Origin of the sequence: Desulfonatronum lacustre DSM 10312 (genome assembly GCF_000519265.1) — a bacterium.
In the GTDB taxonomy this organism is placed as follows: domain Bacteria; phylum Desulfobacterota; class Desulfovibrionia; order Desulfovibrionales; family Desulfonatronaceae; genus Desulfonatronum; species Desulfonatronum lacustre.
Genome location: NZ_KI912608.1, coordinates 2,079,313 through 2,133,711 on the forward strand (window position 1 = coordinate 2,079,313; position 54,399 = coordinate 2,133,711).

Consider the following 54,399-nt stretch of genomic DNA (forward strand, 5'->3'; position numbering starts at 1 on the left):
ACGGCTTGCCGGTGCGGTTGGCGGGTAGACTGAAAGCCTTGCCTTGCACCAACCTCTGCCCTACGATCCGCACCCATGAGCGAGATCAACAAGAAGCACGACACGTTCTTCCGAGAAACCATGAGCCACCAGGAAGTCGCCGCCGACTTCCTGGCCAACACAAATAGCAATTAGGCGCGTCATTCAATGGATTTCACTTGGGATGAGTCAAAAGCCCACTCAAATTTGAAAAAACACGGCGTTTCCTTCAAAGAAGCAACAGAAGTCTTTGGAGATGAATTTTCGTCCTGTGTGCCAGACCCAGACCACTCAGTGGGTGAAGACCGTTACCTGCTTTTCGGCACCTCTTCCAAAGGAAGGCATCTCGTGGTATCTTTTACAGAACGCATAGAGGTAATCCGAATCATTTCAGTAAGACACATGACCCGCAAGGAGCGTGGAGCATATGAATCATAGCGACACCTTACGACCTGAATACCCTTTTGAACTCATTAAATCTGGGGAACGCGGGAAGTTTGCCAAGAGATATCGAGAAGAAGGAACGAATTTGGTATACATTGATCCCGACCTATTCAAGTTTTTCCCTGATTCGGAAGCGGTCAATTCCGCTTTGCGGAAATACTTCAACGAACACCACTCATCGGTGCATCCATCGTAAGATATTGTTGTTGCTTTTCGACCAATGATCTTTTGAGTAAGAAGGGAAGCCACAGAGCTTCCCTTTCTTTTTGCCCATAATCTGAGAAAGCCAATAAAAAAGAAATAGTGCCAGGTTTATTTTTCTTGACTAGCCCCGCCCCTCCCGCTAACCATCTCTTCACCCCTCAATCACCCCAACCAAGGAGTCTCTGATGGGCAGAATTCCTCGCTTTGTCCGTCACGATCAGCCCACCGTCTATCACATCATGTCCCGCACCGCCCTGGACGGCTTCCCGCTTCAGGACACCGAGAAAGACCACTTGATGGCCACAGTTGCCAGGCTGTGCAAGGTCTATTTCGTTGATCTGCTTGGCTTTTGCCTGATGGGCAACCATTTTCACCTGGTTGTCCGGATGAATCCTGCTGATGACCTGACTGACGAGGACATCACCGAGCGTTACAAGCTGCTCTACGGCAAGGAATCCAGGATCATCCCCTGCCAAATCGACGACTTCCGCAACCGCCTGACCAGCCTGGGTGACTTCGTGAAAGACATCAAGCAGGGGTTCACCAAAGCCTACAACAAACGCAAGAAACGCTGGGGCACGTTCTGGGGAGAGCGATTCAAGAGCGTGATCGTCGAGGAGGGCGAAACCCTGGTGAACCTGCTGGCCTACGTGGACCTGAACCCGATCCGGGCCGGGATCGTTGACAAACCGGAGAACTACCGCTGGAGCACCCTGGGCTACCTGGTGCAGCGCGGCAACAAGGACGGCCTGATCGATCTGAACCTGGGCATGCACGAATGGAACGAGTTCAATCCCACTGAGATTATTCGCAAATACCGTGAATTCGTCTACGAAACCGGAGCCATGGATGCAGGCAAAGGCAAGCGCCTTGATCCCGAACTGGTCAAGCAGGAACGCAAGAAAGGCTTCCGCCTCAGCCGAACAGACGTATTCCGCCACCGCTGCCGCTACTTCTCTGATTCCGGGATCATCGGGTCCAAAGAGTTCGTGGCCGAGGTGTTCGATGGGGTGAAACACCTGCTGGATTCAAAGGATGAGAGGAGGTTTACGCCGGTTGGCGGGGTGGAGGGGGTGTACTCGATGAAACGGCTTGCCGGTGCGGTTGGCGGGTAGACTGAAAGCCTTGCCTTGCACCAACCTCTGCCCTACGATCCGCACCCATGAGCGAGATCAACAAGAAACACGACACTTTCTTCCGGGAAACCATGAGCCACAAGGAGGTCGCCGCAGACTTCCTGGCCAACTACCTTCCGGCAAAGGTCTTGGAGCATATTCAGCTGGACACGCTGACCATTACCAAAGACTCATTCGTAGACAAGAAGCAGGCCGAGCACTATTCCGATTTGCTCTACCAAGTCATGCTCAGCACCGGCCAGCCCGGATTCATCTATTTCCTGTTCGAGCACAAAAGCTACCCGGATCGGTTCGTGGTACTCCAACTGCTCCGGTATATCATTGAAATATGGGAACTCTACCTCAAACAGAACCCTCAAGCCAAAACCCTGCCCCTGATCATCCCGATCGTGGTCTACCACGGCAAACCCAAGGGCCAGGCCGTCCGACTTTCCGACCTGGTGGACATTCCCGATCCGGAACTGTCCGCATATGTTCCAAACTTCGACCTCGCCTTCTACGACTTCTCCCCGGAAACCGACGAAGCCATCAAAGGCGCGATTCTCAACAAACTGATTCTGCTCTGCCTCCAGGCCAAGAACACCCCGGGGGACGTCAAGAAGGTCTGGGAGATCATCGCCCTGGTGGTCCAAATGGACGAGAATGCAACGTCCATGCACTGGCTGGAGAAGATTTTCCGATACGTGCTCACGGCTATGGACATTGAACCCGAAGAAATGCAAGATATGTTCATGAAAAGCCTTACAGAAAGGAAAGGAGGCATGTTTATGACTGTAGCTGAAAGACTTGAACTGCGTGGTGAGATTGCAGCAAGCACAAGAATTGTCCAGAGGCTCATCACAAAACGCTTCGGCAAAAGCATCACGGACATGGACGTTCAGGAACGCCTACGAAAGGCCACGCCCGAACAACTCGACCTTTGGGCCGAAAGAATCCTGGACGCCAAGAATGTTGACGAGGTGTTCAAGGACAACTGAAGCCGGTTGGCCGATTTGACAGAACTCAGTGAAAGGGGAGCCATCAAGCTTCCCTTTCTTTTTGCCTGTAACCTGAGAAAGCCAATCACCTTCACCTTTCTTTCAAACCCTGCCCTTCTGCCGAACCGGCAATAACCCATCCTCTTCTGCTTCCCTTCTGAGAACGATCCCCTCATTTGCCTTGTGCGGGCCTTTGGTGGCCTTCCTGCCCGCCTGCTCAGCCCTGATCGGCCTTCCGTCTACCACGTCGTTTCCCGTACCACCTTACCCGGACTTCCCCTATCCGACGCCGACAAGGACCACCTGGTTCATCTGCTCCAGAAATTCGCCGGCATGTTCTTCGAGGACGTGCTGGGCTATTGCATGATGGGCAACCACATCCATCTTGCGCTGCGGGTGCATCCGGAATCCGGCGTAGTGGACGATAACGAGGTGCGGGAACGCTTTCATGCCGAGCGTGGCGAGACGGCGCATTTGTCCGAGATTGACCTGGAAGCCTACCGCAAGCGGCTGTGCTCACTTTCGGAATTCATGCGCATGTTCAAGCAGAGCTTTGGCCGGTACTACAACAAGAAGCATCGTAAAAAAGGCTATTTCTGGGGCGACCGCTACAAGAGTACGATCGTGCAGGAAGGTGAGACCCTGGTGAACCTGCTGGCCTACATCGACTTGAATCCGGTACGGGCCGGAATTGTGACAAAGCCCGAAGACTACCGCTGGTCCGGCCTGGGATACCTGGTGCAGACCAGCAATCGGCACAAGCTGCTGGATCTGGACCTGGGTATGAAGGAGTGGAACGAGCTTGATCCCAAGGAGATCATCCGCAAGTACCGCCAATTCGTCTATGAAACTGGAGCGGTGGGAAGAAGTCAGGAGTCAGGAGAAAGGAAAAAGAGGAATCGACATGAAGATCGTCGAGCAGGAACGCAAGAAGGGCTACCGCTTGAACCGGGTGGACGTTTTCCGCCACCGCTGCCGGTACTTCACGGACAGCGGCATTATCGGCTCAAAAGAGTTCGTGGCCGAGGTGCCCTTCCAAGCCCGTATTTTTCGAAAAACACCTCAAAAAAGTGCTATAACAGACCGTTGCCTTTCTCTCAGCCATTAGCTTAACTGAACTTGCCGCTGATACCACTGAGGATTATGTCAGGATCGCCGCTAAACTGGCCAATAACCATAACCTGCTGAATACGTTGCGAACCACTATGCGGGAAAGAATGAAGGCCTCGCCCTTGATGGACCTGCAAGGCTTCACCCGGCAACTGGAACAGACGTTAATTGACCTGTACAGGGAAATTCAGACCAAGCAGTAAAAGCCCGCTATGCCACTCAAAACCGTTCTCCACGTCGGCCCAGGCCATCCCAAATCCGGCGCAAAGTTGCCTTCGGGCTTTCTAGGCCCAGACATGGCAGGAAATCCACCTGGACATCGACCCGGCCAACCAGCCGGACATCATTGGTTCCATGCAGGACATGCACGCCGTGGCCGACGAATCCATGAACGCGGTGTACTCCGCCCACAATATTGAGCACGTTCACGCCTTCGAAGTTCCCCAGGTGCTCAAGGAGTTCCTGCGTGTGCTCAAACGCTCTGGGCATGTTCGCTGTCCAGGCCCGAAAAATTACTGATCTTGACTATTCCCTCTGGAAAACGAGCAACGACCTCAAGCTCCCCTCCCATGGCTTCGATATGACTGCGAAGAGTCGAGAGATACATATCCGTACGCTTTTCCAGCTTGGCGATGGACGGTTGCTGCACATGAAGCAATTCCGCCAACATTTTTTGGGACAACCCCCGAGCCTGCCGCAACTCGTTGAGGGGCATCTGATCCAATAGGGCTTGCGCTTTCGCCTTTGATCGGCTTTGTGCGTCAGAAGACATTTTTGAACGTAATTCTGAGAATTTATTTGCCATCAATCAGCCCCTCCTTTTGAAGCTGCTCCAGGTGTTCATCATAGAGCCTGTCAGCAATCGGCACATACGATTCATACCACCTGTCATCACCGGTCTTATCCCCGCCGATCAGTAAAATCACCACGCGTCTGGGATCAAACGCATACAAAGTGCGTAAGGGTCTGCCCTCGTGCTGAGTGCGGAGTTCTCGCATATGCCCGTGTCTTGACCCCATAACCTTACTTGAATGCGGGAAGCCCAACACTGGACCGCGACTTTCCAGCAAGCGCACGGAAGCATCCGATGAAATTTGTTCATCTTCAGACAGGGTAGCCCACCATTCACCGAACTCATCCGAATATTCAACTTCCCAAGACATGGTTCACAATATAACCTCGAAGAAATACTTGGTCAACAAGGGATGCAAGAATGAAAGTGGCGATGTGTTCGACCGAAAAGATCAAACTCAGTAAAAGGGAAACCAACCAGCTTCCCTCCTGCTGGGTTCCAAGGATGAACGGAAGTTTACGCCGGTTGGTGGGGTGGAGGGGGTTTATTCGATGAAGCGGCTTGCGGCTGGTGTAAGCCGATAGCTGGTTTGCCCTCTCGTAGTTGAAGAGGTACACTGATCTTTTCGTTTTCAAGGAGACCTCATGCCCAACTACGTACCCGTCAGCAAAGAGAATCATGCATCCAAACGCTGGAAGCGTTTCGACTCCTACGCATTCGCACAGAAAGAAACCTTCCTGCCCCTGGTGGCCGCTGAGTTGCCAAAGGCTGTCACCGCCTTTCCCATCGCCTTTATCCAGCAGAACGACGTATTCTTCCCAGTAGCCTTACTCGGCCTTGAACAAGGCAAGAACCTGTTCGTGGCCGCCAATGGCCAGTGGGTTGGTGCATACGTGCCTTCAGCCCTGCGCGGCCACCCGTTCAAGCTGGCCAAGTCTCAAGACAACCAGCTTGTGCTCTGTGTGGATCAGGACTCCGGCCTGATTACCGACGGGCCTGAAGGGGAAGCCTTTTTCGACGAGTCCGGTGAGCCCTCTGAACCAGTCAAGCAGGTGCTGGAGTTTCTGCAAAAGATTGAAGCCAACCAGCAGGCCACAGCCCGGATGTGCGCGGTTCTGGCCAAACATCAGGTGATCAAACCCTGGCCCATCACCCTGAAGACGCCAGAAGGCGAGAAAACCATCAACGGACTGTTCCAGATCGACGAGCAAGCCCTGAACCAGCTTCCAGGCGAGGCTTTCCTGGAACTGCGCCAAGCCGGAGCCCTGCCCATGGCTTATTGCCAAATGCTTTCCATGCAGCACTTGGCAACCCTGGGCAAACTGGCCGAAGCCCATGCACAGGTTGCGTCCAAGATGGCCCAGCAGAATCAGCCTTTTCAGGCTTCTATTGAGTTCGATGACGACATGATCAAGTTTCAGTAGGGGCGATGGCCAAGCCATGTCTTTCGTCACCATCGGCGGCAAATCCTACGAGCGGGAAAGCCTTTCACCAAAAACCTTGGCACAGATTGAATCCATCCAGTTCTGCGACAAGCGCATCACTGAGTTGCAGGCTGAACTTGCGGCGTTCCAGACAGCCAGGAATGCCTACTACAAGGAATTGCGGGAGCTGCTGCCGATTGTCGAGGATGTGCGGCAATAAACCAGCTACTCTAAAGTTGGATCGCCTTTCGAACCATGTCTATCCGCCAGGAAGCCCTGCAATTTGCCTCCAAAGCCGACTTCCCCGGCTTTCTTTCAGTCTGCGACAAGGCCATTACGGAACACGTCAACGATCCTGACCAGCTTCTGGACATCGGAGCCTTGCTGCTGCACTTCGAGTTTCTGACCAAGGCCAGGCAGTGCTTTGAACAGGTACGCGCCATTGCTCCCAACATTCTGCGTCCGGCTGTGAATCTGGCCAATGTAGCCAGAGAAGCCGGGGATCATGCCCAGGCCGGTAGCCTGTACAAGGCCCTGCTCAGCGCTTTGCCGGACAACTCTGTAGTTCGGCGCAATGCGCTGGTCAGCCAGGAATACGATCCGTCTGTTTCCGACAACCAACGGCTGCAATCCGCCAAACAGTGGGGAGAGTGGGCAATTGGGCGTGCCGGTATACTGATAGCTCAAGTCCGTGCTGCGATAAACTCCATAACCTGCTGAACGCATTCATTTAAGGAACAATTGTCAGTTTCCAGAACCAAATCGGGGTTGTTCGGCTCCTCGTAGGGCGCGGATATGCCCGTGTAGTTTTTGATCTTGCCCTGCCGGGCCAGCTTGTACAGTCCTTTGACGTCCCGCTCCTCGCACACTTTCAAGGGACACTGACGTAGACCTCGAAAAACCGTCCGCCGTCGATAAGCTGCTTGCATCGCTCCCGGTCGACGCGCAAGGGAGAAATGAACGCGGTCATGCAAATGATCCCGGCGTCCAAAAAAAGCTTGACCATCTCGGATGGTGCGCCGCAGATTCTCGGCCCGACCCTCGGGCGAGAAGCTCAAATCGCTGCACAAACCCTGACGGACATTATCCCCGTCAAAGACGTAAGTCAGCCTTTCCGCGGCGTGAAGCCGCTCCTCAACGGCGTGGGCAATGGTGGACTTGCCGGAGCCGGACAGGCCCGTGAACCAGAGGACCATGCTTTTCTGCTTCAACAGGCGCTCGCGCCGTTCGCGGGTGATGCCGCCTCGGTAGGGGACGGTGTTCGGACAGGGTGTGTTCATAAAATGGCGCGAGGCGTGATGCGGGTTATGTGGGTGGCCGTGTGACACAGCGGCCGTCTCTTCCACGGACCAGGCCCAGGGAATCCGGCATGAACCTTCATCCGGTGGAACGTGCTCAGGTACTCGGTACGCGGAACGGGTGTCAAGGCGCTCAAATCGGCCTTGATCGTTGATCGGGAGCGTCCGTTCTGATTCAAGCCGTCCCATCCGCCTACAACGGCCAGACCCAAAGCAACATAGGCAGCGTCACGGCGACGACCAGGATGTCCGTGGGCAGGCCCATGCGCCAGTAGTCCCCGAAGTGGAATCCGCCCGGTCCCAGGATCAACGTGTTGTTCTGGTGGCCGATGGGCGTCAGGAAGGCGCAGGACGCGCCGATGGCCACGGCCATCAAAAAGGAGTCCGGATTGACTCCCAGTTGGGACGCGGTGCTCAGGGCGATGGGGCACATCACCGCGGCGGTGGCCGCGTTGTTCATGAAGTCGGTGATGAGCATGGTTGCCACCAGGATCACCGCCAAGCCGAGCACGGCGTGGCCCTGGGCCACCGTGTCCAGAAGAAACCGGGCGATCAGGTCCGCGGCTCCGGTGGACGCCATGGCCCCGGCCACAGGCAGCATGGCCCCCAACAGAACGATCACGGGCCAATCCACGGCCTGATAAACCGAACGCGGCGAGACCACGCGCAGGGCCATCATCGCCAGAACCCCGGCGGCAAAGGCCACCGCCACGGGCACCCCCCCCAGGGCCGTGGCGGACACCGCGCTGATCATGATCAGGGACGCCTTCACGGCCTGGCCTTTCGCCGGAACCCGCACGTCCCGCGGTGCCAGGGGCACGCAGCCGAACTCCGACGCAAAACCGGACAGAACTTCCGGTGCGCCCTGCAGCAACAGTACATCTCCGGCCTGGATCGGCGTTGAACGCAGCCGTTTGATGGACCGGTGCCCTTGCCGGGAAATGGCCAACAGATTGATGCCGAAGCGGGTGCGCAGTTCCAAATCCCTGGCCGAGCGGCCGATCAGGATCGCGCTGGGCATGGCCACCAGTTCCTGGACGATGATCTCGCTGGGCTTGGTTTTCCCTTCTTCTTGTTCGCCTTTTTTTCCGGACGCCCCCTTCTCCCGGTTCGGTTCGTCGGAAGAGTGGTCGTCCTGAGCGCCTTGCGCCGACTCCTGCTTTTGGCTTGGCGGAGGCGGCACGTTTTCTTCCAGCTTCAATCCCAGCCCGGACAGTACGGATGCCAGGGATTTGGGCTCGGCCTGAATCACCAGAATGTCCCCATTGCGCAAGATCCGTCCCGGATACGGCGCGGACAGCCGGAATCCGCTCCGGACCAGCCCCACGATAACGGCATCGGCCTCGTCCAGGGATCGCTCCACGTCCCGCAGCTGTTTCCCGGCGGCCTTGCTGTCCTCGGTGATCCGCACTTCCGTGGTGTAGACCGCGGTATCGAAGTCGTCCGTGTCCGACTGCCTGCGTCCGGGAACCAGCCGCCATCCCACAAGGGAGATGAAGGTCAGGCCCGCGACGGTTACGGCAAGCCCCACCGGGGTGAAGTCGAACATGCCGAAGCCGCCCAACCCGGCCTCGGCCCGGAACCCGGAGACGATCAGGTTCGGCGGGGTGCCGATCAGGGTGATGGTCCCGCCCAGGATTGAGCCGAAGGCCAGAGGCATCAAGACCTTGCCCGGAGTCAGCCCCAGCTTGCCCGACACCTTGACCGCCACCGGCATCAGCAAGGCCATGGCCCCGACATTGTTCATGAACCCGGAAAGCACGGCCCCGAGGCCGGTCAGGGAGGCGATGCTCCTGGTCCGCCCGGCGGAGGACGGCAGAACCCGTCGAGCCAGTTCGTCCACGGCCCCGGAAACCTGCAGGCCGTGACTGAGCACGAGAACGCAGACCACGGTGATCACGGCCGGATGTCCGAATCCGGAGAACGCCTCGGCCCCGGGCACCAGTCCGGTGAAGACGCAGGCCAGCAATGCACCGGCGGCCACCATGTCGTGCCGCCATTTGCCCCAAATGAACATGCCCATGGCGGCCACGAGAACGGCGATGATCGTCAGTTGGTCCAGTGTCATGGCGTCCGGCTCGCTTTGTTGGCGACGAGATGGATGAGGGTCATGAAAAAAGCCCGACCCGCAGCGCGAAACGCGACGCATAAGGGTCGGGCGATATGCCGGTAAAGCAAACCGGTGAAAAGGTCATGGGAAGACTGGAGCGGAGTCACGCTCCGGCAAGCCTGGCCTCCACGGAGCGCACCTTGGAACCAATGGCGTCCTCCCGGCCCCGCCGACAATCCAGGCGCAGATAAACCAGAATCCGGTCGCAGTCCGTCGCAAGATCCGCCTGGCAACGCCCCACCACGTCCATCACCTGATCCCAGCGGCCTTCGATCACCGTGCTCATGGGGCCGAACGTAGAGGCCAATCCGCTTTGCCGGATAATGGCCACGGCCCGGGCCACGTAGGGCGCCAGACTGTCGCCCTTGTCCATGGGGAAAATGGATAATTCGGCCAAAACGTTCATCGCGTCATGTTCGCCCATTCGCTCAGCCTCCCTACCAGTGTGTTAAAAAAGCCGGATTCCGCAGGCTGTTCAAAAACCCCGCTGGCAAGGCGCAAAAAAGTGAAAGGCCGAAGCGCATATATTCATACGTGAGGGTTTGAACTTTTTGCAGCAACGCAGCAAGCGGGGATTTTTCAACAGCTTGTTACCCCGCCTTTCCCGGAACAGCCACGCGCACGGACAGCCTCCCCTGGTTCAGGTCGGCGCTCCAGTCCCATCCCAAGGCGGAGGTCAGCTCTTGCAATTCCGGGACATGCCGGATTTCACCCGCCATGCCGCCGACTTCCTCGGTCTCCGGGGTCGTGGCCATCCGGACCGCCAAGCCTCCGCCGGGCAACGGCCCGAACCCCAAAGCCAACTTCAGGGCCAAGCCCGACGGTCCCCCGGCGTTGTCGTCCCTAAAGGCGGACAGCAAGGCCGTCAAAGGTTCTTCCAGACACCAGGTCAAGGCCAGGGGAACGGCTTGGATATGAGGGGGCGGGGGGTCAGTGGCGAGGGTCGCGGCGACGTTGTGCTTGAACAGCAGATCGCTCTGCCAGAACTGAAGCAGCCAGGAACCGAAATGCGTGGGGTCGATGAGCTGTCGAGTCGGATTGACGTAGGCGTCCCGCCAGGAAAGGACGTCGAGCTGCGATTTCAACTCCTGGGCCACGCGCTCCAGCCGCGTGCACTTCTCCAGCAGGTTCGGACGCAACGCGTCCAGCCCCTCCTTGGCCAGGGAGTTGCGAAGCAGTTCCGTTTGCATGGTCAGGGCGTGCACCGGGTTGTTCAGATTGTGCACGATCCCGTTGAGCATGTCTCCAGCCACGGCCCGGCAGCGCTCAGCGGCCAGTTCCAGCAAGGAGTCGGTCAGTTCCATTGTTTGCTCTCCCGGATACGCTCCCGTTGCTGTTGAAAGACGTACCGGACTATGGCCTCCCGATCCTGTTCGCGGATGGAGGTGAAGTCCACGGCCCAGGCCGAATTGCCGGCCCGGTCGTCCCGGCGATGAATTCGGCCCATGACCCCGACCGTCTGCAACGGGAACTGACTCAGGAAGAGCACCAGTTCCAATCGGTCGTCCAGGGCGAACTCCCGGTCCGCGGTGAAAATCAGCCCCGCGCCGCTGATTTCCACGATGTTCACGGCCACGGGGAACGTGCTTTCCAGGTGCTCCCGATTGGCCAGGCTGAGCAGCATGTCCAGCTTGGAATTGATGGTTTCCAGAAAATCCAGCAGGGCCTCCGGCATGTTCGCGCCCTTGGGCCGTAACGCCGCGCTCTGGGCTGCGTCGCAACCGAAGCATCCCTGGTAGACGGCGTTTTCTTCTCCCGGCGCGAGAAGACGCAGCCGCCCCGGAAAAAAGGCTTCCACCCTGGAATAGGTCCGCTTTTGCTCGCTCATGCTCCCTCCGTGATCGCCTCCCAAATCCCGTTCTCGGTTTCCAGGACCATGGCCTTCACCGGGCACAGGCTGGTGCACAGGCCGCAGGCCGAACATTTCTCCCGCAAAAACAGAACTTCCCGGCTGTTCAGGTCCACACGCAGGGCCTTGGTCGGGCATAATGCCGTGCACAGGCCGCAGTGGACGCAGGAATCCTCAATACGGCGAATCTTCTGGGCCACCGGGGTGATGGCCACCCCGTGCTCCTTGAGATACCGCAGCCCCTCGCGACACTTCTTCCGATCCCCGATGATCTCCAAGGTCATCTGCCCTTCCTGCTTCGGAGAAATGCGGGCCTTAAGGATGTTGAAGGTCAAGTCGTAGACCCGGGCAAGATTGCAGACCACGGGCTGATTGGAGACGTCGGGAGGAAAGGTCAGGTAGATGGTTTCCTTGGTTTCGGACATGTTTTTTTTGTGGTTGAAGGTTCAGGGTTTAAGGGGATTTCCCGGGGACAAATTGTTCTCTTGCGGTAACTACTCAGTACATTTTGTGTCCGCTCTTACTCCGGCAATCGGTATCGGGGTCGGGGTCGGGGTCGAAACAGGAAGAATTAAGAACGCATCCCAGCGTTTTCGATCCCGATCCCGATTCCGATTCCGACCCCGGCTACAGAATTAGCCTCCTGCCTTCAGCCACCTGCCCCCCTACCGCCCCCGCTGTTCATCCAGCATACTCTTGGCCCGGGCGGCCTCGGGCTGATCCGGAAACCGGTTGACCAGATCTTCCAAGACCAGCACTCCGGCCCTGTCCTTGCCCAGACGGAAAAAGGACGCCCCCTGCTTGAGCATGGCGGCCGTGTACTTGTTGCTCTCGGGATGCTTGCTGATCACGTCCTGGTAGGCCAGCACGGCTTGGCCGTAATCTTCCATCTGGAAAAAGCTTTCCCCCTGCCAGAACAAGGCGTTGGACAGCAGAGGGTGCTGGGGAAAAGTCGTGGCGAATTCCTGCCACATCCGCTGGGCCTGGGCGTAGTTGCGGTCGTGAAAAGCCTGTAGGGCCAGATCGTACAAGGCCTGGGCCGGATCGTCCGCGGTGGAGGGGACCATTGGCGGCTGCGGGCGGCCCGGCATCACGGCGTCCGGATCAACCATGATCAACTGATCCGGCCCGTCCGGTAAGCCGGGCAAGTCCGGCTGCGTCGCGGCCGGCCCGTCCGGTCTCGGCCCCAGGTCCAGGGCCAACTGGCTGGCGATCATGGTCACGGAACGATCCAGGTAGGCCACCCGGCGGCCGAGGTCCGCGATATGCCCGCCTTCTCCAGGGCGATCCCCCTGGAGCATGCGTTGCAACTCCTCCATCTGGCCCTGCATGGTGGCGGTCTGGATGCGCAGGCTTTCGATTTCAGCCCACAGATTGGCCTGGGTGGCTCGCATTGGGGTGCTCACGCCTTCCATTTCCGTCAACAGCCTGGTCAGTTCCTGATCCAGGGCGGCCAACTGGCCCTGCAACCGGCGCTGCTGCTGCTCCTGATCCCAGACCCGGGCGGACAGGGTGTCCATCTCGCTCCGGGACGCCATGCAGGACGCCGTGAGCAGGCTGATCAGCACGATAATCAAACGGTATTTCATTGTTCCCTCCGGGCTCGTTTACGGCCCCAGATCAAATAGACCAGCCCGCCCAGAACGGGCAGAAAAACGCTGGCCGCGATCCAGGCCATTTTTTCCTGGGGCGTGGCGAATTCCGAATGAAACGAATGCCAAATGGCCCATAGGTTGGGCAGAATGGGCAGGGTCAGAAGCCCCAGGATCAAGACAAGCTGCGATGTCGGCAGATCAAACATGAGTGGTTCCTCAAATTTTCGGATCAGTCGTCGTCCTTGGAGGCCAAGCCGTAACGGCGGGTGCGGTAAACCGAGACCAGGAGCAGGACCGAGCCGATGCTGATGGCGATATCCGCCACGTTGAACGCCGGCCAATGGTACTGCCCGATGTAGAAGTCCAGAAAGTCGACCACTTCGCCCAGGCGGATTCGGTCGATCAGGTTCCCCATGGCTCCGCCCAGAATCAGGCCCAGGGCCGTGAACAAAACGGTATCCTCCCTGGGCACGGTGCGCAGCAGATGCAGGATCAGGACCACGGCCAGGGCGGTCACGCCCAGAAAGAAATACGGCCGCCACGGGGCGTCCAGATCGCTCAGAAAGCCGAAGGCCGCGCCTTTGTTCAAAACGTGCACCAGATTGAAAAAGCCGGGAATCACGGTCTTGGAGGTCCACAAGGGCAACGACGCGGCCACCCAGAGCTTGGTGATCTGGTCCAGGACCAGCACCACCAGGGACAGGGTCAAAACGAGACGATACCGGGGCGCCATTACCGACCCTCCAGGGCTTCCCGACAGCGGGGGCAAACGCCGTCGTCGCCCTCCGCGGCTTCCGCGTCCAGTTCCTCGCTGTAGACCCAACAGCGGGGGCACTTCGTCCCGGGAGCCGGAGCCACGGCGATGCGCAGTCCGTCGACCTCTTCGCTGACGAAAAGGTTGGGAGCTTTATTGCCCGACGCCTGGCTTTCAGTGGCCTCGCTTTCCGGACGGACCTCCACCTTGGAGACGATGAACACTTCCCTGAGCATCGAGGCCATGGGCCGGAGCACGTCCAGCAGGTCGTCATGGACGTACAGGGTCACCTCCGTATCCAGGGAGTGTCCCACGATCCCGGCCTTGCGCACCGGCTCGATGGCCTTGGTGGTTTCGGCCCGGACCCGGATCACGGTTTCCCAGGCCTGTCGCGCTTCTTCGGCCAGGGGGTCGGCGATCGCACCTGCTGGAGCCGACATATCCGGGCCTTGAAAGCGCAGGCCGAAGACGCTGGGCGACGTCCCGCGGACGTCCTCGGGCAGGTGCTGATACACCTCTTCCGCGGTGAAACTCAGGACCGGGGCCATGTCCGTGAGCAGCATCTCCAGGGCCCGCCAGAGCACGGTCTGGGCCGAGCGCCTGGCCAAGCCGCCCGGGGCCGAGACGTACAGGCGGTCCTTGACGATATCCAGGTAAAAGGCGCTCAGGTCCGTGACGCACATGTTGTGCAGGGTATGGAACACTTTATGGAATTCGTACCGTTCATACGCCTCCGCGATCCTGGCGTGCCGTCGGGAGAACAGATCCAGGGCGAACCGATCCAGGGGTAGGAGCCGGTCCGTGGCCACGGCGTGCTCCGCGGGCCGGAAGTCGGCAAGGTTGCCCAGCAGGAACCGACAGGTGTTCCGGATGCGGCGATAGGCGTCCACCAGGCGGTTCAAGGTTTCCGTGGAAATGCGCACGTCGTCCTGGTAGTCCTCGGAGGCCACCCAGAGCCGCAGAATTTCCGCGCCGTACTGTTTGATGATCTCCTGGGGAGCGATGACGTTGCCCACGGACTTGGACATCTTGCGGCCATTGGCGTCCACCACGTAGCCATGCGTCAAAACCGCCTTGTAGGGAGCCGTGCCCCGGGTGCCCACGGAGGCCAGCAGCGAGCTGTGGAACCAGCCGCGATGCTGGTCCGACCCTTCCAGATACAGGTCCGCCGGGAACGTGCATTCCGGACGTTGTTCCAGAACCGCGGCAAAACTGGTTCCGGAATCGAACCAAACGTCCAGGATGTCGTCCTCCTTTTCCCAGAAGGTCGAAGCGCAGTCCGGGCAGGCCAGACCGGCCGGGACCACCTCGTCCAGAGCAGCCTCGAACCAATAGTCCGCTCCCCGTTCGTGCCCCGCGAACTGATCCACCACGGAAACGACCCAGTCCGGGTCCGTGTAAGTATGGCCGCAGTCCTTGCAGATCAGGGCCACGATGGGTACGCCCCAGTTGCGCTGCCGGGAGATGCACCAGTCCGGGCGGTTGGCGATCATGTTATGGATTCGCTCCCGTCCCCAGGCCGGAATCCAGTTCACCCGCCGGTCGATTTCATTCAGAGCCTTCCCGCGCAGATCATCCGCCTGCATGGAGATGAACCACTGCATGGTGGCCCGAAAAATCACCGGCTTGCGGCAGCGCCAGCAATGCGGGTAAGAGTGGGAGATTTTTTCCTGGGCCAGCAGCCGACCGTTTTGTTCCAGGATTTCAATCACCTTGGGGTTGGCCTTGAAGACGTTCAGTCCGCCCACCAACTCGGTCTGGGGAGAGAAACAGCCTCGGTCGTCCAGGGGGGAGAGAGTCTCCAGGCCGTAGCGCAAGCCGGTTTCATAGTCGTCCCGGCCATGCCCGGGGGCGGTGTGCACGCAGCCGGTGCCGGCCTCCAGGGTCACGTAATCCGCCAAGACCACCGGCGAAGGACGATCGTAAAACGGATGCGCGGCCAGCAGCCCCTCCAGGCGCTGCCCAGGCACGCCGGCCAGCACCTGAACGTCGGCCCAACCGAAGACTTCCTTCAACCTGGGAACCAATTCCTCGGCCAGGATGAACCGCCCGGATTCTCCGGCCTGAACCAGGGCATAGGTAAACTCCGGATGCACGGCCACGGCCATGTTGTCCGGAATGGTCCAGGGGGTGGTGGTCCAGATCACGATGGACGTCGGAGCCTCGCCCAGGTCCGGAAACACTTCGGCCAGCTTGGGGTCGTTCACCGGAAAGGCCACGTAAATCGAGGGAGAACCATGCTCCGCGTACTCCACCTCGGCCTCGGCCAGGGCCGTCTCGCAAGAACAGCACCAGTGCACCGGCTTCTTGTTCCGGACCACCGCGCCCTTGGCCATGAATCGGGCCAATTCCCTGGCCGTGGCCGCCTCGTAAGCCGGCTTCATGGTCAGATACGGCTCGTCCCAGGTGCCCAGCACCCCCAGACGCTTGAATTCCTCGCGCTGGATGTCCAGGTATTTGGTGGCGTACTCCCGGCATCGGGCCCGGATTTCCAGGGTGGAAACGGACTTCTGCTTCAGCTTGAACTCCTGCTCCACCTTGAGTTCGATGGGCAGCCCGTGACAATCCCAGCCGGGCACGTACTCGGCGCGCAGCCCCTGCATGTTCCGGGACTTGACGATGATGTCCTTAAGAACCTTGTTCAGGGCCGTGCCCAGGTGAATATGGCCGTTGGCATACGGCGGGCCGTCATGAAGAACATAAGTCCGCGCCCCGGCATTGGGAGCGATCATGGCCTCGTAGGCGTTGATTTTTTCCCAGAAAGCCAGCATCTTGGGTTCGTTCTGACTCAAATTGGCCCGCATGGGGAAAGACGTTTGCGGCAGGTTCAAGGTTTTCTTGTAGTCGGTCATGGAATGCCTTTATGGACGAAAAACGTGATGAGAAAAATGTGCTCAAAACCAACGAGAATATCTGAAGTATGCCGCCCCGGAAGTCAAGGCGGCCCAAGGAGAACTCCGGGCCAAACCCACCAGGCCGGATATTTTTTTCTTGAAAAATCACAAACAGCTTGACATTCATCCGGGCCGTCAGTAAATGTCATTTACTTTGGCGCGGGGTGGAGCAGTATGGCAGCTCGTCGGGCTCATAACCCGAAGGCCGAGGGTTCAAATCCCTCCCCCGCTACCAGCAAATTCAAGGGCTTAGAGCTAAACAGCTTTAAGCCCTTTTTCTTTTTCCACCCACCTGTCTGACTGCTTGCTTGCAGACTGTTCACAATCTCCAATCTTCAATCTTCAATCTTCAATCCCTTCTTCCCCACCGGCGCGAGGTAGACCGCAAATTCGTCCTCGCCATCCACGCCCAACAGCTGATCCATTTCCGCCTGATCGTAGGCGGCCACGGCGCATGTCCCGGCCCCCACGGCCTCGCAGGCCAGATAAAGGTTCTGGCAGACATGGCCTGCGTCCAGAAGAATGACCCGATGGGCGGTCAGACCATAGCGCCATTCCATGCGTTCAGGAATGCAGGCCCAGACAAAGGTGACCGCGGCGCGGCCCACGAATTTCTGACCATAGGCGGCACGGGCCAGAGCAGACTCCATATCCGGCACGTCCCGGACATGGACCAGCGCGTGGTCCAGAGGCAGGTAGCGGTACAGCCCTGGAGCCACGTCCACAATCTTGTTGATGAACAGATACGTTTCGAAGCTGTGCCGGGCTCCGGCCGAGGGCACTGTGCGCAAGGCCGTGCCCTGGCCGAGCATCTTGCGGATTCCCTGGGTGGCCCAAAGCAGAAAGGACAGCTCGACCAGGGTCAGTTCCTCGCCGGAATACCCGCGTCGACTCTCCCTCTGGGCAATGGCCTGGATCAGAGGCGTACGCCCCATTGCGTCCGGCCATTGGTCCGGAGCGGACAGCGTGACTTTTCGAGCTTCGAGAGGGGCCGGTTTCTGTACCGGAGGCGGGGAGATCCCCAGATTTTGGGCGGTCCTGGAAAAATCCGTCTGCTTGCGCAGATGGTCGGTCAAAAACAGGCGGTGGGCCCGCAAGCGATCATCACTCATCGGCTTGGTCCTCTGTCCTTGGCACATCTTCTCCTGCCGACTCCGCGAGCAGGGCCCACAGGCGCCGTTCCAGTTCCTCCAGGCCCGTTCCCTCCAGAGCGGAGACCAACATCAACCCGGGCCGATCCTGTTCCGCCCGCTCCCGCAACCAGGCTAGGCGATCCTCGGGCCAGAGGTCGATCTTGTTCACCACCAGCAGCTGCCGCTTCCGGCTCAAGGCCGGATCGAAACCGGCCAGTTCCTCGTCCAGCAGGGCGTAACCGGCCCAGGGATCTCCCTCCCGGCCATCTCCGGACGCTTCGGGACCGGCGATCTCCTCCACGCTGAGGACATGCAGCAGAAATCGTGTCCGTTCCACGTGCTTCAGGAATTTGTGTCCCAGCCCGCGCCCTTCATGGGCCCCGCTGACCAGTCCCGGAATATCGGCCAGCACGAGGCGCTCCCCATGCTCGCCCTGCATCACGCCCAGGTTGGGGGACAGGGTGGTGAACGGATACGGGGCGATCTTCGGTCGGGCCGAGGACAGCGCGGAAATCAGCGTGGACTTGCCGGCGTTGGGCAGCCCAATGATCCCGACGTCGGCCAGGATCTTCAACTCCAGCTTGATCCGCTTCTCCTGTCCGTCTTCCCCGGGCTGGGCGAACCGAGGCGTACGCATGGTGGCGGACTTGAAATGGGTGTTGCCCTTGCCGCCCCGACCGCCCTTGGCCAGAACGATGGTCTGGCCCGGAACGGCGAGATCCACGATCAGACGGCGCTCTCCGTCCTCGTCCACCTCGTACAGCTGCGTGCCCAGCGGAACATCCACGATCAGGTCCTCGGCGGCCGCGCCGGTCCGTTCGCGGCCTGAGCCGGGCTGACCATTGCGGGCCTCGTAGACTCGCTTGAGTCGAAAATCATACAAGGACAGCAGCTTGGGCTCGGCCCGAAACACGACATCCGCGCCCCGACCTCCGTCGCCGCCATCCGGACCGCCCCTGGGAATGTATTTTTCCCGCCGAAAGGACACGCAGCCATGTCCACCGTGACCGGAGCGCACGGTTATTTCCGCTTCATCGACAAATCGCATGGTTCACCTTGCTTGATGGTTCGTAGCCGCCTGGACTCTTTTCAGGAGAGGCCGCGACGGGTCATGATTTCTTGAATATCCAACGGTTCGCCGCGATGCGGAGCGCGGACCAGGTTCAGGGCGGCTTGCGGACACCTGGGGACGCAAACCCCGCAGCCCATGCAGGCGGCACTGTCCACTTCCCACTCCCCGCCCCGTCGCTGAATGGCCCGGAACTGGCACTGCTTGGCGCACAATCCGCAATCAACGCAGCGCGCATGATCCATGGCGCAAACGTACCCGGACGAGGCCAGCATGGGCGTCCCGCCCCGGTGGGCCCGCAAGGCCCCGCAACAACAGGAGCAGCAGTTGCAGATGGCGTAGAACCTGCCGAGCATCACGTCCTTGAAAAAGGCATGATGGACGTGGCCCCGGTCGTGTTCCGCCTTGAGAATCTCCTGGGCTTCCTCCTGGGAGATCCAGCGGGTTTTATCCGGATGGTGCGCGGCGATGAATCCGGCAAAGGGCTCTCCCACGATCAGGCAGACGCCCACCGGGAGACAGGGATGGGGGCTGGAGGCCCGACACGGACAGTCCAGGGCCAGGATATGGTCCGGATGCCGCAGCACGATTTCCCGGGCCGCGGCATACGGGACGACCTGTTCCAGGTCGCCGAGATCGATGTCTCGGTTCACCGTCACCAGTTTTCGGGCATGGTCCAGGTGCAGCACCTTGCCGTGATAGGTATCGGCGAAGGTTTTACTTCCCGGGCTGGAGGACCTGGGCGCTTCGCTCGACGCCGCGGCCCTTCGAAACAAGAAAAACAGAGGCTTCAACGCCCGAGCCAACGGATGCCGCCCCGTCCCCAGGGCGATGTACAGTTGGGGCCAGCGACCGTAAACATAGCCATGCAGCCAGTTCCAGGTCGAATAGTCGGGTCTGACGACGAACTGGTCGTAAAAGGCGCGGGTAGCGGGATTGCGTAAAAAAAAGCGTGACAGCATATGGAAAGGCGATTGCCTGAACGTGTCTTTAGGCCGTATCTTTTGTTCCGGTGTGCGTAAACGCGTCCGGATGCATCTTGTAAAAACGGCCCCTGTCCGTCGCGATCTCCCGGCCGCACGGACAGATCAGCTTCTCGCCCCGCTCTTGGACCTCGAACCGGTTGCTGATCCTGGCCTTATGGCAACGCAGCACCTTGCCCGGTCCGATCTTTTTGTACTTCCACAGCTTGGCTTTGCAGCCGGAACATTTGATGGTCAGCACGGCGGTTCGGTTCGGACGTGCCCGGCGATACGTGGCGCGTGAGTCAGGTGGTTTCCGGCTCCGTGGAGTCAAAGGAGACCTCCACCACCAACGAGCCTTCGCTGGTGGCGAAGGGAATGGACAGGATCGGGGATGAGGTGATGTGGCTGATCTTGTGCCCCTTGCCGATGATCACCGTGGGAGTGGAGGCTTTGAGAGTCAGGCCTTCCTTGACCAAATCCTGGCGAGCCTGTCCGGCGATCATGTTCGTCAACTCGCCCACGGCGTCCGCGATTTCATCGTTGATCTCCGTATAGTTCTCGGCGAGCATGTTGTTGACGACCTTCAAAATCACCGCCTCGTCCAGGGTCAACGACATCACCCCGTCGGCGGATCCGGAAATGCCGATGGTCCCGGTGACGTCGCCCACCGCGGACCGCTTGCGATTGATATACGGTTTGCCGGGTTTGACCTCCACCGAGGCCATCATGCCCAGAACACCGACAACCGCGTCCAGGAACGGATTGATGATGCCGACATCGAAGCGAACTGCCATGATCGCGAAAAAGGGAATGGCGGCCGACTACAGCAGCACGGCCGTGATTTCCTCGAAGTGAGCGTCGTGCATATCCATCAGCTTGGACAAAAAGTAAGCGTCCAACTCCAGAAGATCCCAATCTTCCTGAGTCATTCCGGGCAATGCATAGAAACCGCCGGTGGATATTTCCGCAACATTGGCCATGATGTCCGCGAGCTGAATGATGGCGGCCTCTTTCCTGGATGCGGCCTCTTCCGGGGCATGGTGGTGGCTGATGAGGTCCTTCAAGGCTTTTGGAAAACCCCACTCGGCCAGCAATACCCCCCCCACGTCGGCATGGTTATAGTCCAAGACCGTATTTTCGGCCTCCACCAGAGGAACCATGTCGCTCCGGGCCAAGAGCAGCGCTTCAACCGACGCATAGGCCATGTTTTTAAAAATGACCAATCGGCCGACGTCGTGCAGCAACCCGGCGGTGAAATGACGCTCGGAAGGCAGCTTCAACTTGGACGCGATCAGCTTGGCAAACACGGCACAACGCAGGGAGTGGCGCCAAAACGTGCGCATGTCCATCAACTCAGGGGGAATGTTCTTGAAATAGTTGATGGTCGAAATGCCCAAGGCCAGGGTGGAAATTTCCTGAGCCCCGACCAGGGAGACCGCCCGGGAAACGGAATCAACGGTGGCGGTGAATCCAAAAAAAGGACTGTTCACCAGCTTGAGCAGCTTGGCCGAAAAACCCACGTCCGTGTTCACCACATCGGCGATGTCCCGGGCCGAACTCTTGGGATTGTCCAGGACTTCTCGGATTTTAAAGTAAATGTCCGGAAATGAGGCCAGACCAACCTCATGGCGGACGATTTGCGCGGCGCTGCCCACGTCCTTGATGAACTCGTCGGAAAGGTGCTCCACGTTTTTGGCCCGCAGCGCACTCTCGCAGGGCATCTCCCAACCGCTTGTCACGGCAGCGGCCGTACGCTTCACGGCGATGGAAAAAAGACTTTTCAGGGCTTCATGATCCGGATCGACATAGATGAAAAAATTCCGAACATGGCGCTCAGCCTGACGCGCGGCCTCGGATTCCAAGTCCATCTCCACGGGCAAACGCACATATGCGGCGGAGAGACCGATATTCTTGAGCAGGGCGATCTGCTCATCGCCAAGCAATGCGCCGGACTCCAGAAGAATACCTCCGTCCACCCCCGGAATTTTTTTAGCCACTATCATGCCGGGAAGGAGATATTCCGTGCAAACTCTGATCACAGCCAACCTCCGTTGCGGTAAGAAATCCGAGCGAATCGCATCACGTTTCCTTTCTGTACACGATCCCCCCGGGCTTGATCAGGGGCTTGAAGGCGCGAGAATGCTTGTGAATGGTTTCGGAGTGACCAAGCACAAGGTATCCCCCGGGCAGCAAATTGTCGTAAAAACCGGCGATGACTCTCTGTTTCATGTCGTCGTCAAAATAGATGATCACGTTGCGGCAAAAGATTATGTGCGACCGCGGTACGCGCTTCACGGCCAGCTTGTCGTTCAGATTGATCAGCCCTAGAGAGACGAGCTTTTTGACCTTGGGGTGGATTCTGTAGCCGCTGGGCTCCTTGGAGAAATACCGGTCAACGATGTCCTTGGGCGTGGTTCGCAAGGCGTGTTCGCCGTACAAGCCGTCCCTGGCCTTGGCGACCATGTCCGGGGAAAGATCATTGGCCGTGATCCGTATCTTCCACCCGATGATGGACATGCGCAAGGCCTCGTGCAGCATGATGCCCAGGGTATAGGGCTCTTCCCCGGAGGAACAACCGGCGGACCAAATGTGCAAGGCCTTGTCGTCCGTTTTGCCCCGCTCCTCCAGCACTTCCTTGAGCACATGCTTTTCAAAGACGTCCAATTGCTTAAGATCCCGATAAAAGCTGGTCTCATTGGTGGTGATCTTGGAAAAAAAGAATTTCAGCTCCTCGTCCTTGCTCGGACCGCGCCGCAGGAGCATCGTGTATTCGCCGTAACTGCGCAAACCCAGTTCCGAGAGTCGCGGGCCAAGACGATTTTCTAGGAGATATTTGCGCCGCTCCGGGATGTCGATACCGGCAAGATCATAGATATATTGGCGCAGTTCAGCGAACTCCTTGGCGCTGATCGGCGGCGATTGCCGCAGATTCAAGGTGCTTGGTGTGCTCAGAGCCATGGAACTTTCCCGATGATTGAAGATGAGCGAGGGAGAGAAAACAGTCTCACTCAAGGATTTTTAAAACAAATTTAGCAAACTCCGGCACAAAAGAAAAGCGGGGAAAAAAAAAGTGCGGACTTCGGAGTCCGCACTTTAAAAAAACTTGCCGCATCATGCCGGATAAACGCACGATGCCAGAAGGAATCCGCTGGGTCTAACTCGCGGGAACGATATTGACCCTGGTCTTGACCTTACGCTGCCGGGTGTAGCGTTCGAACTGAACCACGCCGTCGGTCAACGCGAACAGGGTGTAATCCCGCCCCATGCCGACATTCTTGCCGGGATGAAATTTGGTCCCCAACTGGCGGACGAGGATATTGCCGGCCAAAACCTGCTGGCCGCCGAAGCGCTTCACACCGCGACGCTGACCAGCGCTGTCGCGACCGTTTCTGGAGCTTCCTCCAGCCTTTTTATGTGCCATGATGCTTCTCCCTGGCTAAGCCTGAATGGATTTGACCATGATTCGGGTGAATTCCTGACGATGCCCCTGCTTTTTCCTGGAATCCTTGCGTCGCCAGAACCGAAACACGATGATCTTCTTGTCCCGTCCGTGCTCCAGGACCTCACAGGCCACCTTGGCCTCCGGCACGTACGGTTGACCGGCGGCGGCTTCATCGCCATCACCGACAAGCAGAACCTTGTCCAGGAAGACTTCCGCGCCGGGTTCGGCGTGAATCCTGTCGACCTTGAGGCTCGCTCCCTCTTCCATGCGGTATTGTTTTCCGCCCGACTCCACGATTGCATATTTCATTATCGGCCTCCCAAATGCAGAAACAGCCCTCATATGCGAAACACTTTCGCATCGTCAAGGGCTTTTTCGATGTTCACAAGATTTTCTTCACCCCGGACGCCATGACAAGCCTCCAGGAACGTCTCCATGAGACCTCGCTCGGGCCTCAGTCGAATCAGGCCCTGGCCAGAACAAGCAGGTCGACGCGTGTCGCTCCACACCGCTTCAATTCTCTGGTCGCGGCTCGGACCGTGGCTCCGGTGGTCAGGATGTCGTCCACCAACAGCACGGACCGGCCGCGAACTCTGGCGGGGTCGGCCAGAAAAGCCCCGGCCAGGTTGCGCCTGCGTACGGCCCTGGGCAGGGTATGCTGGGGCGGCGTATCGCGCAACCGAACCAAGGCATGGGGTTCCAACCGCCCGTACCTGCCTGCGAACTTGCCTCCGAATTTGCCCCCGGACTTCCCCCCGAACTTGTCTTGGGCCAAGCCCCGGGCCAGTTCCAGGCTCTGATTGAATCCGCGCCCTCGCAGACGTCGGGGGTGCAACGGCACGGGGACGATCAGGTCATGGCCGGGGACGTCGCGAAATTCCAGCGAGCGGCGGAGTAGGCCGTGCAGCACCTCGCCAAGCCCGAGCTGAGCCTGGAACTTGAAACGCAATACCAGAGCCTTAAGCCGTCCCTCGTACGGCCCATAAAAAAAAGCGTCCTCCCAGGGCGGCGGAGCGACGCGACAATCCAGGCACAACGTCGCGGGTTCCGAGGAAACACGAAAGATCAGGCCGCAGCGAAGACAAAACCCCTCGGTCCGTTGCGGCAGTTCGGCTCGACAGGCGGCACATACGCCGAAAACCCCACTCGAATCGTCGCCCCATGCTCCGGCCCCTCCTGGAGCATCCACGTCCGCAAGAATTCCGCAAACCGGACACCGTCGCCCCAGCGCTGGAAAGCCGGATCGAAAAAAGTCCGCGACAACGCCACGACACCGGCCCGCGACATGCCGAAGCGAACTCAGGCCGAGTTCTGCTTGACTAAATTCGCCCATGCCTCCCGACCCGCGGCGATCAACTCTTCCCCGGCCTGAGGATGCATGCGCAAATCCTCGGATGCATCGATGCCGCGAAAAGCGTGGTGTTCCTGAATGGTGAAATTGAAGGTGGCCAGAAAGTACTTCAACGTCAGCAGCGTCCCTTCGAACAATCGTTCGCCCTGACGCCGACCGGCCACCAGGTTGACCACCGCCGGACGCGGGGGAAGGTTCTTAAGCAGCGGATCTCCTCGCTCCCAGCGCAGATAATATGACTGGCTGCGGTCGATCCAGGCCTTGAACTGAGACGGCAGGTGATAGAAGTAGATGGGCGCGGCGATGAAGAGCATCGGCGCGGCCAGCAAAGCCTGGAACAAAGGCGAGCTTTGATCCCGAGCGGTCAAAAAGCACTCTCCTCGCGGATCCTGTTCGCAGCGCATGCAGCCCAGACAAGAATGAACGGCGTAATCTCTGAGATAAAACAATTGGCCGCGCCCTCCGGCCAGACGCACCCCCTCCCGAAAAAATTCCGCCGCGTTGTCGCTGTTGCCCCCGCTACGCGGACTACACGAAAAAATCGCCGGAGAGGTAAAGTCGCCAACGGCGTAGGGCGCGATCTCCTCCATAGAGTCGACGGGGGGGGACATCTCCCTTTCTCCAGCAACCATGAAGGCTACTCCTCAAAAAACGGATTGGTTCGCTGTTCTTCCCGGATGGTCGTGGCCGGACCGTGCCCGGGATAAACCACCGTCTCCGGAGGCAGGGTGAACAGCCGGGAGCGGACCGAGCCAAGCAACGTCTCCAGATCACCGCCGAAAAAGTCGGTCCGCCCGATGGATCCGGCGAAAAGCACGTCGCCCACGAACACCGCGCCCAGTTCGGGAAAGTAAAAGGACAGACTCCCTGGACTATGCCCGGGCGTGAACAATGCCCGGCATTTCAGCCCAATCAGGGTCCACTCTCCCTCGCCGACGGACTCGTACGCAAAAGTCTCTACTTTGGGCATCCCCATGTAGTTGCCGCCGCCTATTCCGCTGGCCAGCAACGGGACGTCCTTTTCCGGCACGCGGATGGAGGCCTTGGTGGCCAAGTGCAGTGCCTGGTTGCCGTAAAGATGGTCGAAATGCAGGTGGGTGTTCAGGATCTGCCGGATTTGCAAATTTTTGGACGCCGCGAAATCCAGAACCGCGTCCGGGGCTCCGCCCGGATCGACGACCAGCGCCTCTTCGCCGTTGGCCACGAGGTAGCAGTTGGTTTGCAGGGGGCCCAGGGGAAAGGTATGTACGGATGGCATTTATAAAGCCTCCAAAAGAAGTTCGTCCAAGGGACGCCGCGCGGAACCGCCGGCACCGTCGAGCCGCGAGGACGGCTGGGCCGGATGGCCCAGGGCGATCACGGCCATCAGCCGGTACTCCTCGGTACGCAGTTGGAGCGCCTCCATGACCAGCGCCTCCTGGTTGAGGACCTCGCCCAGCCAGACCCCGCCCAGTCCCAGGCCGTGAACGGCCAGCAGCATGTTCTGAATACAGGCCCCGGCGGCCTGATGATCCTTGCCTTCATGATACATGGCCGGCTTGTGCAGGCACACGACGATCAAGGCCTGGGCCTCGCGGACAATATGGCCGTACTTCGTCAATCCGGCCAGCGCCGCTTGCCGAGGGTCTCCGGCCTGGACGACCAAAAAGCGCCAGGGCTGATTGTTCAATCCGCTGGGCGCCCAGCGTCCGGCCTCCAGAATCCGCCGCAGGTCCTCGAGATCCACGGGCTGATCCGTAAATTTGCGAACGCTGCGCCGCCCCAGCAGGGCCTGAAAAACGCCCATTTCGGCATGTTCAGCGGACATAACGATCCTCCGTGATAAAGCGCCAAGAAGCCGGTTCGTTCACTTCTTGCGCCGTTTTTCCTGAATGCGCTGGGCCGTGTACGCGCCCAAGCCGCCGCAGATAACCCCAAGAAAGAAAGCCCGGCCCATGTCGTATCCGAACCACACCGCCATCAAGCCGATGGAGCCCCCGATAATCGCGCCGCGAATCAAGGGATGCAGGCCATTTTGCGAATCATGTGTCATATTGTACCACCATTTCTTTTTTGAATAGCCATACAATCCATCCCCCGAACTGGCAACCGTATTGATAAAAATCCTTGTCGGGCCGAGCTTGACCAACGACCCGTTCTTGGAGGACTATAGGGTTTTAATTTTTGACGGGCAGCCGATGAAACGTCCCGCCGTACCGACCTTCAACCCATGACGCGCATCACACCAGATTTCGATAGCCTCGCCGCCCAAGATACGGCTTCTTCCGACGTCTGCCTCCCAGACGGCGCTCGAATCCAACGGTTGACCCACTTTCTGTTTGAAGTCGGCATGTTGCGCAAGACGCCGCGCACCGGGTACCAGTTTTTGGGTTCCGGACGGGAAAACGTCGCCGAGCACTCCTTCCGAACCACGGTCATCGCCTATGTCCTGGCCACTCTGACCGGGGCGAGCATGGGGCGGACCATGGGCATGGCCCTGTTTCACGACCTGCACGAAACCCGGATCGGCGATTTCAACTACGTCAATCGGATATACAACAGCCGCAACGCCCTGCTGGCCCTGGAGCACGCCCTCGAAGGGACCGGACTGGACGAAGTGCTCCAATGGTGGCACGAACTTGAAGGCGAACAGACCCTGGAGGCCCGACTGGTGCACGACGCGGATCAGCTTGACCTGATCCTGAACCTGAAGCAGGAACAGGACCTGGGCAACCCCTATGCCGCCAAGTGGATCGACTGCGCCGTGCCGCGGCTGCGCACCGACGTTGCCAAGGACTTGGCGGAGGTCATCCTGCGCACGGACCACACGGACTGGTGGTTCACCGGTCCGGATCCATCCTGGTGGAGAAAATGAAAAAGATGGAATTCCGTATTCAGAATTCAGAATGCTGAAATCAATCGCCCAACTTGGCCTTCCTGACCCCTGAATTCTGACTTCTGACTCCTGAATTCTGACTCCTGACTCCTGAATACTAAATACTAAATACTGACTCCTGAATTCTGCCCCCAGCCCCCATGACCCAACTTGTCGCCTCTCTCGGCACCATCGCCCTGACCATTTCCCGGGAAACCGGCCGGATGATGCTTCTTTTTCTGGAGGCCGTGGGCTGGCTGTTCCGCCCGCCCTGGCGCTGGCGGCTGTTTTTCAAGCAGATGGAGTTCATCGGCGTGAATTCGGTGTTCGTGGTCGCCCTGACTTCGCTGTTCACCGGCATGGTCCTGGCTCTGCAAACCTACTACGCCTTCCGGATGTTTTCCGCCGAAACCCTGGTCGGGGCCACGGTGGCCCTGTCCATGACCCGCGAATTGGGGCCGGTGATCACGGCCTTGATGGTCACGGGGCGGGCCGGCTCGGCCATTGCCGCGGAGATCGGCACGATGCGCGTCACGGAACAGGTGGACGCCCTGTCCGTAATGGCCATCAACCCGGTCCAGTATCTCGTCCTGCCCCGGATCATGGCCGGGGTGATCATGCTTCCCCTACTCACCGCCTTGTCCGACTTCATCGGCGTGGTGGGCGGGTATCTCGTGGGGGTCAAACTGCTGGGCATCCACGGCGGGATATTCATGAACAAGATATATGAGTACGTGGAACTCAGCGACATTTACAACGGGCTGATCAAAGCGGCCTGCTTCGGTTTGATCCTCACCTTGGTGGGATGCTACAAGGGTTTTTACACCAGGGGCGGCGCCGAGGGCGTCGGTCGGGCCACCACCCAATCCGTAGTCCTCTCCTCCGTGTTGATCCTGACCTTCGACTACGTGCTCACCGCCCTCATGATGTAGCATGGCGACGAACCGATATGACACCGGAACCGATCATCGAACTGCGCCAAGTGCATAAAAGCTTCGGCCAGGAGCATGTCCTGCGCGGCCTGGACCTGGCCGTGTCCAAGGATTCGGTCAGCGTGATCATCGGACGGAGCGGCGGCGGCAAGAGCGTTTTGCTCAAGCACATCATCGGCCTGATGCGCCCGGACCAGGGCCAGGTAATCATCGACGGCCAGGACATCGCCCGAATGAGCGAACGGAAGATGGCCCCGATCCGTCGCAAGTTCGGCATGCTCTTCCAGGAATCCGCCTTGTTCGACTCCATGAACGTGGAGGATAACGTGGCGTTTCCGCTTCTGGAGCACACCAGCAAAAGCCGCCGGGAAATCCTGGACATCGTGGCTGACAAGCTGGCCGCCGTGGGCCTGAAGGACAAGGGTCACAAGCTCCCCTCGGAGCTTTCCGGCGGGATGCGCAAGCGGGTCGGACTGGCCCGGGCCCTGGCCCTGGATCCGAAAATCGTCCTTTTCGATGAACCCACGTCCGGCCTGGACCCGGTCATGGCCGCGGCCATCAACGAACTGATCGTACGCACCCAGTCCGAGTTCAGGGCCACCTGCGTGGTCATCAGCCACGATATTTCCGCGGCCATGAGCACCGGACACAAGCTGTTCATGCTCTTCGACGGACGGATCATCGCCCAGGGCACGCCGGACCAGATCCGGGACTGGGACGACGAGGTGGTTCAGCAATTCATCCACGGTCGGGCGCAAGGGCCGATCAAAGTCGTTTAATTATCTTCCATGGAGCAGAGATCGTGAGATCCGGAGCAGAAATCAAGGTAGGCGTCTTCGTCCTGATCGCCCTCGCGGCCTTGGCCTACATGACCATGAAAGTGGGTACCGGCGTATTCGTGCCCAGGGAAAGCTACGAGGTGGACGTCTTTTTCGACAACGTCTCCGGGTTGAAAACCAATTCGCCGGTGGAAATCGCCGGCATTGAGGTCGGCTTGGTCCAGGCCATCAACCTGGATGAGAACCGGGCCCGGGTGACCCTCCAGTTGTTGCCCAACGTCCAAATCCGCTCCGACGCCGTGGCCACCATCCGTACCCGGGGTGTGTTGGGCGACAAATTCATTGAGATTTCTCCCGGCAGTGATCCGTTTCCCCGGGTCGAAGCCGGGGAGCGGATCGCCCGGGGCGACACCCCGGCGGACCTGGACCAGTTGTTCACCAAGGTCGGCGAGATCGCCGACGACATTCGCGTCGTGGCCCGCAGCGCGGCCAACGTCTTCGGCGGGGAACAGGGCGAGCAGGACCTGCGCCTGGCCTTCCAAAGCCTGCGCGACGCCGCCATGGGCCTGAACGAGATGGTCCAGGCCAACGCTGAAAGCGTTGAGTTCATCGTCCGCAATTTCCGTGACTTTTCCACGGACTTGCGGGACATCGCCGGGACGAACAAGGAAGGCATCGACCGGATCGTGGCCAACCTGGAAGTCGCCTCCGGCCAGCTCAAGACCACCCTGGACCAGGCCGGAGGCGTATTGGCCCGCCTGGAGTCCGGCGAAGGCCCGCTGGCCAAGCTGATCAACGACCCGGAGATGGGTCACGATCTGCGGGAGACCATGGCTTCCCTGGAAAGCGTCTCCCGAAAAATCGACGAAGGCCAAGGCACCCTGGGCAAGCTGATCAACGAGGACACCACGGCCCAGGAACTGGACAAGGCCCTGGAAGGTCTGAACAGAATCCTCACCAAGCAGGACCAGTTCCGGACCTCCGTGGATTTCACCAGCGAGTACCTGGCCCGCCACGGCGAGACCAAGTCCGCCTTGACTCTGCGCCTGCAACCGGCGGAGGACAAGTACTATCTGCTCTCCGTGGTGGACAATCCTCGCGGCCGTCGGGAAAAGACCGAGACCTTCACCGAGCGCTGGGTGAACGGGGAACGGACCACGATCCGGGAAATCGAAGACAAGTACCGCCAGAGCAAGATCACGTTCTCCGCTCAGTTGGCCAAGCGCTGGGACAACCTGGTGCTGCGCGGCGGCCTGATCGAGAGCACCGGCGGCATGGGTCTGGAATACTACCTCTGGGACGACCGGGTGCAATTGCTTTTCGAAGCCTTTGACTTTGATCCGGACGACAACCCGCACCTCAAGGCCGGCGCCAAACTTTACTTCCTGCGCAACTTTTACGCCAGCCTGGGCATGGACGACTTTGTCCGCTCAGACCGCCGCTCCTTCTACGCCGGGCTCGGATTCTACTTCACGGACGAGGACCTGAAATACCTGCTCACCAGCGTTCCGGTGCCCGGAAACTGAACCGCCATCACGACGATTCCAGAGCGATTCAGGGCGAGTTTTCGGCTCCCGACAACTCCAGCACCTCACGCACCTTGGCCTCCAACTCCCTCAACTGATACGGCTTGCCAAGAAACCCCTTGGCTCCGGATGTCAGGGCGTCCTTGCCGTGGCCATGCGTCGCGTAGCCGCTGGCGATAATCACCTTGACCCCGGAATCGAGGCGCAGCAGTTCCTGGAGACATCCGTGACCGCCCATGCCGGGCATGTTCAAGTCCAGCAGGACCAAGTCAATGGAACGGCTCTGGTCTTGAAAAATCGCCAAGGCTTCTTCTCCGTTGGCCGCGCTGAGCACGGCATAGCCGTAATCCTCCAAAGCTTCCCGCGTCAGATCCCGAAGTTCCGGCTCGTCGTCCACCACCAGGATGGTTTCGTTGCCGCCTCGGGGTCTGGACTCCAAGGCCGCATCGGCGAGAGGGACCGCGCCGTTTTCCGCGGCCGGCCAGTAGACGTTGAACGTCGTGCCCTGCCCCGGGGCGCTGCGACACTCGATAAACCCACCATGCGCCGTGACGATCCCGTAGACCGAAGCCAAGCCCAGGCCGGTGCCCTTGCCCACATCCTTGGTGGTAAAAAACGGATCGAATGCACGATCCAGGACCTCCTGGTCCATGCCGCACCCCGTGTCCGTCACCGTGAGCAGAACATGGCATCCAGCAGCCGCGCCGGGATGCGCGAGGACGAAATTCTCATCCAGAAACGCGTTGATGGTCCTGAACTCCAGCCGTCCTCCATCGGGCATGGCGTCCACGGCATTGTTGGCCAGATTGAGTAGAACCTGTTCGATCTGCACCGGGTCCGCGGCCAAAGGCCAGATCAGGGGATCGAGCCGCGGTTCCAGAGCGATCATCTTCGGGATGGTTCGTTCCAGCATCCGCAAGACTTCCCGCACCTCTCGATTCAAGTCCACACGGATCTTCCGGAATTCAGCCTTGCGACTGAACAACAAGAGCTGCTCCACGAGTCTGGCGGCCCGCTCCAGGGACTGGGCCACGGTCCGCAACCGGGCCTCCTCGCGATGCGCGAAGGCCCCGGCCTGAAGCAATAGCTCAATGTTGCCGCTCATGGCCTGAAGCAGATTGTTGAAGTCATGGGCCACGCCTCCGGCCAGAATGCCCACGGATTCCACCCTCTGAGCCTGAAAGAGTTGGGCTTGCAGCTTTTCTCGATCCTTCTCAGCCTGCTTCCGGGCCGTGATATCCGTCAAAAAACCGTTATAGACCGGATTACCTTGGGCGTCGTGGCGCACTCTGGTATCCAGCGAGGCCCAAAAAGACTGTCCGTCGCGGCGTTTCAACTCCACCTCGTAGCCGGATGTCCGACCGTATCGACGTAGATGCTCTTTGTAGCGCTCCCGGTCCGCCGGATCGGCATAAAGCTGCGCGGCGATATCCGAAACCTGAGCGACCATCTCATCCGGGTCGACGTACCCGGCCAGCCTTGCGTATTCGGGATTGACAAAAAGGTAGCGGCCTTCCGGAGTGGCCTGAAAAATACCCAGCGGCGCCCCCGAGACGATTTCCTGGTACCGACGGGTGGCGTCTTCGGCTTGGTGGGCGAGTTCGCGCTGTCGGTCTCGCAGCCGTTGGTAGGCCTCCAGCCCCTCCAGGGCCGCGGCTCCAGCCAGAAGGAGAATAGACAGCAAGGCGTGATGGGTGTCTGGAATCGTGCTCGGATCCTGACCCAGGATGCCGACGAACATGCCTCGAATCCTGGTCGGCGTGGCCAACGTGTGCAGGACCAGGCGCATGTCCCGGCTGCTTGCGGACAGAATTTCGGGCCGCCCTCGGCGCAGGATTCTGGAGAAGGAGTAGTCGTCGATGAGCCCGTCGACCTCCCGGTCCAGGAACGCAGCATACTCCGGAGGGTCACAAAACGCTCCGGCAAAGGAATGGTCCGGCTGCACCAGAAAAAAGGAAACCGCCCGCAGGTCGATCAAACCACGGGCCTTTTCGGCGATTTCCTTGAGCACGGCATGCTCATCCGCGACCTGGAGCAAGGGCGTCTCGAAATGTCCCAGACCGGCGGCCATTTCCAACGCCTCCACGGATTGGCGGCGCTGTTCGCGTAAAAAATGAACCTCGGTCTCCAGGATTTGGATACGGTCTTCGTTTGACTGCATGAGGTTCACCTAGCCGCCCAGGAGAAATACGTGAAGAATATCCGCGACCTGGCGATCGGCCTGCCGGACCAGGGGACCGATGTCGCAGGGGGACATGCCGACCAGGTCCCAGGCCGAGTCGGAGAGCGGAGGAAGCACCCCCTGACCGCTGGCGCCGACTCCGACGGCCACGGCCAGGATATTGGCCAGATGCACGATGCCGGCCTCAAGCGGCACGGAGGCCTGCTCCGGAGCATGATGAAAGCGAATCATTTCCGTCAGGCTGTCCGGCAAGCGCCACTTCCGGCAAAGCATCCCTCCGACCTGGGCATGGTCAAAGCCGAGTAATTCTTGCTCCACCTGGTACAGGGGAGCACCTTGGGTCCGGGACAAAAACATGACCTGGGCGCATGCTCCAGGCATTTTGCTGAGCATGACCAGCCAGCCCAGATCGTGCAGGAGTCCACCAGTGAAGCAGCGCTCCCGCGAAGCCCCCCGTGCATGAGCGGCGATCAGGCCGGCATATACCGCTGCGCTGACGCTGTGCTTCCAGAACTGCTTCATGTTCAGCGTCGCCACGGGAATGCCTTCAAAGGCACTGACCACGGAAAGACCCAGGGCCAGAGAAGACAATTCCCTGGTACCCAACAAGGCCACGGCTCGGGAAATGGAATCGATCCGGGACGGAAACGCGTACAGCGGGCTGTTGACCAGCTTGAGCAGTTTCGCGGACAGGCTGCTGTCCTTGCTCACCAACTCGGCGATATGAAAGGCGGAGCTGTAAGGCGACTCCAGAACCTCCATGATTCGCCCGTATACAGCAGGCAAAGTGACCAGTTTCTCCTGGATCTGAACCAACTTTTCGGCCGCCTCTTCGCCATCTTCGGACCGCGTGACACGATGATCCGGCGCGGGGAGCTGACCCTCCATACATCGTTCAGGTTGCTCGCCCGCGGCCAGTTCCAAGGCCGCCCGTTCCACCGTGACGCGGACGATTTCCCGTATCCCGGGATGATCATCCGTCACGCAACGCAGGAACGGCTCCAGCAGCAACCGGCTTTGTTCCAGATACTCCGGACCGATCTCGTTCACCCTGGCCGCGTTCGCCTGGTCCTGGTCCAGACCGAGAATATCCACCCGCCGGACTCCCCATGCCTTACCGGTCTTGATATGACGATCCTGCAACACCATACCCTGGGGCAACAAAAAACGCCCATCCGAGGTCACGAGATCAGCTCCTAAAATCATACCCTCTTCAAGGCATTCAACGCCGACCCATCCCATGCAAAAAACCCCTGCGGTGCTTGATTGTTTGCTTACGGTTACAAAAAGAACCGGCCCCCCGACAATGGCATGGTCCCTGGCCACGATGACCACGATAACCACGCTCGAATGGAAAGAATGTAATTCATATCGATCTCCCTGTCTCCTGGCAAAGAAATCCCGACCATGAAATTCTCGCCATGGAAGCGACGCCGTTTTATCGGCTCATCAAGAACGAAGCGAATCGATGGTCCAAAACTTGCTTCGCTCCGGCAATGGACCTGTTCTCCTTTGATCCCAGGATTTATCTCAGCTTTTTTCTGACGCTGTTCCGAATCAGCCTGATCGTCTTCATGCTGCCGTTTTTCGGCGGGGAAAACATTCCCCTGCCGGCAAAGGCGGCCTTGTGTTTGGTCCTGGCCCTGGGGCTTTGGCCGCACCTGGCGTTTTCAGCGGACTATTTCCCGGCCCACCCCATCATGATCGCCTTGATGATCCTGGGCGAACTGATCTTGGGGCTAGCCCTGGGGCTGATCGTTCGGGTGCTGTTCGCCGCCATCCAGACCGGCGGGCAGTTGATCGGCTTTCAGATGGGCTTTGCCATGGTCAGTGTCGTGGACCCCAGTTCCGGGGTCAGCATGGCCGTGACCGCCCACTTCCTGTACATGACCTCCCTGCTCATTTTTCTAAGCCTCAACGGGCACCTGCATCTGCTCCACGCCCTGACCCACAGCTTCACTCTTGTTCCTCCGGGCGGGCTGTTGCTCACGCCGGCACTATCTGAACAAATGATCCGCTTTTCCAGCCAGATATTCATCCTGGCGGTCAAGATTGCCAGCCCGGTGATGGTGGCCCTGTTTCTGATCGACCTGGCCCTGGGCCTGGTGGCCAAGGCCGCGCCGCAGATGAACGTGATCTTCGTCGGCTTTCCCCTGAAAATCGCCGTGGGATTTCTGTTTCTCGGCACCATGTTCACAATCATGGGGCTCTACGTGCAGGACTTCATTCTGATGCTCGGCTCCATGTTCCAGGGCGTCATGCTCAGCGGACGCTGAGCGTTTCCCGCGTTGCTTCACGCAACATAGACTAAACGAAGAGGAGCTAAAGGCCGGACCATGCCCCAGAGCGATCCGAGTAGAACCGAAGAAGCCACCCCGAAACAGCGCGACAAGGCCAGGGAAAAGGGCAATGTCCCCAAAAGTCAGGAGTTGCCCAAGGTCACGGTGCTGCTGGGAGGCTTTCTCGCCCTGCTGTTCATGATCCAAATCATGGTCAACCAGATGAACGACCTTTTCGTCTGGACGTTCAGCCAAAATCTACTCACTGAATTCACCCCGGAAACCGTCTACTTGCTCTTCCAGACGGTCTCCTGGCGTATCGCGGTGATGGTCCTGCCGGTGATGTTCACCTGTGCGCTGGTGGCGTTCCTGACCGTGCGCCTGCAAGTCGGCCATCTCTGGACCTTGAAGGTCTTCGAACTGTCCAACTTTTGGAAAAAACTCAATATCGTCGCTGGTATAAAGCGACTATTCATCAGCACCCAGACCGTGGTCCGCCTGCTGCGCAGCCTGTTCATGGTCATTGTCGTGGGGTTCGCACCTTACCTTGTACTGAAAATGGAATCCCCGAATTTCATTCCTCTCTTTTATCAGGACGCACTGACCGTAGCCAGCTACATGCTGATCACCGGCGCGAAAATGGTCATCTACGCCCTGATACCCATGCTGATCATCGCCATCGCGGATTTGGCCTACACCCGCTGGGATTACGAGGAAAACCTGAAAATGACCAAAGACGAGGTCAAGGACGAACGGAAGCAGGCCGAAGGCGATCAAGCCATCAAGAACAAGCAGCGTCAAAAAATGATGGCCGTGATGCAAAAGCGGATGATGGAGAGCGTGCCCAAAGCCGACGTGGTCATCACCAACCCGACCCACCTGGCCATAGCCCTACGCTACAACCCGCTGGAGGCCCCGTCGCCCATGGTCCTGGCCAAGGGAGCGGACTTCATGGCCGCGAAAATCCGGGAGATCGCCCAGGAGCACAACATCCCCATCCGGGAGAACAAGCCCCTGGCACAGGCCTTGTATAAAAGCGTTGAGGTCGGCCGGATGATCCCCGAGGAACTGTTCCAGGCCGTGGCCTCCATCCTGGCCCAGTTGCCAAAATTCCGGCGCAGGTAATCGCCGGGCAAAGAGAATCCGACGAGTTCCACTCGCAACATGCTTAAAGATTACCGCAAACAGAGCATCCTGCCCTAAAGGACGAGCGTCAAAACCATGGCTCAAGCCGCGATCAGCCTCAGCAATATCGACTACTCCCGTTTCTCCGGATACGGGAACATCTTCCTGGCCGGCGGCGTGGTGACCATTCTGTTCGTGATGCTTATCCCCATGCCCACGATCATCCTGGACGCCATGCTCACCCTGAGCATCTCCCTGGGATTCGTGGTGCTGCTTTCGGCCATGTACATGCGCTCTCCCCTAGAATTTTCGATCTTTCCCTCCCTGCTCCTGGTGACCACCCTGCTCCGACTGGCCCTGAACGTGGCTTCCACCCGTCTGATCCTGCTCAACGGCGACCAAGGCCCCGGAGCGGCCGGCAAGGTGATCGAGGCCTTCGGCCAGTTCGTGGTCGGCGGAAACTATGTTATCGGCGTGATCATCTTTCTGGTCATCTTCATTCTGAATAAAATGGTCATCACCACCGGCACCACGCGCATCGCCGAAGTCGCGGCCCGGTTCACCCTGGACGCCATGCCCGGCAAACAGATGGCCATTGAGGCGGACTTGAACGCCGGACTGATCGATGAGACCGAGGCGAAGCTTTCCCGAGAAAAAATTCGGAAGGAAGCGGACTTTTACGGAGCCATGGACGGCGCGGCAAAATTCGTCTCCGGGGACGTCAAAGCCGGTATGATCATCACCGCCGTCAATATTGTCGGCGGCCTGTTCATCGGCGTTTTTCAGCACGGCATGGCCTGGGGCGACGCCGGGGCCACCTTCACCATCCTGACCATCGGCGACGGCTTGGTGGCCCAGATTCCCTCGCTGATCATTTCCACCTCCGCCGGCATCATCGTCAGCCGGGCCGCCGCGGAAGCGGACATGGGCCAGGAATTCATCGGCCAGTTGACCCTGCACTCCAAGGCTCTGCGTCTGGTATCCGCGATCCTCCTGGTTCTGGGATTGGTCCCGGGAATGCCGACCTTTATGTTTCTCGTATTCGCCGGCATGCTTTTCGGCATATCCCACATTGCCGGCCGCGGCCATGCCGAGGCCGAGAAGCTCGCCGAGGAGTCGCAAAAACCCAAGACTCCCAGCCTGGATACCCCGGAAGAAGTTCAGGCATTACTGCCCCTGGACGCCCTGGAACTGGAAGTGGGCTACGGCCTGATCCCCCTGGTGGACGAGGACCAAAACGGCAACCTGCTGGCCCGCATCCGCTCCATTCGCCGTCAATTCGCCCTGGATATGGGCGTGATCATTCCCTCGCTGCATCTGCGCGACAACTTGCAGCTCAAGCCCGGCCAGTACGTAATCATGATCAAAGGCAATCAGGTGGCCTCCGCGGAAATTCTCATCGACCACTTCCTGGCCATGGACCCCGGAGACGCCAAACACCGCATCCAGGGCGTGGAAACCCGGGAACCGGCCTTCAACCTGCCGGCCCTGTGGATCCCGGACAAGCAGAAAGACGAGGCCATGCTCGCCGGGTACACCGTGGTGGATCCTTCCACGGTCATCGCCACCCATGTCACCGAGGTCTTCCGCCGCAACCTGCACGAGTTCCTGGGTCGTCAGGAAATCCAGTCCCTCTTGGACAATCTGGCCAAGCGCGCCCCAAAGGCAGTGGAAGAGCTGGTCCCGGGGATCATGCCCCTGGGAACCGTGCAGCGGGTGCTGCAGAACCTGGTCCGCGAACAGGTTTCCATTCGGGACATGCTGACCATCGTGGAAACCCTGGCCGACTTCGGGCCATCCATCAAGGACCCGGACCTGCTCACGGAATACGTCCGCGGACGCATGGCCCGGACCATCGTCAAGCCCTACCTGGCAGGAGGAAGCAACCTGGCCGTGATCATTCTGGACCAGGACTGGGAGCGCCTGCTTCAGGAGAACCTGCGTAAGACCGAACAGGGGACCTACCTGAACATCGACCCCGGCCACGGCCAGAAACTGATCCAGGGGCTCCAGTCGGCCATGGAGCAGGCCATGGTCTCCGAGGGCCAACCCGTGGTGCTGACCACGCCCAGTCTGCGCTCACACCTCGCCCAACTCATCACCCGCTTCATCCCCACACTGCCCATCATTTCCCAGGCCGAAATTCCCGCGGGGATCAACCTCCAGTCCGCAGCAACGGTGAGGATGGCCAATGCAGGTTAAGACCTTTCGCGGGCCGGACACGCGGACCGTGCTCAAGCAGATCCGCGCCGAACTGGGGCCGGACGCGGTCATTCTCAGCACCCAGAACGGAACGGAGAACGGTCGGCCCTGCTGCGAAATCATGGCCGCCCTGGAGCCGCCGACAGCGGGAAACCGGCTCAAGAATCCGGAACAGCCGGATATCACCGCCCCTTCCGGGAGTGGCTATCCTGGCTGGAAGCAGATGCACCAGGAGTGGACGTGCCTCAAGGAGCACCTGTTCAGCGTCCTCAAGCCCCAGGCGGACTACAACCTGCTCTCTCCCCGCCAGCGCCAAGCCCTGGAATACCTGGAGCGGGAGGAAGTCCTGCCCGAGGTGGCCATGCACCTATGGCGGGCCATGAAAAACGCACCGGAAAAGTCCATCCTGGAGGAGCTGCGGTCCATCGTGGCCGTCAAACCCTGGACCGGTCTGCACTGGCCGGAAAAGCTGCACGCCTTCGTCGGCCCGCACGGTTCGGGCAAAACCTCGTCGCTGTTACGCCTGGCCCTGAACCTGCGCCGGGAATTCCCCAACCGCAGGATCGCCCTGGCCAACGCGGACCAGCACCACGGCAAGGGCCGTTTGTTGCTACAGCATTACGCGGAGTTGGGAGAGTTTCCCTTCGTGGATCTGCGCTCCCCCGAGGATTGGCGACGCCTGCTCCGCGAAGCCTACGACATGGTCTTCATCGACCTCCCCGGCCTGCCGGCGGGGGAGCATCTCGACGCCTGGCTGATGGACAAGGAAATCTCCCTGAAGGGCAACTGCGCCGTGCATTTGGTCCTCAGCCCCCATTATTCCAACACGATCCTCCAGCGCTTTATTGAAAAATTTCAGGTCCCGGCCCTGTCCAGCCTGATCTGGACCAAGCTGGATGAGGCGGAAACCTACGGTTCGCTGGTGAACATCGGCTATTCCACCCGACTTCCCGTATCCGCCCTGTCCTACGGCACGTCGCTGAATTCCAGCCTGGCCCCGGCGGATCACCAGAACCTCTGGAAACTGGTCTTCACCCACCGGCTGCCCACCACCATCGGAGGCGGGGCGGAAAGACCTTTGCACTGACGACGAACTTCACGTATTCGCGAGGAAACCATGACGCGCACGAACGAGCACAACCCCCTAGTTCTCTCCGTAACTTCCGGCAAAGGCGGGGTGGGCAAAACCAACCTCTCCGTGAATTTGGCCTACGCCCTCCAGCGGAAGGGCAAGCGCGTCCTGCTGATGGACGCGGACCTGGGGCTGGCCAATGTGGATATTCTGTTGGGCCTGGCCCCGGAATACAACATCTTCCACCTCGTCTACGATGAAAAAAAACTGGAGCAAGTACTGGTTCGGACGGAGTACGGATTTTCCATTCTCCCGGCCTCCTCCGGCGTGCCGGAAATGCTCAAGCTGTCCACCGGCCAAAAGCTGGAGCTGATCGAAGCCCTGGAGCCCTTGGGCCAGGAGACGGACATCCTGATCGTGGACACCGGGGCCGGGATCGGGGATAATGTCATGTACTTCAATCTGGCCGTACAGGAGCGGATTCTGGTTCTGACCCCCGAACCCACTGCCTTGACCGACGCCTACGCGACGATCAAGGTCCTGCACAACAAACACGGCGTACACAGGTTTCGAGTGGTCGTGAACATGGCCGCGGACCCGAAGCAGGCCAAGCAGACCTTCCAGCGACTGACCGCGGCCTGCGACAAATTTCTGGACGGCGTTTCCCTGGACCTGATCGGTTCGCTGCCTCAGGACCCGACGGTCAGACAGTCCGTTACCCGCCAGGTGCCGTTCTGCCATGCCGTTCCGTCCTCGGCGGCGGCCCAGGCCGTGAATAAAATCGCCGAAAACATCCTGGCCTGGCCGCAAACAGCCAAAACCGATGGCAATATCAAATTCTTCTGGAAAAAACTCCTCTTCAACAACTGACCACTGGCAGCGCTATGAAGACGGTCAGTTGGCGTGGAGCACCGCCGGCCCCGAGGTCCGAGGGGCCATTGTCGCGCACTATGCCCCGAAGATAAAAATCATCGCCCTGCGCATGAAGGCCAAGCTCCCCCAGCATATCGAGCTGGGAGAACTGCTCAGCGCCGGCAGCCTCGGCCTGATCGAAGCCCTGGAGAAATTCCAGGTACACATGGGCATCAAGTTCGAGACCTATGCGGAAAACAGAATCAAGGGGGCCATGCTGGACGAGCTCCGGCGCATGGACTGGTTCACCCGCGGGTTGCGCCAACGGGTCCGGCTCTTGGAAGAAAGCGTACGCAAGGTGGAGCAACACTCCGGTCGCGTCCCCACCGCCGAAGAACTCCAAGCCATGACCGGCCTGAGCGCCAAGGAAGTCCAGGAAGGCCTGGAAGCTCTGCAAAATCAAATCTGTATCAGCCTGGACGGTCTGGAGGACCATCTCCTTCGTTCCACGAGCACCACGAAAAACGACCCTTTCTCCCATACTCTGCACCAACAACTGATTGACAAACTTGCGGAACTTATCGATGAATTGACCTCTAGGGAGCAGATGGTCCTTTCCCTGTACTACGCCGACGAGTTGAACATGCGGGAGACGGCCCTGGTGATGAACATTACCGAGGGCCGGGTTTCCCAATTGCACTCCCAGGCCCTGGGCAAACTCCGGGACAAGTTCGCCAAGCTCCAAGCATCCACCCCTCACCAAAAGAAAACAAGGAGACAAGCCTGATGGGTTACGACAAAAACATGCGCGTTCTCGTCGTCGACGACTTCTCGACGATGCGGCGGATCATCAAGAATATTCTACGCCAGTTGGGATTCACGAACATCGTCGAGGCCGACGACGGGACCACGGCCTGGGAAGTCCTGAACAAGGAACGGATCGACTTCGTGATTTCCGACTGGAACATGCCCAAGATGACCGGCATCGAACTGCTGCGCAAAGTCCGGGCCAGTGAGGAATACGCCGACGTCCCCTTTCTGATGGTCACCGCCGAGGGCCTTCAGGAGAACATCATCGAGGCGGTCCAGGCCAAGGTTTCCAACTATATCGTCAAGCCGTTCACCCCGGAGACCCTCGGTCAGAAGATCGACAAGATTTTTGCATAACATCCCGTATTCCATTCCCTTCACGGCCCACCGGGCTTCGTGCTCCTTTTTAGTTGATCGGGCGCGTCCGAAAGAGGGAGGATGGAGCCCGGGCGCCTCCATTCCGGACATGAACATCGAACCTCGGCAACAGCCTTGAAAACCCAACGAGGACCAGCAAAAGGCATCGTCCATGGCCACTCCCCCGGCACCGCCGCCCAATGAAGTCAATCCCTTGGAACGGGATGAGGAGATCCTCGAGCTTGAGCCGAAGTCGACCCAGGCAACTCAGAAGGTCACCCTGGACCTGGACGATGCTCCGTTTCTTGACGACATTGAAGAAGAAGCGCCCCCAGAAGAGGAGGCCAAGCCCGAAGCACCGGATGCTGAAAAGATCGAGGACGAACCTCAATCCGGAAAGTCGTACCGCCTGGCTCTGATCATCGGCGGGGTCGTCGTGGCGCTTTTGCTGGCCGGTCTGGCTTTCTGGCTTACGCGGCCGCCGCCGCCCCCGGAACCGGCACTCCCTGAACCGGAACCGCTCCAGCAACCCCAACCCGCGCCCGAACCCAAACCCGAGGAATACACCGTCGACCTCATGCCGTTCTGGGTCGCCTACACCCAGGGTGAGGATGTCGCGTTTCTCACCTTGCACCTGACCCTGAGCATGGAAGGCTCGACGAGCTACGTGGAAGTCCAGCGCAAGGAGATCATTCTTCGGGATGCGGTTTATTACTTTTTAAACAACCGCCCGATTCCCGAAATCAAGCGCGAGGATGCCGCCGATGCGCTGAAGGCGGACCTGATGTCGGTCATGAACCAGCACCTGAGCAGCCCACTGACCGACATCCTGATCGAGGAGTATCTGGTGCGATAAAATGGTCCAACAGGTTCAGCTTCCCGTGCTCCTTTCCCTGCTGCCCAAGGTCGGCAAGATGATCCAAGCCGAGCAGGATCGGCCGTTCATGCAGCAGGCCTTGGCCGGAAGTCTGATGCAGGAGGCCTTGAAAAAGGAACGGGAGCGAATCCCGGAAGTAAAGAAGACCGAGGAATCCTTTCATGTCCGTCCGGAAGATGAACAGGACCAGGGGCGGGGCGGTCGCCAACCCCGTCGGGATCATCGACGTCAAGGAAAGCCGGAAGAAGAGCCCGCGGCGGGAAAAGACCCCTGGTCCGGGCAGATCGTGAACCTCAAAATTTGAATATGGACGCAGGCGGTTGAAACGTCGTTTTTTTACGGTCAGGGACCATGCACATCTCATACTGGATCATACTCGTCTTGAGCCTGCTGGAAGTGGCCCTTCTGGCCGGGGTGGTCACGTTCTTTTTTCGCCTGCGCCGTTCCGAGCAACTCCTGGCCCAGCTGCAAAAAAGTCAGAACGAGTTCCTGGGCAAGATCGAAAAAAGCGTAGACCTGGAGCAGCAGTTTCTGAACAATTTCGCCGAGCGGCAAACCGAACTGCTGCACCTGGAGACGCAGCTCGCTGAACGGGAAAAACAGCTTCGCAACCTGCTCCAGCAGGCCGAAGGTCTCGCCCAGTCCCCCCAATTTCTGCGCCAAGTCATCCTCTCCGGGCACCGTAAGGGCCGGTCCATTAAATCCCTGGCCCAATCCACGGGCCTGAGCACCGATGAAGTCGAACTGATTCTGGAACAGGGCGGATCAGCATGAGGCGTTGGGGCGCTCCAACCTCCCCGTTCCACGCGACGCCTGAACGGGTGGAACGCTTTCGCGCCGACAATCGGGTCGGCGAACGGATCTCCGGCACGTTTCTGGGTTGGGACGCTCCCGGCATCGGCTGGGTAAATTTTCAAGGGACCAAACTGCTGGCCAGTATGGCCTCGCGGCCCGAAGTCGGCACCCGCCTGCATTTTCTGGTCAAGCAGCTCTTCCCGGACATCATCCTGCAAGAGTTGTCGCCCTCCGGCCTGCCCGGAACCTTTCCCCTGCTGCAACGCCTCTGGACTGAGCAGAACCGTCTGGAAGCCTCGCTGGCCTCACTCTGGTCGTCCGTTACGCCGGGGAATGACCATCGCGAACAAGCCCAGTCTCAGGCCCAAAACGAAACCCCAAACACGGCACAAGACTGGACCCGTTGCCTGGCCGCTCGCCTGGCTGCCTGGCGGAAACTCCTGAACCAACATCCCGAAGCACGCCAGGTCCTCCACCGCCTGAACGCGGCCCTGGAGCCGATCAACACGGAACTGGCCGCCAGGGGGATCGGCCGGTTCTTCGCCCTGCCCTGGCTGTCCGACCGGGTGCGCGGGGCCGGGCTGCTCCTGGGCGGGGCCCCGGTCCATCCCGGACAAAGGGCCTCCGGAACATCCGCCCCGCAAGCCGTGTTCACCTGCACGCATCCGACCCTGGGGCAAATGGAGATCCATTTCGTGCTGCCCAACCCTCACTTAGGTCCTCACCCGGACTCTCAACTTGGCCCTCAGCTGGGCCCTCAACTTGTCTGGGCCCTGCACCTGGACCTGAAAGCACTCCCGTCGCGAACCATCGCCTCGGTCTCGGACTGGCTCCAGCGGGCCTTTTCCCGCCTCGAGTCCGGCGCGCTTTTTTTTCAGGGCGTCAGGCCCCTGCCCCCGGACAACCATTCCGGCCTCCTGCCGCGCTTGCTGCTCGCCTCGACCGCGGGGCGCCCTCGGCTGCACATCAAAGTATGACCCATCCCACTTCACCGCCACATCCACCTTTGCCCATAGCTCCGGAGCAACCCTGGCTGGCCCCGCTGGCCGGCTTCTCGGACCTGTCCTTTCGCCTGCTTTGCCGGGAGCAGGGGTGCGCAGCGGCCTGTACGGAAATGGTCAGCGCCAAGGGCCTGATCTTCAACAACATGGCCACGGAGCGCATCCTGACCACCAATGCCGAGGATCACCCACTGGTTGTCCAGGTCTACGGTCCGGACGCCCAGACCTTGGGCCGAGCCATGGACCTCCTTCTGGAGCGAGGCGCACGCTATTTCGACCTCAACGCCGGCTGTTCCGTGCCCAAGGTGACCAAGACCGGCAGCGGAGCCGCGCTGCTTCGCGAACCGGAGACCCTGACCCGCATCGTCGCGACCATGATCGCCAAGGCCGGGGAAGGCCGGGTGGGCGTGAAACTGCGCCTGGGATGGCGACCAGGAGAGGACGTTCTGCCGGACCTGGCCAAGAGACTGGAAGACCTCGGCGTGGCTTGGCTGACCCTGCATCCACGCTGGGCTGCCCAGGGTTTTTCCGGGCGCGCGGATTGGGATCGGTTGGCCCGGTTGCGAGAGCACGTCACCGTGCCGATCATTGCCAGCGGCGATCTGTTCACGGCCGAGGACGCGTGGCGCTGCCTCAGGCAAACCGGGGTCAACGGCGTGATGTTCGCCCGCGGAGCGTTGTGGGACCCGGCAATTTTCCGCAAGTTTTTGTCACTGGGACCGGACGGGCGGCCCTTTCACGCCACCCCGATCTACAGCCTGGGCATCGTCCGGCGGCACATGGAACTGGCCAGGACACACCAGGACGACCGCCGCGCCCTTTTGGCCATGCGCACCATCGCCCCGCGCTATCTGCGCCAGTTCCCCGGAGCCAAACACCTTCGCACCCAACTGACCCGAATCGAATCCTGGACGCAGCTTGAAGACCTGCTCGACGAACTCACGGTCGTGCTCAACGAAACGACCGACCTCCCCAATGAGGACGCATCATGAACATCATCTTGGCCCAAACCGCCGGCTTTTGCATGGGCGTGGACATGGCCCTGCGCAAACTGGACTCCCTGCTTCACGGCCCGGATCGGAAATCCGAGGTCTGCACCCTCGGCCCGATCATCCACAACCCCCAGGTGCTCCAGGAGTACGCAGCCCGGGGCGTGTCCCAGGTGAACGACCCGGAAGCTCTGACCCCGGGCCAGACCGTGGTCATCCGGGCCCACGGCATTCCCCGCAATATCGAAACCACTCTGCAAAACAGAGGCGTGGACCTGATCGACGCCACCTGCCCCAAAGTCAAGAAGGCCCAGGTGCTCATCGCCAAACAAGCGGCCAAAGGGCGATTGATGATCCTGCTTGGAGAAGCGGACCACCCGGAAGTGCGTGGCCTGCTCAGTTATGCCGACAACGGAGCCTACGTCGTGGACTCGGAGGCAGGACTTGAAGAACTGCTTCAAGACCGGCTCGGCCCCTGCTTTCTCGCGGCCCAAACCACCCAGGACCAGGAACTGTACGCCCGGATGGCCGACCTGCTGCGCCGACGGCTCGACCCGGACATTCCGGTCCTGGACACCATTTGCGCGGCGACCATGAATCGCCAGGAAGAAGCCCGTGTCATCGCCGAACAGGTTCAGGCCATGGTCGTGGTCGGCGGACGCGAGAGCGGCAATACCCGGCGGCTGGTCCAGGTGGCCGAACAGGCCGGCATCCCGTGTTATCACGTGGAAATCGCGGACGAGCTGCCCCTTGACCAGCTTCGGGGCCTGAACGCCATCGGTATCACCGCCGGTGCCTCCACGCCCAAAAACGTCATCCAGGCGGTTGTCCAACGCTTGGAAACCATGTAACGCCCAAATCGTCCACCATTGATCCAACCTCTAGAGGGAGAACACCGTGAGCCAGACCAATATTCTGTTGGAAGCCGGAACCAACGAACTCGAAGTCGTAGAGTTCACCCTGCTGGAGCAGCCCCCCGGCCAGACGGAGGCCTACCATGGACACTACGCGGTAAACGTGGCCAAAGTGCTGGAAATCATCCGCATGCCCAAAGTCACCGAAATGCCGCAGCTGTCCGACCCTTCGGTGCTGGGCGCGTTCAACCTTCGCTCCTCGATTATTCCGCTGGTGGATCTCAGCGTCTGGCTCGGCAAGACCAAGGCCCCCCCAGCGGAGGGCGAAGAGGAAGGCAAGGTTATCGTCACCGAGTTTAACGGCGTAGTCACGGCGTTCCTGGTTTCCGGGGTCAACCGCATCCATCGGATCAACTGGGAAGAAGTCATGTCGCCGGGGGCGTATCTGGCCAGCTTCAGTTCGGACTGCATCACCGGCGTGATCAATCTGGAAGGCCGGATCGTCTTCGTGCTGGACCTGGAAAAAATCGTGGCCGAACTGAATCCCTCCATGGCGTTGCACCTGGATCTGGACTTCGAAGCCCACCGGGGCAAGGCCATGAAAGCTTTGATCGCCGACGACTCGTCATTGATCCGGAACATGCTCCGCGACCTTCTGGAAAAAGCCGGCTTCACCGTAGAAACGGCCTTTCACGGCCAGGAACTCTGGGACCGCCTCCAGAAGCTGAACCACGCCGCCAAGGAACAGGGCCGGCAGCTGACCGATTATGTTCAGATCGTGATCACGGACATCGAAATGCCCACCATGGACGGTCTGACGCTGTGTAGAAAAATCAAGGACGACCCGGACCTGGGTCGATTGCCGGTCATTCTGTTCTCATCGCTGATCACGGACAAATTGCGGCACAAAGGCGAAGCCGTGGGGGCGGACGACCAGATATCCAAGCCCGAAGTCACGCAGCTCGCCCGCCGGGCCCGGGACTTGATCGAATCTCGATTGCAGGAAAGTTCGTAGTCGCTCGAATCAGAATGTTCTGTCCAAGACCAGATGTGAGCAGTACCCGGTGACCGAGGCGAGGTAGAAGGGCAGGACCGAGGCGAAAGAGCGCTCGTAGAAGACCATGGGCAGGATGATGATCGGCAGGGGAACCAGGAGCATGGCCCACCAACTGTGGGTCCAGCCCCGATGGTGCCCCACGGCTGGGAGCAGGGCGCAGAATCCCAGCACCGCGGCCAGCCGGAACCGCCCCTGGATCATCAGCACGAGGTAGACCAACAACAAGGCCCCGTAGAACAGCACGCGGCCCTTGGAGTCCGTATCCACGTCCGGAAACAGGGCGCTGAGCAACGCGATCAGAGCCAAAAACAGCAGGGTTTGCTGATCCGGCTGGTACACGCCCAGCCAGAGCACCGTTGCCAGAACCAAACCAAAAAAAAGCGCACCTCCGAACAGGTGCGCCTTGAAACCGGGCATTTCCTCGCTCCCGTCTAGAACATGTCTTTTTCCGACTCCTGAATCGTCTTGTCGATGGTCCGGCGCAGCTTTTCAGGCAGGCCCATGATCTCCACGTTCAGAAAGCCGCGGACAATGGTGGACGTGGCTTCGTCCTCGTCCAGGCCTCGGGCCATCAGGTATTCGATTTCCTCCTGGGCGATCTTGCCCACCGCCGCTTCGTGGGACAGTTCCACGCCGGAAACCGTGCCTTCCAGTTCCGGAATGGCGTGAATGATCCCGTTGCCCAGGATCAGCCCCTTGCATTCCAGATGCCCCTTGGCCGGGACGTGGCTGCCGATGATGTGTCCCCGGGCGATGATCTTGCCCCCGGTGGTGATGGTCCGGGAAATGATCTCTCCACGGGTGTCCGGGGCGTTCAGGTAGATCCGATTACCCGTGTCCACCAGCGAGCCGGTGGGGGCGACGATCACCGAGTTGAACCGGGCCACGGCCCTGGGACCGTTCAAATAAATGGACGGATAAGACTGCACCGACTCTACGGGCTTGAGCAGGACGTAATTGCTCTGGAACTCGCCGTCCTCCTCCACCACGCCCACGGTGCGCGGCCGGACCATGACTTTCTCGCCCCAGTTGTGAATCATGGTGAAGGTCAGCTTGCCGCCCTTTTTCACGTAGAACTCGGAAATGCCCAGATGCAGCGCTGACTGCCGGTCGTGGGCCGTGGCGCAGCCGGTGATCACGTGCAGCTCCGCGCCCTCTTCCACGACAATGATGTTGTGGACGTTCTGGGCCACGGCCTCGCCCTTGATGAACAGACAGGACTGAACCGGCTCCGCGATCTTCATCCCGGCCTTGGCCCGCATGAAATAACCGCCTTGCAGCTGCTCACGGGCGGCCATCCGCGTGAAGTCGTCCTGATCCGGTTTCACCGCGTTCCAAAAATACTCCGGCAAACCGTCGTAGCGCCGTAGCGCCTCGGTGATGTCCAGGATTTCCACGTTGGGATCGCAAGTGTCGCAGTGGACGCTCTTATCGTCCACCTGGAGATACGAACCGCCTCGGCCAGCCAGATCCAGGTCCACGCCGGACATGAGCAGGCGCTCCCTGTCCTCCGGACTCAGGGACCGGATGTCCGCGATTCCCGAGCCCTTCCCGGAAAACGCGAACCTGGAGACGTCGGCCCCGGGAATGCCTTGAGAGCCCCCTTGGGGCTTGGCTAATTCAGACATCGTACGCACTCCTTGTAGCCGAATTTTCCAATATGTTCCAAAATCACGCGTGGGTTGGCCTGGCAACACAGTACGCCCTTATGGAGCACCTGGCCCCGGTCCGCGTGAACGTAGTCCAGAATGTATCCGGTATGGGTGATGATCAGCCCCGAGGTCTCCCGTTTGGCTCGGAGATCCTTCATGCTCTGGTTCGGCTTGGGCTCCTGGGAGCCGTTGAGCAGTTCCCGCACCGTGTTCCCGATCAGGGCCATGTTTTCCAGATCCACCCCGGATTCCGGCTCGTCGAACAGCAACAGGGAGGGCTTCTGGGCCATCAGTTGCAGCAACTCGGAACGCTTGATCTCTCCGCCGGAAAACCCGGCGTTGATGTCCCGTTCCAAAAACTGATCGAAATTGACCTTGCGGGCCAGGGCTTCCACGTCCACATCCCGTTCGCGATGGTGGGCGCACATGCTCACGAGGTGGCGCGTCTTCAAGCCGTGAATCGTCGGTGGCCGCTGAAAGGACATGCCGATGCCCAGCCTGGCTCGCTCGTAAATCGGGGCATGGGTGATGTCGTGCCCCCGGAAGGTGATTTTCCCGCCCGTGACCGTATAGTTCGCGAAGCCCATCAACGTCATCAGCAAGGACGTCTTGCCCGAACCGTTGGGGCCGAACAGAATGAACGTCTCCCCTTCCTTGATTTCCAGGCTGACGCCCTTGAGCACTTCCTGGCCGTCAATGGAAACCCGAAGATCCTCAATCAACAACATAAGCTTTTCCTCTCCTGCAAGTAGGTGAAAATCGCTTAGCATCGTATGCCCATCCCCCACCCAAGTCCAGTTGCCCCGGAGTCGACGATCCAAGCGAGAGAAACAACATGCAAGCATGGCAAAAAAAATCTTGCCAACGGAGAGGGTTTCACATAAAGAGGAACGCGGGCGGTTAACTCAGTGGTTAGAGTGCCATCTTCACACGGTGGAAGTCCGGGGTTCAAATCCCCGACCGCCCACCACTGAAAAACAAAGCCCTCTGAAGTAACCTTCGGAGGGCTTTTTTCGTATCTTCTGAAAAACTTGTGGCAAGCATGATCTGGATTCCCGCCTTCGCGGGAATGACTTGTTTTTCAGTGCCACCTCCGAGTCAATCATACCCTACGAAGGCGGGCGCGTTACCGCTATCCAGGTCGCTTCTACTCGGATGAGCTCAGTAATTACGCCATCTCACACCTTCTCAAAATACCGGCGAATCATGTCGGCGTGCATTCTTCCGGGGCCTGGGCGCGCATTTCGGCGATGATCGTATTCAATTCCACGGCCATGCCCGCCATCTGGGAAACGCTTTGGGCGGACTGGTTCATCACCTCGCTGGTTTCCGAGGCGATCCGGTTGATCTCGTCCACCCCGCGATTGATTTCCTCGCTGGTGGCGGACTGCTGTTCCGCCGCCGTGGCGATGGAGCGGACCTGGTCCGCGGCCTGCTCCGCCAAGCCGAGGATCTCCTGAAGAGACCGCCCGGAGAGGTTAACCTGGGAGGTGGCGTGCTCGATGGCTCCCACGGCTTGATCCATGCTCGTGATGCTGTCCCGAGTGCCCTGCTGAATGGCTGAAATGGCGTCGCCCACTTCCTTGGTGGCGTTCATGGTCTTCTCGGCCAGCTTGCGGACCTCGTCGGCCACCACGGCGAACCCGCGCCCGGCGTCCCCGGCCCGAGCCGCCTCGATGGCCGCGTTCAAAGCCAGTAAATTGGTCTGATCCGCGATGTCCTCGATCACGTTCATGATCCGTCCGATCTGTTCGGCCTGCTGGCCGAGCTGGCCCAAACTGGACCGCACTTCCGAAGACTGTGACTGAACCTTGGTGATGGCCGCCACGGACTCGCCGACAACCTTGGCCCCCTCCACGGCCTTGCCCCTGGCCTGATCCGACGCCTCGGCGGCACTGGAGGCGTTTCTGGCCACCTCCAAGACCGTGGCGTTCATTTCCTCCATGGCCGTTGCCGTTTCCGCGGTCCGGGAACGCTGCTCCTCCGCGCCGTGCCTGGCCTCATCCACCTGAGCGGCCAGGCCCGCGGCGGCCGCGGCCAACGACTTGGACACCCCGGTGGCCTTGCCGGCCGCGGAGGAAATGATATCGTTCCGTTCGCACAATTTGGCCTCGGAGGCTCGGATGTCGGACAAGTCCGTATAAATGCACAGAGCGCCCATCAGTTGGCCTTCGATATCGAACAACGGCGCGGCGTCGATGTGGATGTTCCGCTTACCGCCCTTGCGCCCGGTGAACTCCACCTCTTTGCTGATGGAACGATTCTCCTTCATGGCAATCCCCAACACCGTCTGCCGCTTTTCACCGTAAAAAAACATGGAGACGTCCTGCCCGTAGTAGTCCTCGGGCTTGCCTTCGTGCTCCAGCATCCTGATCAGTCCTTGATTACCGTAAATGAAGACTTCGTTGGTATCCGTGACCACGAAGGGCGTGACCATGCTGCGCATCACGCCCTTGGACAGGCTGAGTTCATGCTTGAGATGGGTCAGCATGTCTCGCAGGCCTTCCTGGCTTTGCCCAAGCAGCCCGGAATCCGAAACCTGCTCGGGCAGTTGACGATAATTTCCCGCGACGATGGCCAAGGCGCATGTCCGATTGCTTCGCAGCACAGCGGTCAGCCCTGAAAGAAAACCCCACATCAACAGCCCGATCAACACGCATCCGGCGATCACCACGCCCAGGATCGTCCAGGTCGAAACCTGGGCCAGATGCAAGCCCACGGCAATCACTGGAATGGCCAATACCGTCCCAAGCCCGGCCAGACGAAATCCTTCCACGGATCGGACAACATGCCGCATGTTCAGCTCCTTATCTTCCAAGTGAAAAAATACGTCCCGATGTTTCGTCAAGGAACCTTGTCGGCTCCGAACCTTGAATCTCGCCGACGGAGTGTATCAGGTCGTCGAGCCTCTGAAAAACAGTTCCAAAGTAGTCGAACCAAAACCACACGTCTCCATCAAATGCAAGCCCGTGGGCGATTTTGAGCTTTCATTTCGATCTTTCTCGGCATCGTGCGTCTTCCCCCTTGAGTGTTCGCCCACCCACTGGTATTGCCAACGACGACCACGGGGCGCGGCGGCGGCCCGGAGACACTCTTTCCGTCCGGACCGACGGAGCCACCCGAGGAAAAACATGCCACCGAAAAAAAAAGAACCGGGCTTTGACGACAGGCTGACCGAGCTGCAAGGCATCGTGGCGCGCCTGGAAAACGAGGATCTGCCGCTGGAAGCCGGGGTGGCCCTGTTTAAGGAAGGCGTCATACTGGCCAAGACCTGCCGCAAGCAGCTGGAATCGGCCAAAAATGAAGTAATGGTCCTTTCCCAGGGTCTGCTGGAGCCTTTTGACCAGGATTATCCCGCCGCCAGCCCGCAACCCGGTGAATCGGAGCACAACGATGAAGTCATATCTTTCTGAACTGGGAAACGAGGTGGATCGCTATCTGACCGCGTGCCTCAAGCGCCCCGGCGTACCGGAGCCGCTCCTTCAGGCCATGGAATACAGCCTGCTGGCCGGAGGCAAGCGGCTGCGACCGGTCCTGTGTCTGGTCTGGGCGGAAATGGTCGGAGCACGCCGGGACCATGTCCTGCCTGCTGCAGCGGCCCTGGAATGCATCCATACCTATTCCCTGATCCACGACGACCTGCCGGCCATGGACGATGACGATTTGCGCCGGGGCAAGCCTTCCAATCACAAGCGCTTCGGGGAAGCTCTGGCCATCCTGGCCGGAGACGCCTTGCTCACCGAGGCTTTCGGCCTGCTCTTCTCCTGCGCCGTCCCGGCCGAGCGGATGCTCGCCGCCGGACGGGAACTGGCCCGGGCCGCCGGAGCCGCCGGGATGGTCGGAGGGCAGGTTCTGGACATGCAGTGGACCGGCGGCACGGCGACGGTGGAGGAACTGTCGCGCATGCAGGAACTCAAAACCGGAGCCATGATCCGCGCTTCCTGCGTCTGCGGAGCGCTCCTGGGCGGAGCCACTGAGGCGGATTTGGCACGGGCCGCGGACTATGGGACGCACATCGGCCGGGCCTTCCAGATCACGGACGACATTCTGGACGTCATCGGCGATCAAACCGTCTTAGGCAAACCCGTGGGCAGCGACCAGGACCAGGGCAAGGTCACCTACCCCGCCCTGATCGGCCTGGAAGCCAGTCGAGACCTGGCCCGGTCGCATACGGACCAGGCCCTCGCCGCTCTGGCCGTGTCTTCGGACGCGCCGGACATGTCGGACCTCACGCGCCGCCACGCCTGGTTCCTGCGGGAACTGGCCGAGTACATCCTGACCCGGGCGACCTGAACCCGAGCGACCTGGCCAGGTGTCAGGGCAAATTTATTCTCGATCCTCACGCGCTATCAGGATCAATATCGAAATCGAAATCGAAATCGTGATCGAAATCGAACGCCATATCCAAGAAAAGCCGAAATCGGGGTGATGCTCAGTATTTTCCGATTTCAATTTCGATCGCGATTTCGATTTTTTTGATGAGAACAGATGCCCTTGACCAACTATATTGCCATTTGCCGATTCGCTCTTGACCGGGTATCCTTTTCAGCCACCATAGCCCAGCTTCACAAGTGACCCAACCATGCCCAGCCATTCCAACGCCACGTTCATGCCCAGGGAGGCAGTTCCATTGCAACAGCCCGTCGATGAAACCAGCGCCGGCCCGCGCGACGCGACTCCGCAAGCGTCGGCCCATGCCCGCAACCGAATCGAAATTCCTGACGGGCATGCCCTGTTTTCCGCCATCAATCATCCCAAGGACATTAACGAACTGAACATCGCCCAGTTGGAAGCCGTGGCCCGGGAGGTCCGCCGGGCGATCATCTCCACGGTTTCGGCCAACGGCGGGCATCTGGCTCCGTCCCTGGGCGTGACCGACCTGACCCTGGCCCTGCTCAAGGTGTTCAACCCGGAACATGATCGGCTGGTCTGGGATGTGGGCCATCAAGCCTATGCCTACAAAATCTTGACCGGTCGCCGGGAAAATTTCCATACCCTGCGCACCCTGGGCGGGATCAGCGGTTTTCCGCGCATGGCCGAAAGCCCCTTCGACCATTTCGGCGTGGGGCACTCCAGCACCTCCATCTCCGCGGCTCTGGGAATGGCCATCGCCCGCGATCTGGCCGACGAGGACCATACCGTGGCCGCCATCATCGGCGACGGCTCCATGACCGCCGGCTTGGCTTATGAGGGCCTGAACCAGGCCGGAGACCTGGGGGTGAACCTGACCGTGGTGCTCAACGACAACGAGATGTCCATCTCCCGCAACGTCGGAGCCTTGTCCTCCTTCCTCAGCCGCAAGCTCTCCAAGCGCTGGGTGCAGCGCTTCAAGCAGCAGATGGAAACCTGGATGCGCCAGGTTCCACGATTCGGGGACGACCTGGCCAACTACGCCCGGCTCAGTGAATCCTCTTTCAAAGGATTCTTCACCCCGGGAATGATCTTCGAGGCCTTCAAGTTCAACTACATCGGCCCGATCAACGGACACAGCATGCCGGACATGGTGGACATTTTCCAGCAAGTCAAGGACCTGGAAGGCCCGGTCCTGGTCCACGTGTTGACTACCAAGGGCAAGGGCTACGCCCCGGCGGAAAACAACCCCACCTATTTCCACGGCGTGGGCTGCTTTGTTCCGGAA

At 59.7% G+C, this 54,399-nt stretch carries 63 protein-coding genes, 2 tRNA genes and 1 pseudogene (1 of these 66 only partly in view); 33 read left to right on the forward strand and 33 right to left on the reverse strand.

Annotation, left to right across the window (positions count from 1 at the left end; translation table 11 throughout):
- Positions 1–75: 75 nt before the first annotated feature.
- Together DESLA_RS23315 and DESLA_RS22425 are read left to right on the forward strand one after the other, a co-directional pair.
- Complete coding sequence (locus DESLA_RS23315) at positions 76–174, forward strand: Rpn family recombination-promoting nuclease/putative transposase (RefSeq protein WP_156932921.1); 99 nt, start codon at positions 76–78, stop codon at positions 172–174.
- Between the two features lie 12 nt (positions 175–186).
- A complete protein-coding gene (locus DESLA_RS22425; protein WP_084032002.1) occupies positions 187–456 on the forward strand; it encodes a BrnT family toxin in 270 nt (89 codons plus the stop codon).
- A 167-nt stretch (positions 457–623) separates the two neighbouring features.
- Here the strand turns inward: DESLA_RS22425 and DESLA_RS22895 are convergent, their stop codons facing one another.
- Positions 624–821 (reverse strand): hypothetical protein, encoded by a 198-nt coding sequence (locus DESLA_RS22895; RefSeq protein ID WP_156932922.1) that lies wholly within the window; start codon positions 819–821, stop codon positions 624–626.
- A 30-nt stretch (positions 822–851) separates the two neighbouring features.
- Between DESLA_RS22895 and DESLA_RS0109795 the strand changes: the two genes are divergently transcribed.
- From DESLA_RS0109795 to DESLA_RS23685, 5 genes and pseudogenes are all read left to right on the forward strand, one after another.
- A complete protein-coding gene (locus tag DESLA_RS0109795; protein ID WP_028572303.1) occupies positions 852–1,781 on the forward strand; it encodes a transposase in 930 nt (309 codons plus the stop codon).
- Positions 1,782–1,828: 47 nt separating this feature from the next.
- Entirely contained in the window at positions 1,829–2,779 is a 951-nt protein-coding gene (locus DESLA_RS19850) for an Rpn family recombination-promoting nuclease/putative transposase (protein ID WP_051434566.1), read from the forward strand.
- Between the two features lie 183 nt (positions 2,780–2,962).
- Positions 2,963–3,892: a transposase gene (locus DESLA_RS0109805; protein WP_028572304.1), complete on the forward strand. Its 930-nt coding sequence runs from the start codon at positions 2,963–2,965 to the stop codon at positions 3,890–3,892.
- A 38-nt stretch (positions 3,893–3,930) separates the two neighbouring features.
- Positions 3,931–3,984, forward strand: a pseudogene (locus tag DESLA_RS23680) (hypothetical protein); the annotation flags it as partial.
- Positions 3,985–4,276: 292 nt separating this feature from the next.
- Positions 4,277–4,408 carry a class I SAM-dependent methyltransferase gene (locus tag DESLA_RS23685; protein ID WP_353740161.1) on the forward strand — a complete coding sequence of 44 codons (132 nt, stop codon included), beginning with the start codon at positions 4,277–4,279 and terminating at the stop codon, positions 4,406–4,408.
- Here the strand turns inward: DESLA_RS23685 and DESLA_RS0109820 are convergent.
- A complete protein-coding gene (locus tag DESLA_RS0109820) occupies positions 4,362–4,694 on the reverse strand; it encodes an XRE family transcriptional regulator (protein ID WP_028572306.1) in 333 nt (110 codons plus the stop codon). The genes DESLA_RS23685 and DESLA_RS0109820 overlap by 47 nt on opposite strands.
- The gene (locus tag DESLA_RS0109825; protein WP_028572307.1) at positions 4,684–5,052 is read right to left on the reverse strand and encodes a type II toxin-antitoxin system RelE/ParE family toxin; all 369 of its coding nucleotides are present in this window, start codon (positions 5,050–5,052) and stop codon (positions 4,684–4,686) included. Before DESLA_RS0109825 ends, DESLA_RS0109820 begins: the two co-directional genes overlap by 11 nt.
- Positions 5,053–5,326: 274 nt before the next feature.
- On the opposite strand from DESLA_RS0109825, the gene DESLA_RS19855 reads away from it, so the two are divergent.
- Genes DESLA_RS19855 through DESLA_RS0109845 form a run of 3 tightly spaced genes read left to right on the forward strand, consistent with a single transcriptional unit; the run spans position 5,327 to position 6,826 of the window.
- On the forward strand, positions 5,327–6,106 hold the full coding sequence (locus tag DESLA_RS19855; protein WP_051434567.1) for a SapC family protein: 780 nt from the start codon (positions 5,327–5,329) through the stop codon (positions 6,104–6,106).
- A gap of 16 nt (positions 6,107–6,122) precedes the next feature.
- Positions 6,123–6,326, forward strand: coding sequence for a DUF6447 family protein (locus DESLA_RS0109840; protein ID WP_028572309.1), 204 nt, complete (start codon positions 6,123–6,125; stop codon positions 6,324–6,326).
- 35 nt (positions 6,327–6,361) lie between these two features.
- Positions 6,362–6,826, forward strand: a complete 465-nt coding sequence (locus DESLA_RS0109845; protein ID WP_028572310.1) for a hypothetical protein — start codon at positions 6,362–6,364, stop codon at positions 6,824–6,826.
- On the opposite strand, the gene cysC is transcribed toward DESLA_RS0109845, so the two are convergent.
- The 10 genes from cysC to ileS all read right to left on the reverse strand — a co-directional run bounded on the left by cysC (position 6,790) and on the right by ileS (position 16,564).
- A complete protein-coding gene (cysC, locus tag DESLA_RS19860) occupies positions 6,790–7,386 on the reverse strand; it encodes an adenylyl-sulfate kinase (RefSeq protein ID WP_245590033.1) in 597 nt (198 codons plus the stop codon). The two genes, DESLA_RS0109845 and cysC, sit on opposite strands and share 37 nt — an antisense overlap.
- 211 nt (positions 7,387–7,597) lie before the next feature.
- Positions 7,598–9,472 carry an SLC13 family permease gene (locus tag DESLA_RS0109860; protein WP_028572312.1) on the reverse strand — a complete coding sequence of 625 codons (1,875 nt, stop codon included), beginning with the start codon at positions 9,470–9,472 and terminating at the stop codon, positions 7,598–7,600.
- Positions 9,473–9,617: 145 nt separating this feature from the next.
- Positions 9,618–9,938 carry an MTH1187 family thiamine-binding protein gene (locus DESLA_RS0109865; protein WP_245590034.1) on the reverse strand — a complete coding sequence of 107 codons (321 nt, stop codon included), beginning with the start codon at positions 9,936–9,938 and terminating at the stop codon, positions 9,618–9,620.
- A gap of 166 nt (positions 9,939–10,104) precedes the next feature.
- Positions 10,105–10,818, reverse strand: coding sequence for an ATP-binding protein (locus tag DESLA_RS0109870; protein ID WP_028572314.1), 714 nt, complete (start codon positions 10,816–10,818; stop codon positions 10,105–10,107).
- Complete coding sequence (locus DESLA_RS0109875) at positions 10,809–11,342, reverse strand: PilZ domain-containing protein (RefSeq protein ID WP_028572315.1); 534 nt, start codon at positions 11,340–11,342, stop codon at positions 10,809–10,811. Before DESLA_RS0109875 ends, DESLA_RS0109870 begins: the two co-directional genes overlap by 10 nt.
- A complete protein-coding gene (locus DESLA_RS0109880) occupies positions 11,339–11,788 on the reverse strand; it encodes an NIL domain-containing protein (RefSeq protein WP_028572316.1) in 450 nt (149 codons plus the stop codon). Before DESLA_RS0109880 ends, DESLA_RS0109875 begins: the two co-directional genes overlap by 4 nt.
- A gap of 240 nt (positions 11,789–12,028) precedes the next feature.
- Positions 12,029–12,952: a tol-pal system protein YbgF gene (gene ybgF, locus DESLA_RS21755; protein WP_051434568.1), complete on the reverse strand. Its 924-nt coding sequence runs from the start codon at positions 12,950–12,952 to the stop codon at positions 12,029–12,031.
- Entirely contained in the window at positions 12,949–13,164 is a 216-nt protein-coding gene (locus tag DESLA_RS0109890) for a PLD nuclease N-terminal domain-containing protein (RefSeq protein WP_028572317.1), read from the reverse strand. The genes ybgF and DESLA_RS0109890 overlap by 4 nt, the downstream gene beginning before the upstream one ends.
- A 23-nt stretch (positions 13,165–13,187) precedes the next feature.
- Positions 13,188–13,691 (reverse strand): signal peptidase II, encoded by a 504-nt coding sequence (gene lspA, locus DESLA_RS0109895; protein ID WP_028572318.1) that lies wholly within the window; start codon positions 13,689–13,691, stop codon positions 13,188–13,190.
- The gene (gene ileS / locus DESLA_RS0109900) at positions 13,691–16,564 is read right to left on the reverse strand and encodes an isoleucine--tRNA ligase (protein ID WP_028572319.1); all 2,874 of its coding nucleotides are present in this window, start codon (positions 16,562–16,564) and stop codon (positions 13,691–13,693) included. The genes lspA and ileS overlap by 1 nt, the downstream gene beginning before the upstream one ends.
- Positions 16,565–16,764: 200 nt before the next feature.
- Between ileS and DESLA_RS0109905 the strand changes: the two genes are divergently transcribed.
- Positions 16,765–16,841: transfer RNA gene (locus DESLA_RS0109905), tRNA-Met, on the forward strand.
- 100 nt (positions 16,842–16,941) lie between these two features.
- Here DESLA_RS0109905 and DESLA_RS0109910 read toward each other — a convergent pair.
- The 14 genes from DESLA_RS0109910 to DESLA_RS0109980 form a co-directional block, all read right to left on the reverse strand.
- Positions 16,942–17,718, reverse strand: coding sequence for a SagB/ThcOx family dehydrogenase (locus DESLA_RS0109910; RefSeq protein ID WP_028572320.1), 777 nt, complete (start codon positions 17,716–17,718; stop codon positions 16,942–16,944).
- The gene (obgE, locus tag DESLA_RS19870) at positions 17,711–18,787 is read right to left on the reverse strand and encodes a GTPase ObgE (RefSeq protein ID WP_051434569.1); all 1,077 of its coding nucleotides are present in this window, start codon (positions 18,785–18,787) and stop codon (positions 17,711–17,713) included. The genes DESLA_RS0109910 and obgE overlap by 8 nt, the downstream gene beginning before the upstream one ends.
- Positions 18,788–18,828: 41 nt before the next feature.
- On the reverse strand, positions 18,829–19,770 hold the full coding sequence (locus tag DESLA_RS0109920) for a 4Fe-4S binding protein (RefSeq protein WP_035261657.1): 942 nt from the start codon (positions 19,768–19,770) through the stop codon (positions 18,829–18,831).
- A 28-nt stretch (positions 19,771–19,798) separates the two neighbouring features.
- Positions 19,799–20,032 carry a hypothetical protein gene (locus DESLA_RS0109925; protein WP_028572322.1) on the reverse strand — a complete coding sequence of 78 codons (234 nt, stop codon included), beginning with the start codon at positions 20,030–20,032 and terminating at the stop codon, positions 19,799–19,801.
- A gap of 43 nt (positions 20,033–20,075) precedes the next feature.
- Positions 20,076–20,567 (reverse strand): chemotaxis protein CheX, encoded by a 492-nt coding sequence (locus DESLA_RS0109930; protein WP_028572323.1) that lies wholly within the window; start codon positions 20,565–20,567, stop codon positions 20,076–20,078.
- Positions 20,568–20,594: 27 nt separating this feature from the next.
- Positions 20,595–21,776, reverse strand: a complete 1,182-nt coding sequence (locus tag DESLA_RS0109935; protein WP_156932924.1) for an HDOD domain-containing protein — start codon at positions 21,774–21,776, stop codon at positions 20,595–20,597.
- 76 nt (positions 21,777–21,852) lie between these two features.
- Positions 21,853–22,731: a CheR family methyltransferase gene (locus tag DESLA_RS0109940; RefSeq protein ID WP_028572325.1), complete on the reverse strand. Its 879-nt coding sequence runs from the start codon at positions 22,729–22,731 to the stop codon at positions 21,853–21,855.
- A 196-nt stretch (positions 22,732–22,927) separates the two neighbouring features.
- The gene (gene rpmA / locus DESLA_RS0109945) at positions 22,928–23,194 is read right to left on the reverse strand and encodes a 50S ribosomal protein L27 (protein ID WP_028572326.1); all 267 of its coding nucleotides are present in this window, start codon (positions 23,192–23,194) and stop codon (positions 22,928–22,930) included.
- A gap of 15 nt (positions 23,195–23,209) precedes the next feature.
- Positions 23,210–23,524 carry a 50S ribosomal protein L21 gene (rplU, locus tag DESLA_RS0109950; protein WP_031385381.1) on the reverse strand — a complete coding sequence of 105 codons (315 nt, stop codon included), beginning with the start codon at positions 23,522–23,524 and terminating at the stop codon, positions 23,210–23,212.
- Positions 23,525–23,678: 154 nt separating this feature from the next.
- Positions 23,679–24,548, reverse strand: a complete 870-nt coding sequence (locus tag DESLA_RS19875; RefSeq protein ID WP_084032005.1) for a ComFC family protein — start codon at positions 24,546–24,548, stop codon at positions 23,679–23,681.
- Complete coding sequence (locus tag DESLA_RS0109965; protein ID WP_245590035.1) at positions 24,515–25,177, reverse strand: flavodoxin family protein; 663 nt, start codon at positions 25,175–25,177, stop codon at positions 24,515–24,517. The genes DESLA_RS19875 and DESLA_RS0109965 overlap by 34 nt, the downstream gene beginning before the upstream one ends.
- 26 nt (positions 25,178–25,203) lie before the next feature.
- Complete coding sequence (locus DESLA_RS0109970; RefSeq protein ID WP_028572329.1) at positions 25,204–25,824, reverse strand: MBL fold metallo-hydrolase; 621 nt, start codon at positions 25,822–25,824, stop codon at positions 25,204–25,206.
- Positions 25,825–26,373 (reverse strand): nitroreductase family protein, encoded by a 549-nt coding sequence (locus DESLA_RS0109975; RefSeq protein ID WP_035261667.1) that lies wholly within the window; start codon positions 26,371–26,373, stop codon positions 25,825–25,827. It abuts the gene before it with no gap.
- Between the two features lie 39 nt (positions 26,374–26,412).
- Positions 26,413–26,598, reverse strand: a complete 186-nt coding sequence (locus tag DESLA_RS0109980) for a hypothetical protein (RefSeq protein WP_028572331.1) — start codon at positions 26,596–26,598, stop codon at positions 26,413–26,415.
- Positions 26,599–26,895: 297 nt separating this feature from the next.
- On the opposite strand from DESLA_RS0109980, the gene DESLA_RS0109985 reads away from it, so the two are divergent.
- From DESLA_RS0109985 to DESLA_RS0110000, 4 genes are all read left to right on the forward strand, one after another.
- The gene (locus tag DESLA_RS0109985) at positions 26,896–27,420 is read left to right on the forward strand and encodes an HD domain-containing protein (protein WP_245590104.1); all 525 of its coding nucleotides are present in this window, start codon (positions 26,896–26,898) and stop codon (positions 27,418–27,420) included.
- 161 nt (positions 27,421–27,581) lie between these two features.
- A complete protein-coding gene (locus DESLA_RS0109990; protein ID WP_028572333.1) occupies positions 27,582–28,352 on the forward strand; it encodes an MlaE family ABC transporter permease in 771 nt (256 codons plus the stop codon).
- 17 nt (positions 28,353–28,369) lie between these two features.
- Positions 28,370–29,131, forward strand: coding sequence for an ABC transporter ATP-binding protein (locus DESLA_RS0109995; RefSeq protein WP_028572334.1), 762 nt, complete (start codon positions 28,370–28,372; stop codon positions 29,129–29,131).
- A 23-nt stretch (positions 29,132–29,154) separates the two neighbouring features.
- Positions 29,155–30,657, forward strand: coding sequence for an MlaD family protein (locus DESLA_RS0110000; RefSeq protein WP_245590036.1), 1,503 nt, complete (start codon positions 29,155–29,157; stop codon positions 30,655–30,657).
- 28 nt (positions 30,658–30,685) lie between these two features.
- Here the strand turns inward: DESLA_RS0110000 and DESLA_RS21765 are convergent, their stop codons facing one another.
- Positions 30,686–32,818 (reverse strand): response regulator, encoded by a 2,133-nt coding sequence (locus DESLA_RS21765; RefSeq protein WP_156932925.1) that lies wholly within the window; start codon positions 32,816–32,818, stop codon positions 30,686–30,688.
- 9 nt (positions 32,819–32,827) lie between these two features.
- Complete coding sequence (locus DESLA_RS0110010) at positions 32,828–34,024, reverse strand: HDOD domain-containing protein (protein WP_051434575.1); 1,197 nt, start codon at positions 34,022–34,024, stop codon at positions 32,828–32,830.
- Between the two features lie 311 nt (positions 34,025–34,335).
- Between DESLA_RS0110010 and fliR the strand changes: the two genes are divergently transcribed.
- The 14 genes from fliR (at position 34,336) to DESLA_RS0110080 (ending at position 47,067) form a co-directional block, all read left to right on the forward strand.
- Entirely contained in the window at positions 34,336–35,115 is a 780-nt protein-coding gene (fliR, locus tag DESLA_RS0110015; RefSeq protein ID WP_028572337.1) for a flagellar biosynthetic protein FliR, read from the forward strand.
- Positions 35,116–35,175: 60 nt separating this feature from the next.
- The gene (gene flhB, locus DESLA_RS0110020; RefSeq protein ID WP_028572338.1) at positions 35,176–36,243 is read left to right on the forward strand and encodes a flagellar biosynthesis protein FlhB; all 1,068 of its coding nucleotides are present in this window, start codon (positions 35,176–35,178) and stop codon (positions 36,241–36,243) included.
- 96 nt (positions 36,244–36,339) lie between these two features.
- Positions 36,340–38,445: a flagellar biosynthesis protein FlhA gene (gene flhA / locus DESLA_RS0110025; RefSeq protein WP_028572339.1), complete on the forward strand. Its 2,106-nt coding sequence runs from the start codon at positions 36,340–36,342 to the stop codon at positions 38,443–38,445.
- Entirely contained in the window at positions 38,435–39,532 is a 1,098-nt protein-coding gene (locus tag DESLA_RS0110030; protein WP_028572340.1) for a flagellar biosynthesis protein FlhF, read from the forward strand. Before flhA ends, DESLA_RS0110030 begins: the two co-directional genes overlap by 11 nt.
- 30 nt (positions 39,533–39,562) lie before the next feature.
- Positions 39,563–40,387: a MinD/ParA family protein gene (locus DESLA_RS0110035; RefSeq protein WP_028572341.1), complete on the forward strand. Its 825-nt coding sequence runs from the start codon at positions 39,563–39,565 to the stop codon at positions 40,385–40,387.
- A complete protein-coding gene (locus DESLA_RS19885) occupies positions 40,341–41,156 on the forward strand; it encodes a FliA/WhiG family RNA polymerase sigma factor (protein WP_051434576.1) in 816 nt (271 codons plus the stop codon). The genes DESLA_RS0110035 and DESLA_RS19885 overlap by 47 nt, the downstream gene beginning before the upstream one ends.
- Positions 41,156–41,536, forward strand: coding sequence for a chemotaxis response regulator CheY (locus tag DESLA_RS0110045; protein WP_028572342.1), 381 nt, complete (start codon positions 41,156–41,158; stop codon positions 41,534–41,536). The genes DESLA_RS19885 and DESLA_RS0110045 overlap by 1 nt, the downstream gene beginning before the upstream one ends.
- Before the next feature lie 172 nt (positions 41,537–41,708).
- A complete protein-coding gene (locus DESLA_RS0110050) occupies positions 41,709–42,392 on the forward strand; it encodes a flagellar basal body-associated FliL family protein (protein WP_028572343.1) in 684 nt (227 codons plus the stop codon).
- Position 42,393: 1 nt separating this feature from the next.
- Complete coding sequence (locus DESLA_RS0110055; protein WP_028572344.1) at positions 42,394–42,717, forward strand: hypothetical protein; 324 nt, start codon at positions 42,394–42,396, stop codon at positions 42,715–42,717.
- A 47-nt stretch (positions 42,718–42,764) separates the two neighbouring features.
- Positions 42,765–43,187, forward strand: coding sequence for a hypothetical protein (locus tag DESLA_RS0110060; protein ID WP_028572345.1), 423 nt, complete (start codon positions 42,765–42,767; stop codon positions 43,185–43,187).
- Complete coding sequence (locus DESLA_RS0110065) at positions 43,184–44,185, forward strand: hypothetical protein (RefSeq protein ID WP_028572346.1); 1,002 nt, start codon at positions 43,184–43,186, stop codon at positions 44,183–44,185. Before DESLA_RS0110060 ends, DESLA_RS0110065 begins: the two co-directional genes overlap by 4 nt.
- Positions 44,182–45,201 (forward strand): tRNA dihydrouridine synthase, encoded by a 1,020-nt coding sequence (locus DESLA_RS19890; protein WP_035261671.1) that lies wholly within the window; start codon positions 44,182–44,184, stop codon positions 45,199–45,201. Before DESLA_RS0110065 ends, DESLA_RS19890 begins: the two co-directional genes overlap by 4 nt.
- Positions 45,198–46,049 (forward strand): 4-hydroxy-3-methylbut-2-enyl diphosphate reductase, encoded by an 852-nt coding sequence (gene ispH / locus DESLA_RS0110075; RefSeq protein ID WP_028572347.1) that lies wholly within the window; start codon positions 45,198–45,200, stop codon positions 46,047–46,049. Before DESLA_RS19890 ends, ispH begins: the two co-directional genes overlap by 4 nt.
- Before the next feature lie 46 nt (positions 46,050–46,095).
- A complete protein-coding gene (locus DESLA_RS0110080; RefSeq protein ID WP_028572348.1) occupies positions 46,096–47,067 on the forward strand; it encodes a chemotaxis protein in 972 nt (323 codons plus the stop codon).
- Between the two features lie 9 nt (positions 47,068–47,076).
- Here DESLA_RS0110080 and DESLA_RS0110085 read toward each other — a convergent pair whose 3' ends face one another.
- The 3 genes from DESLA_RS0110085 to DESLA_RS0110095 are packed head-to-tail and all read right to left on the reverse strand — an operon-like array spanning position 47,077 to position 49,489.
- Positions 47,077–47,526, reverse strand: a complete 450-nt coding sequence (locus DESLA_RS0110085) for a metal-dependent hydrolase (RefSeq protein ID WP_028572349.1) — start codon at positions 47,524–47,526, stop codon at positions 47,077–47,079.
- A 14-nt stretch (positions 47,527–47,540) separates the two neighbouring features.
- The gene (locus DESLA_RS0110090) at positions 47,541–48,737 is read right to left on the reverse strand and encodes a SufB/SufD family protein (RefSeq protein WP_051434577.1); all 1,197 of its coding nucleotides are present in this window, start codon (positions 48,735–48,737) and stop codon (positions 47,541–47,543) included.
- Complete coding sequence (locus DESLA_RS0110095; RefSeq protein ID WP_028572351.1) at positions 48,725–49,489, reverse strand: ABC transporter ATP-binding protein; 765 nt, start codon at positions 49,487–49,489, stop codon at positions 48,725–48,727. The genes DESLA_RS0110090 and DESLA_RS0110095 overlap by 13 nt, the downstream gene beginning before the upstream one ends.
- Positions 49,490–49,655: 166 nt before the next feature.
- Here DESLA_RS0110095 and DESLA_RS0110100 point away from each other — a divergent pair.
- A tRNA-Val gene (locus tag DESLA_RS0110100) sits at positions 49,656–49,731 on the forward strand.
- Positions 49,732–49,965: 234 nt separating this feature from the next.
- Here DESLA_RS0110100 and DESLA_RS19895 read toward each other — a convergent pair.
- Positions 49,966–51,558, reverse strand: coding sequence for a methyl-accepting chemotaxis protein (locus tag DESLA_RS19895; protein ID WP_051434578.1), 1,593 nt, complete (start codon positions 51,556–51,558; stop codon positions 49,966–49,968).
- 334 nt (positions 51,559–51,892) lie between these two features.
- Between DESLA_RS19895 and xseB the strand changes: the two genes are divergently transcribed.
- The 3 genes from xseB to dxs all read left to right on the forward strand — a co-directional run.
- Positions 51,893–52,174 carry an exodeoxyribonuclease VII small subunit gene (xseB, locus tag DESLA_RS19900; RefSeq protein WP_035261674.1) on the forward strand — a complete coding sequence of 94 codons (282 nt, stop codon included), beginning with the start codon at positions 51,893–51,895 and terminating at the stop codon, positions 52,172–52,174.
- On the forward strand, positions 52,155–53,054 hold the full coding sequence (locus DESLA_RS0110115) for a polyprenyl synthetase family protein (RefSeq protein WP_028572352.1): 900 nt from the start codon (positions 52,155–52,157) through the stop codon (positions 53,052–53,054). Before xseB ends, DESLA_RS0110115 begins: the two co-directional genes overlap by 20 nt.
- 289 nt (positions 53,055–53,343) lie before the next feature.
- On the forward strand, positions 53,344–54,399 hold the 5' portion of the coding sequence (gene dxs, locus DESLA_RS19905; RefSeq protein WP_245590037.1) for a 1-deoxy-D-xylulose-5-phosphate synthase. The gene runs 993 nt beyond the window's last position; the window shows 1,056 of its 2,049 coding nt (coding positions 1–1,056); it begins with the start codon at positions 53,344–53,346; the stop codon falls past the right edge of the window.

Excerpts from the sequence above, each read along its gene's own strand:
- DESLA_RS23315 (WP_156932921.1), top strand. The coding sequence starts at position 76 with ATGAGCGAGATCAACAAGAAGCACGACACGTTCTTCCGAGAAACCATG.
- DESLA_RS22425 (WP_084032002.1), top strand. The coding sequence starts at position 187 with ATGGATTTCACTTGGGATGAGTCAAAAGCCCACTCAAATTTGAAAAAA.
- DESLA_RS0109795 (WP_028572303.1), top strand. The coding sequence starts at position 852 with ATGGGCAGAATTCCTCGCTTTGTCCGTCACGATCAGCCCACCGTCTAT.
- DESLA_RS19850 (WP_051434566.1), top strand. The coding sequence starts at position 1,829 with ATGAGCGAGATCAACAAGAAACACGACACTTTCTTCCGGGAAACCATG.
- DESLA_RS23685 (WP_353740161.1), top strand. The coding sequence starts at position 4,277 with ATGAACGCGGTGTACTCCGCCCACAATATTGAGCACGTTCACGCCTTC.
- DESLA_RS0109820 (WP_028572306.1), bottom strand. The coding sequence starts at position 4,694 with ATGGCAAATAAATTCTCAGAATTACGTTCAAAAATGTCTTCTGACGCA.
- DESLA_RS0109825 (WP_028572307.1), bottom strand. The coding sequence starts at position 5,052 with ATGTCTTGGGAAGTTGAATATTCGGATGAGTTCGGTGAATGGTGGGCT.
- DESLA_RS19855 (WP_051434567.1), top strand. The coding sequence starts at position 5,327 with ATGCCCAACTACGTACCCGTCAGCAAAGAGAATCATGCATCCAAACGC.
- DESLA_RS0109840 (WP_028572309.1), top strand. The coding sequence starts at position 6,123 with ATGTCTTTCGTCACCATCGGCGGCAAATCCTACGAGCGGGAAAGCCTT.
- DESLA_RS0109845 (WP_028572310.1), top strand. The coding sequence starts at position 6,362 with ATGTCTATCCGCCAGGAAGCCCTGCAATTTGCCTCCAAAGCCGACTTC.
- cysC (WP_245590033.1), bottom strand. The coding sequence starts at position 7,386 with ATGAACACACCCTGTCCGAACACCGTCCCCTACCGAGGCGGCATCACC.
- DESLA_RS0109860 (WP_028572312.1), bottom strand. The coding sequence starts at position 9,472 with ATGACACTGGACCAACTGACGATCATCGCCGTTCTCGTGGCCGCCATG.
- DESLA_RS0109865 (WP_245590034.1), bottom strand. The coding sequence starts at position 9,938 with ATGGGCGAACATGACGCGATGAACGTTTTGGCCGAATTATCCATTTTC.
- DESLA_RS0109870 (WP_028572314.1), bottom strand. The coding sequence starts at position 10,818 with ATGGAACTGACCGACTCCTTGCTGGAACTGGCCGCTGAGCGCTGCCGG.
- DESLA_RS0109875 (WP_028572315.1), bottom strand. The coding sequence starts at position 11,342 with ATGAGCGAGCAAAAGCGGACCTATTCCAGGGTGGAAGCCTTTTTTCCG.
- DESLA_RS0109880 (WP_028572316.1), bottom strand. The coding sequence starts at position 11,788 with ATGTCCGAAACCAAGGAAACCATCTACCTGACCTTTCCTCCCGACGTC.
- ybgF (WP_051434568.1), bottom strand. The coding sequence starts at position 12,952 with ATGAAATACCGTTTGATTATCGTGCTGATCAGCCTGCTCACGGCGTCC.
- DESLA_RS0109890 (WP_028572317.1), bottom strand. The coding sequence starts at position 13,164 with ATGTTTGATCTGCCGACATCGCAGCTTGTCTTGATCCTGGGGCTTCTG.
- lspA (WP_028572318.1), bottom strand. The coding sequence starts at position 13,691 with ATGGCGCCCCGGTATCGTCTCGTTTTGACCCTGTCCCTGGTGGTGCTG.
- ileS (WP_028572319.1), bottom strand. The coding sequence starts at position 16,564 with ATGACCGACTACAAGAAAACCTTGAACCTGCCGCAAACGTCTTTCCCC.
- DESLA_RS0109910 (WP_028572320.1), bottom strand. The coding sequence starts at position 17,718 with ATGAGTGATGATCGCTTGCGGGCCCACCGCCTGTTTTTGACCGACCAT.
- obgE (WP_051434569.1), bottom strand. The coding sequence starts at position 18,787 with ATGCGATTTGTCGATGAAGCGGAAATAACCGTGCGCTCCGGTCACGGT.
- DESLA_RS0109920 (WP_035261657.1), bottom strand. The coding sequence starts at position 19,770 with ATGCTGTCACGCTTTTTTTTACGCAATCCCGCTACCCGCGCCTTTTAC.
- DESLA_RS0109930 (WP_028572323.1), bottom strand. The coding sequence starts at position 20,567 with ATGGCAGTTCGCTTCGATGTCGGCATCATCAATCCGTTCCTGGACGCG.
- DESLA_RS0109935 (WP_156932924.1), bottom strand. The coding sequence starts at position 21,776 with ATGATAGTGGCTAAAAAAATTCCGGGGGTGGACGGAGGTATTCTTCTG.
- DESLA_RS0109940 (WP_028572325.1), bottom strand. The coding sequence starts at position 22,731 with ATGGCTCTGAGCACACCAAGCACCTTGAATCTGCGGCAATCGCCGCCG.
- rpmA (WP_028572326.1), bottom strand. The coding sequence starts at position 23,194 with ATGGCACATAAAAAGGCTGGAGGAAGCTCCAGAAACGGTCGCGACAGC.
- rplU (WP_031385381.1), bottom strand. The coding sequence starts at position 23,524 with ATGAAATATGCAATCGTGGAGTCGGGCGGAAAACAATACCGCATGGAA.
- DESLA_RS19875 (WP_084032005.1), bottom strand. The coding sequence starts at position 24,548 with ATGGGCGAATTTAGTCAAGCAGAACTCGGCCTGAGTTCGCTTCGGCAT.
- DESLA_RS0109965 (WP_245590035.1), bottom strand. The coding sequence starts at position 25,177 with ATGTCCCCCCCCGTCGACTCTATGGAGGAGATCGCGCCCTACGCCGTT.
- DESLA_RS0109970 (WP_028572329.1), bottom strand. The coding sequence starts at position 25,824 with ATGCCATCCGTACATACCTTTCCCCTGGGCCCCCTGCAAACCAACTGC.
- DESLA_RS0109975 (WP_035261667.1), bottom strand. The coding sequence starts at position 26,373 with ATGTCCGCTGAACATGCCGAAATGGGCGTTTTTCAGGCCCTGCTGGGG.
- DESLA_RS0109980 (WP_028572331.1), bottom strand. The coding sequence starts at position 26,598 with ATGACACATGATTCGCAAAATGGCCTGCATCCCTTGATTCGCGGCGCG.
- DESLA_RS0109985 (WP_245590104.1), top strand. The coding sequence starts at position 26,896 with ATGTTGCGCAAGACGCCGCGCACCGGGTACCAGTTTTTGGGTTCCGGA.
- DESLA_RS0109990 (WP_028572333.1), top strand. The coding sequence starts at position 27,582 with ATGACCCAACTTGTCGCCTCTCTCGGCACCATCGCCCTGACCATTTCC.
- DESLA_RS0109995 (WP_028572334.1), top strand. The coding sequence starts at position 28,370 with ATGACACCGGAACCGATCATCGAACTGCGCCAAGTGCATAAAAGCTTC.
- DESLA_RS21765 (WP_156932925.1), bottom strand. The coding sequence starts at position 32,818 with ATGCAGTCAAACGAAGACCGTATCCAAATCCTGGAGACCGAGGTTCAT.
- fliR (WP_028572337.1), top strand. The coding sequence starts at position 34,336 with ATGGACCTGTTCTCCTTTGATCCCAGGATTTATCTCAGCTTTTTTCTG.
- flhB (WP_028572338.1), top strand. The coding sequence starts at position 35,176 with ATGCCCCAGAGCGATCCGAGTAGAACCGAAGAAGCCACCCCGAAACAG.
- flhA (WP_028572339.1), top strand. The coding sequence starts at position 36,340 with ATGGCTCAAGCCGCGATCAGCCTCAGCAATATCGACTACTCCCGTTTC.
- DESLA_RS0110030 (WP_028572340.1), top strand. The coding sequence starts at position 38,435 with ATGCAGGTTAAGACCTTTCGCGGGCCGGACACGCGGACCGTGCTCAAG.
- DESLA_RS0110035 (WP_028572341.1), top strand. The coding sequence starts at position 39,563 with ATGACGCGCACGAACGAGCACAACCCCCTAGTTCTCTCCGTAACTTCC.
- DESLA_RS19885 (WP_051434576.1), top strand. The coding sequence starts at position 40,341 with ATGGCAATATCAAATTCTTCTGGAAAAAACTCCTCTTCAACAACTGAC.
- DESLA_RS0110045 (WP_028572342.1), top strand. The coding sequence starts at position 41,156 with ATGGGTTACGACAAAAACATGCGCGTTCTCGTCGTCGACGACTTCTCG.
- DESLA_RS0110050 (WP_028572343.1), top strand. The coding sequence starts at position 41,709 with ATGGCCACTCCCCCGGCACCGCCGCCCAATGAAGTCAATCCCTTGGAA.
- DESLA_RS0110055 (WP_028572344.1), top strand. The coding sequence starts at position 42,394 with ATGGTCCAACAGGTTCAGCTTCCCGTGCTCCTTTCCCTGCTGCCCAAG.
- DESLA_RS0110060 (WP_028572345.1), top strand. The coding sequence starts at position 42,765 with ATGCACATCTCATACTGGATCATACTCGTCTTGAGCCTGCTGGAAGTG.
- DESLA_RS0110065 (WP_028572346.1), top strand. The coding sequence starts at position 43,184 with ATGAGGCGTTGGGGCGCTCCAACCTCCCCGTTCCACGCGACGCCTGAA.
- DESLA_RS19890 (WP_035261671.1), top strand. The coding sequence starts at position 44,182 with ATGACCCATCCCACTTCACCGCCACATCCACCTTTGCCCATAGCTCCG.
- ispH (WP_028572347.1), top strand. The coding sequence starts at position 45,198 with ATGAACATCATCTTGGCCCAAACCGCCGGCTTTTGCATGGGCGTGGAC.
- DESLA_RS0110085 (WP_028572349.1), bottom strand. The coding sequence starts at position 47,526 with ATGCCCGGTTTCAAGGCGCACCTGTTCGGAGGTGCGCTTTTTTTTGGT.
- DESLA_RS0110090 (WP_051434577.1), bottom strand. The coding sequence starts at position 48,737 with ATGTCTGAATTAGCCAAGCCCCAAGGGGGCTCTCAAGGCATTCCCGGG.
- DESLA_RS0110095 (WP_028572351.1), bottom strand. The coding sequence starts at position 49,489 with ATGTTGTTGATTGAGGATCTTCGGGTTTCCATTGACGGCCAGGAAGTG.
- DESLA_RS19895 (WP_051434578.1), bottom strand. The coding sequence starts at position 51,558 with ATGCGGCATGTTGTCCGATCCGTGGAAGGATTTCGTCTGGCCGGGCTT.
- xseB (WP_035261674.1), top strand. The coding sequence starts at position 51,893 with ATGCCACCGAAAAAAAAAGAACCGGGCTTTGACGACAGGCTGACCGAG.
- DESLA_RS0110115 (WP_028572352.1), top strand. The coding sequence starts at position 52,155 with ATGAAGTCATATCTTTCTGAACTGGGAAACGAGGTGGATCGCTATCTG.